Raw genomic sequence first — 57,671 nt, forward strand, 5'->3', positions numbered from 1 at the left:
TTTGACGTTCTATCTCTAGAACCTCGCACTACCGAGTTAATCTCGGTATAAGTGATTCGCTCATGTTTGCGCGTCGCCTTACGGCTCCTTCAAACATGGCTCTCTACTTATCTGGCGTTCATTCGTATGTTGCATTGTTCAGTTTTCAAAGGTCATCTGCCATCGAAGTTTGTATCTCCAACAGCTCGTTTAGTATATCACATTATTCCGTTTTGTCAAGCACTAATTTTAAACTCTTTTGTTTCAAAACTGTATTTGATGTTCTTCGGTCTCATGCGATGTAAAGAATTTTACCATCAAAAAAAGGAGCTGTCAATAGGTACAACTCCTCTTTTTGCAAAATTATATCTCATAACGTCTGTTTTACACTTTTTGAGCGATTCTGGACTGCCGTGATACTTTCCAAATCTCTCTGCTTGCTTTCGATTCCCAATCCCATGACAACGGCAGCTACTGCAATGAAAACAAAGGCAAACATATAGAACACCGCGCCAAAGCCAAAACTATGCCCTATCATAACACCAACCATTACAGGAGCTGCCATACCGCCAAATCTGCCAAACCCGGCAGCCCATCCGCTGCCAAGGGCTCGGATAGTTGTCGGATATTGTTCTGGCGTATATGTATAAAGCACGCCCCATGCACCGAGATTAAAAAACGACATAACCGAACCCCACATCATCAGAGCCGCTGCCGTCGAAGCATGTCCGAAGAAATAACTGGCAACACCGCTGAAAAGGAGAAATACAGACAATGTATACTTCCGCCCCAGCCTGTCAACCAGCCATGCGGCGCAATAATACCCGGGCAATTGGGCCAGCGTCATGATAAGTACATATTCAAACGTTTTAACTACAGTAAATCCCTGTTGAAATACCAGAGACGGCAGCCACATAAATATTCCATAATAACTAAAATTAATGCCAAACCATACAAGCCATAGCATAATCGTCCGTTTTATGTAAGGTTTTTTCCACAATTCCCGGAATGAAACAGTTGTAGCCGGTGGCAGTTTTTCCACCGCATCATTAAATGGAAGTACAGGAACATGGAGTTTCCGTTCCAATGTTATGACAATATTTCTCGCTTCTTCGACCTTCCCCCTAGACAGAAGATACCGGACCGATTCTGGCATATGCAGGCGGATTAAAAATACATATACAGCCGGAACAGCCCCCAACGCGAAGGCCATGCGCCATCCATATACAGGAATAAAAAAATAAGCGATGCACGCTGCAGCAATCCAACCAAGTCCCCAAAAGCTTTCCAAAAGAACAATAAAGCGGCCACGCACCCGCGACGGAGCATACTCGGACACCAAAGTAGCGGCAACCGGTAATTCTCCGCCCAGGCCAAATCCAACCAGAAATCGAAATATGAGAAGAGACTGATAATTCCATGATACAGCGCAAAGTGCCGATGCAATACTGTAGAGCAATACAGTTATAGAAAAAACCTTTTTCCGTCCCAGATGATCAGCTACCGTCCCCGAAACGACCGCTCCCAGCGCCATCCCGATCAACCCAATACTGCCAATCAATCCCATCTGGCCCGGGGCCAGTTGCCATTCTTTCGCCAATACAGGAAGTATAAACGCAATCAATCCTGTATCCATCGAATCAAAAAGCCATCCCAAACCAGTAACTAATAAAAGTTTGTAGTGAAACGAGCCAACTGGCAGCGCTTCCAGACGTTCCAAAACCATGTTAATACCTCCTCAATGTATTCTTTACAACTGTCATGACAGCTGTAATATACAGTGTATTGTACACGCAAAAAAAAATAAAAGCAATAGGAAATCAACCATTCCTACTGCTTTTATTTTTACGATTCAAGAATTATATAAAATCCCAAGTTTATCCAATGCATGTTCAATGGCATCCATGTCTGCTTCTGTATCAGCTTCTATCAAGTGTGAATGGATGCCGCCGCTGATGCGGCTGAGCAATTCTGCATGTGTTTCCTCCATACGATGAATATATTGATCTACATCGCGGCGTGACCGGAGATTCAGTGATCCTTCCAGGTAGCCATAAATTTCATGTTCGACAACGACATTATGCACCCGTCCACCGTTATCCACAATAGCTTCTAATTCGGTCCTCATTTGTTCCGGACCGTGGCAGACGACAATCATGCGCTCGATACCGCCATGCCTTACGTGTTCTAATTGATATCCACGGGGCGTAGAAATAATAGAAACGCCCCGGGCACGCAACAGAGCTACATCGCCTACAATAATCTGGCGGCTGACCTGGCATCTTTTTGATAATTCAGCTCCTGTAACCGGGCCGCTGGCATGGGTTAATACGTCAATAATCTGTTTTCTTCGGACTTCGCTCTCCATATTTTATACCTTCTTTATCACAAAGTCTTCCACTTCCTGATTGGCAGAAAGAAAAAAGGCGGCAAACAAGTTTCCCAATAAAAATCCAATTCCCAATCCCGGTATAAAACCAAGCAATTCATTAAACAACCAGGAATGTACCAGAAGGGGCATATAAAACACCAGACACTGGATTCCCGCCAGAACTACGGTAATACTCAGCAGGAAAAAAAACATGCATCCCGCACAGGGATAGTAAAATTCTTTCTCTGACTGTTCATAATAAAAATGCCGCAGCTGTTTTCTTAAAAGTACAGCCAGACCAACACTGAGAAAATTTCCCAGCAGGAACCAGAGAATAGCCATAAAAAAGAAATCAGCAAAATAATATATGACAATGCAAGCCCAAAGAATATACAGAATGGGCACAGGCAAAAAATATGTCAAATGTTCCGAACAGCCTTTCCGATAACGGAACGAAAATACGGAGAGGAAAATGACCATACAAATCTGAAAACCCGTCAGTGTATCAAATCCGGCAAGCATGGTTTCCACTCCTTTCTTGTATGATAAACACAGCTTATATTTGTATTTTAACATAAAGAAGAAATAAATCCTATGAAAATCAGACAAAATTTATAGGAAATCAAGAGCAGATAGTACACAAATTCATTTCTCACAACATTTGACAAAGAACCATAAAAAAGCCCACCAACATGGTAGGCTTTTTTATGTATTGTTCCAGCTCTTATAAATCAGAAAAATCTAACGTAGCAAACAAATCATCAATCGTTTCAGCACGGCGGATCTGTGTTACTGTGCCATCATCATGAAGCAACAATTCGGCCGAACGCAGTTTGCCATTATAGTTAAATCCCATAGAATGGCCGTGTGCACCAGCGTCATGAATGACCAGGATATCTCCATCATCAATGCGTGGAAGGCTACGGTCAATTGCAAATTTATCACAGTTTTCACAAAGCGAACCCGTTACATCATAAACATGGTTTTTCGGTTCGTTTTCTTTCCCCATTACAGTAATATGGTGGTAAGCACCGTACATGCCCGGACGCATCAGATTAGCCATGGAAGCATCGACGCCAATATATTCTTTCCAGATATGCTTATGATGAATGGCCGTTGTTACGAGATACCCATACGGTCCCGTGATAGCACGGCCACATTCAAAAGAAATACGGCAATGGCCCAAACCGGCTGGTACCATTATAGCATCAAAATGTTTCTTGATGCCTGCACTGAGTTCATCGTAATCAACGAACGATTCTTCTGGACGGTACGGCAGGCCGATACCACCGCCAAAGTCAAGAAATTCAACATTGATACCAAGCGTTTTCTGCACATCCAGGGCCAGTTCAAACATCATTTTAGCTGTATTAATCAGTCCGCTGGCATGAAGTTCATTGGAAACGACCATGGTATGCAGGCCAAAATGCTTGACCCCTTTATCTTTCAAAATACGGAATGCATCTAATACCTGTTCCCGGGTCATACCATACTTGGCTTCTTCCGGTGTCCCGATAATATCATTTCCGCCTTTGAGAAGAGGACCCGGATTATAACGTACACAAATCCATTCCGGCAGCGGCCCCCGTTTTTCCATGAATTCAATCATGGAAATATCATCCAGATTAACCAGCGCGCCTAATTCCATGGCTCTGGCAAATTCCTTATACGGCGTGTCGTTAGAAGAAAAAACGATGTCCCGCCCCTTGATGCCTACTTTATCACATAATTCCAGTTCTGGAAGAGAACTGCAGTCTGCGCCGACGCCTTCTGCCTTTAGCAATTTCATAATGTACGGATTCGGTGTCGCTTTAACGGCAAAATATTCTTTAAAATCATAAGCCCAATCAAAGGCTTTGATCAACTTACGAACGTTGTTGAGGATAGCCTGTTCATCATAAATATGGAACGGCGTAGGATACGTAGCGATAATATTACGAATTTGTTCTTCCGAAAAGGGAACAGTCTTTTTATTCATCCTATTCAACTCCATTGACAAAAAAATAATTCTAAATTGTTTCTTTTCTATACGTATTATATAATGAGTAAGGATGATTTGTGAAATAGATTATATTAATTTTCGCAATTTGTTTTTCGAATTACTCAGCCAAACGAAGGTGACTTTATGGATACAACGACACTGCGTACATTTATTGCACTGGCTCAAATAAAAAATTTTACTAAAACAGCACAGCAATTATTTGTCGCCCAATCCACCGTAACCAATCGCATCCGTGATTTAGAAACCGAATTGGGCAAATCCCTGTTCGTCCGCAATCATAAGCAGGTAGAACTAACCCCGGCAGGAGAAAAATTTCTCGATTACGCCCAACGATTTATCGCTTTAGAGATCACGGCTTTCCAGGATTTGCAGAGCAGTTCCACGTTTGCCCAAAAAATCCACATCGGTTCAACAAATACGATTTATGAATGCCATCTTCAAAAAAGTATCCGCGCTTATATGAAACGGAAACCAGCCGTATCCCTGAACATTACCATCAGCCATACGCCTGAAATGCTCCGCAGCCTCCAGGACGGCTTATTAGATGTAGTATTTACGTATTCAGCCCTATACCGGGATGGCATTATCTGCAAATTATACCGCACAGACACGTTGGATTTAGTCTGCAGCAGCGCAGATACAACCTATGCCAGGGGCATACGCAAAGATGACCTGCAAAAGATAGACTACTTATTCTGTAACTTTGCGCTTCAGGGAGTCGGCCTCTACATCCAGGACTTATTTCCCAGGCACCACCGGTTTCCTATGGAAATTGACAACAGCACTAAATTGCCTCAATATCTGGCAGAAGGTCTGGGGTATTCCTTTCTTCCCCACAGTCTGGTAGAAGATGACCTGGAACAAGGAATTCTCCGTTCGGTCCCGCTCCTCGATTTTGCCCCGCCCCGCGTAAGCAGCTATTATGTCACCCGGTCATCCGCTTCTCTTCCTGACGATCTGGAAAAATATTTATTAAAATAAAAAGCAACCCTGCTTATGTAGAGCGGGGTTGCTTGCATGAAATACCAGTAAGATATGCTTATATTTTACTGAGCTTTTGCCACTTCAACAAGTTTGGCAAAGGCAGCAGCATCATTAACAGCCAGGTCAGCCAGCATTTTGCGGTCAACGATGACATTGGCTTTATTCAGGCCATAGATAAACCGGCTGTAGCTCATGCCATTTGCACGGCTTGCCGCATTGATACGGGCAATCCAGAGTTTACGGAATTCACGTTTCTTGGCACGACGGTCACGGCGGGCATAGAACAGAGCCTTCATGACACTTTCATTTGCTTTTTTGAAAAGGCGGGAACGTGTTCCACGATAGCCTTTAGCCATCTTTAAGATTTTTTTATGACGAGCGTGTGCAGTAACGCCAACTTTAATTCTAGCCATGATTCATTTCCTCCAAATCTCTATGTTAACTACGTGAGTATACCCTTAGATGTAGGGGCACATTTTACGAACAGCATCAACCGTCGTTTTGGCAACCAGTGCTGCTTTTCTCAGATTCCGTTTGCGCTTCGGGGATTTAGATTCCAGAATGTGGCTCTTGTACGGTTTCATCCGTTTGAATTTACCAGTACCAGTAGTAGTAAAACGTTTGGCCGCAGCACGGCGGGTTTTTAATTTCGGCATAATATATATCCTCCTCTTACTTCGCTTTGTTGACAGCGATGACCATGGTCATGTTTCTGCCTTCTACTTTAGGTTCCTTTTCTACATGGGCAACGTCCTTCAGTTCATCAGCAAAACGCATCAATAATTTTTCGCCCAGTTCCGGGTGGCTCATTTCGCGGCCGCGGAACATAATCGTAACTTTGACTTTGCTGCCTTCCCCTAAGAAGCGCTGCGCTGCTTTCATCTTGACATAGAAGTCGTGATCCTCAATATTGGGACGAAGTTTAACTTCTTTCAACGTCAGGATTTTTTGTTTCTTTTTAGCTTCTTTTTCCCGTTTCTGCTGTTCGTAACGATATTTGCCGTAATTCATGATACGGCATACAGGCGGTCTGCCATTAGGCGCTACTTCCACCAGATCAAGGTGCCGTTCTTCGGCAATCTGCCGGGCAGAACGAAGGGACATGACTCCCAGCTGTTCATTATTGTCGCTTACCACACGGACTTCGCGGGCTCTGATTTGATCGTTGATACGTAATTCCTTACTAATCGTCGTTCACCTCCATAAAAAAAGAACGGAAAGCGTACGCTATCCGTCTGTATCGGTATACATCATTTTACCTTAGTAACAATTTCAGTCGTGTAAGGTGAGAGGCGGACAGCTTCTGCTTTGTTTTCAACATTGCAAGTATACCAAAACTCCTACAGCTTGTCAATGGATAGTTTTGTTGAAATTTTAATAATTTTTATTAGCACTCTATTGACATGATGGCTAACAAGGAATATACTATAGGCGTAGACAGAAAGAAGATGGTTCTAGAGCCTCAAAGGTCAAAAGAACTAAAGGATAAAAAGTCTACATCGTCATTACTATTACATATTCACCTAAGAAAAGAGGTTTTATATTATGAGAAACTTATTTCCAGTAAGCACTGATTTTGCATTTCCTGACAGTACATTTGATAATTTCTTTAACGGTCTGTTCCAGCCAACAGCAGAAACACAAGTAAAACTGCCAAAAGTTGATATCGAAGATACAGGAAAAGCTTATATTCTGACAGCAGATTTACCGGGTATGACCAAAAAGGATATCAGCATCACCTATGCCAATGATATTCTGACTATCGGAGCCCAACACAAAGAAGAAACGGAAGAAAAATCTCCAGAAGCGAATACTAATGACCAGAAAATTTCCAACAACAGTGACGTTGCTGAAAAGAGCAGCAAAGCTCCGGCAAAAGAAGAACGTCATTTTATCCGTAAAGAACGTACTAATACTGTGTATAGCCGTCAATTCGTCGTGCGTAACATCCAGCGCGACGGCATCGAAGCTTCCTTTGAAAACGGTGTTCTGACTATTACATTGCCTAAGCAGGATCCTGATGCGATTCAGGCCAGTCAGAGAATCGACATCAAATAACACCTGAGTTTCCCCTTTGATTTCTTACATCACTTTCCCAATCCCCCTAAAGCAAACGGAGCTGCAACAACATGGGCAAATAAGCTCATCTCGTTGCAGCTCCGTTTGTGTTTAATGGCCTGATTTCTTACATTATTATCCATCAGTACCACATAGAGTCCCCTTCCCCTGTCACTCTGCTTTTCAAAAGCCAAGCCGAAAAGTCTGGTTTTCCGTACCTGCAGCCTGTCAGTGTCAGGGGCTTTTTTATCAAAATCCAGGTCACCACAAGACCGTTCTCAGGCATTTTTTACAAAGCGGTAATCTTGTTCTGCCTTAGGATATTTTTCCTTATCAATTTCACTCATGAAATCTTTCAACGGGCGGGCATAGGTTTTCATCGTTCCCGATAAAGCCTTGTAAATAACAAATTTTTCACCTGTTTCCGTATGTTCGGCAAGGGTAATGATCTGATATTTTCCACCCTTGAAATGAAGCCAAATTTCATTTGCTTTTGGAAGTTCTCTCATGAATACATCCTCCTGAAAATAACCGGTATTTCCCTGCCTGTTCATTTATTATTCTCTTATGATCCATAATAGGCCATTGGCAGGCTAATTCTTATTGTATCACATTTAGAGTGAAATAGATATCGTCAAAAAGTAGTCAGTTCATCAAATATTTTCTCCGCATACGTGTCAGTCATACCGGCAATATAGTCAATACAGGCCCGTCGGTAATCTTGTTCTGAATTGGAAATATGATAGATAATTGTATTACCAAAACTATTTCCGAATTTATCTTTTTTTGCAATATGACGGCCTATATCGGAAAATTTTCGCATCCGTTCCAAAAAATGTTTTCCCAGAGTAGGATAATCCTCTTGCAGAAGCCGGATATTGTCCAATGTCTTTTCACCAGCATAACATTCTTTTAAAATTCCATAAATCGACTCAAGGATCAAGCGGGCATAGGAATGATATACTTCCAGCCTTTTATTATGATAAATATACTGATAATTAAATTTCATGACGCAATGCATCAGGTTAAGATGATTCTGGGACAGGATCAGGCCCTTATCCGGAGAACTTTCTTTGCACAAATCGGTAATAAGGGGATACATAATAGCCGTATTACTGACAGACGGCAAATGAGCATGAAGATGCCCATTTAATTCTTGTTTAAGCTCCTGCAAAGGATATCCATCTTCCGTCAGAATATGGAGCCGTACAGCATCTTCTATATCGCGTCCGAGATAAGCGATTTTATCAGCGATTTTGACAACACAGCCTTCCCATGTATAAGGTTCAAATTCATTAGGGCGCTGAATAGATTCTAAATCAATGGCCTCTTTCCGCGGACGTAAAACGGTCTGGTGTACTTCTCCGCAATGACAGATAATACCATCACGCACAGCATATGTTAAAAGCAAATTAGAAGTTCTTCCTTCGGGGTCAAGTAGTGTTTCAATGTCATCAACTACACGCAAGCCTTGTTTTTCATGCCAGAATGTTTCATGCAGTTCTTTCTCACTGATTTGCCGTAAAACCCGTTCTCCCAGATGACCAAAAGGAGAGTGTCCCAGATCGTGAGCATTGGCAATAGCCTGTATCAATTCCGTATTCAACCCCAAATATTGCCCGATTGTCCCGCTGACTGAAGCGACCTGATTGACATGTTCGATACGCGTACAAATATGATCATTTTTTGTCGTAAAAAAGACCTGTGTCTTATGTTTCAGTCTGCTATAAGCAGTTGAATGGATGATGCGCGTAAAATCCCGGCCAAATTCTGTACGGAAATCATCTGCCCGATGATATAGCTTTCCTCTGCGGGAAACAGCCATCTGCCAATGCGGATGCTTCTCATCCATCCGTACTAACGCAAAAGCTCGTTCCATCTGCACCCCTTCTATCTTTTCTTATACTGCCTGTATGCATAATAAACTGTCAGAATCAGCGTTGCCCATATGATGATCCGGCCACCGTACTGTCCAAATTTCAATAAGTCATGCCCCAGCCATACTTCAACGATGACGGAAGGGACTTTGCCTATGATGGTAGCTACCAGATGATTGGCAAAACTGATGCGGCTCATCGAGGCCACTGCCGTAATGACCAGATTCGGTGAATACGGTATAGCCCGGGCCAATGCTATCGTCTTTATCGTACTGTACTTATCCAGTTTTTCTGTCAGATGGCTGCGTTCCACTAGTTTGCGTGCCTTATCCCTCAGCACGGTCCGCATGATGACAAATCCCAGAATATTTCCTAATACTTCCCCTATCCAGGAAATGACAATGCCCGGCAGCAGGCCAAATATAACACCATTAACCGTTAAAAAAGGAATAGATGGCAAGCCGGTCATATTAGTCAGTACAATCATAAATATAGTAATTGCAATGGCTCCATATCCAAAAGAAGATATGTACTCTGTCAGCCCTTCTACATTGCCGTCAAGAGTAAGCCGGAACAGAGTTTGATAGAAATCAGGAATAAAATATTGAACCGCTGCCAGTTCAACGATAATAATCACGAGGACAGCCAGTTTCATCAACTTATCTAATAAAGAACTTCGTATCATGCCTATACACTTCTCTATCTATGAATCAGAATTGTCTTTATTTCGAAACCGTTGCAAGGAAGCCTGTGCTTCTTCTACATGGATATACTGTGCTTCTTTCTCTGCTACATCGACAAACAACCATCTCTTAGCTTCCTTTTTGATTAATTTATACAAATCCCGGGGGAAATCAGGGCAGGTCGTCGTGATGCCTCTGGGTTGTACGGCTTCCCGTTCCAGATAGTAATTATGAGGATACCACCCACTCTGGGCCCGATGCCATGGATCTAAAAATAGATGGTCTGCAAACTGGCCGCTTACATTGGTCAGCTCAAATTCATCAACAGACCCTATGGTACGTAATTTATGAAAGAAAACGCGTCCTCCTGTCGATTTCATGCGCAACCGGGATAAATAAGAAAATTCACCGATAGGGCCATTGACAGGAATCGGATTGTGAATATCATGGCCAAAATCGCCGCTGGCACCAGGAACTGTATCACAGGCATTGCCAGCCAATACAGTTTCACGTATATCTTCTGGCAGCCGTTCGTTCTGTTTTTCTACGTCATTCATAAGAAGCAATGCATCATCATATAATTTTTCACTCCGCGTGCGCTGCGGACCTTCTTTATACATCTTTTCAAAAAATCCCATCCTGTCATCCTCCTTTTTCCTGCCATTATTATAACACGCCGAAAAAAAGCAGTGCAACAAAAGCGGCATGGCAGGTATTGTTTATGCGATAGATGTGCGATAAAATGTATTCATATGACAAATAAGAAAGAAAATAAGATGGATATTTTCAACTGTCACGAGGTGATTTATATGATAACGGAACTGACCGCATTTCTTGTGTACTGTATAGGCATGTCTTTTACACCAGGTCCTAATAATCTCATGTCCTTATCGGTCAGTCAGAAAGTAGGATTCAAACGGGCTGTCCCTTTTCTCTGGGGGCTTTTTTTCAGTTTTTTCATCATTAATGGCGCTGCCTACTTGTGTTCGTCTACCTTACAGGAACTGATTCCACAATTGGAAACCCCTTTCAAAGCACTGGGCTCATTATATATCCTCTATCTGACATATAAGATAGTTAAACCTCCATCAAAAACGTCAGAAAAAGAGGAAAAAAACATAAAAAGTCGTCTTTTTATTTCCGGTTTTGTTCTCAATCTGACAAACATCAAAGTCATGCTTTTTTTCCTCATGGGATACATGGTCTTTATCCTGCCGGCATTTACTTCTCTTGTTCCCCGTCTTCTTCTGGGTATCATCATGTGCCTGCTATGCTCTGTGTCTAATGTGCTTTGGGCACTGGCAGGAGCTGCTTTCCGCCATTATTTTGCAGCCCATGAACGAGTTACATCTATCGTCCTCGGTTTACTCCTTTTATTTTCAGTTGTCGAAATCTGGCTGTAATTACGTCTTTGCTTCTTTATTATTGTTAACCTATTAATAATCATATAAGTTGACTATTTTATAAAAAGGCGCTATAATGCTGTCTGTATCCATTTTACATGACAGAAAGGTGATTCATTATGACAACTCGTGAAGCAGTTTTACATGCGGATTATTCCATTCGCACGGTAACCAAAATGTCTATCTGCGTAGCTTTGTGCTGCGTTTCTGCTTATATTTCCATTCCCCTGCCTTTTACTACTGCGATGATTACGGCTCTCACAGTAGTCATGAATCTGACTGCATTCATATTAAAGCCGAAACAAACACTTATTGTCATGCTCGTCTGGATTCTTCTGGGAAGCGCTGGTCTACCCGTATTTGTTGGCGGAACAGCCGGTTTCGGCAGATTATTCGGTCCAACGGGTGGATTCATCATCGCCTTTGCTATTGCCTATCCCATTGTCAGTCTTTTAAAAGGCCGTAATAACTCCTTTGTCCGTTATTCTCTTGCAGCCATCACCGTAGGAATCCCTATTACCTATTTAGGTGGCGTCATTTCCATGATGCTGGTACTGCAGGTAACATTCTGGCAGGCTTGTGTTATGGCCGTATTCCCATTCATTCCCGGAGATATTGCCAAAGCTGTCCTGGCTGCGTTTTTAGGGGTTCGGATCAATAAGCTCTATCACGATTGACTATCCTTTTATATCAAAGACTGCGTATGATGAAAATTCATAGGCAGTCTTTTTTACATTGATACTTTGTTTCTGCTATGCTACCATTGTTATAGAACTACTCCGGAAAAGGAAGTGATTTATTGGATCTCTCTCTTATAACGGCCCATTTGATGCCAGCGTTTGTCATATTTCTGGCGGCCCTCATGCAGGCCATTACCGGTTTTGGCCTGGTCATTATTGCAGCCCCCTTATTAATGATTTTTTATGACCCCAAACTGACCGTACTCATCATGTTTGTCGTAGCCATGTGCACAAATATTGTGCAGCTTCCTTTTGTATTCCGGGAAGCCCGCACACGAGTTGTTGCCGTTATTATTATTGGATATATGCTTGCCCAGCCTCCGGGACTGCTCATTTATCATCATTTTTCCAGCATCCAGTTAAAAATTCTCGTAGGATCCGTCATTTTTATTTCTTTGCTGGCTATGCAGTTTTCACACTACCATTTCCGTCAGTGTCAGCGTAATGATATTCTGACAGGCTTTCTTTCCGGCCTTTCCGGAGTCACAACAGGGATGGCCGGTCCACCTCTGATTATGTATTTTGCCTATGCAGATTTTACGCCTCAGCAACTGCGCGGTACAAGTGTTCTCTTTTTCTTTGTGAGCGGGTTCATCTCTATATCCTTTTTCATCGCTAATGGCATCGATTTTACACCTGCCGTATATGAGTCGGTGTATATGATACCGGCACTGGTTCTGGGAATTCTACTGGGACAAAAACTCCTGAAACATGTATCGCCCCGATTATTCCGCCGTCTTATTTTTTGCATGCTTTATTTCGTCTGTCTGTATACATTTTACAGTGTCCTGGCCAGTTAATTTCTGACAGTATCCCCATAAGGAAACAGTCCATACCCAGTTTATGCAGCTAGATATGGACTGTTTTTTATTTATTTACAATCTTGGCAATATTTTTTAATTCAATAGATAAAGTACCGTCGGGATTATTGATGAATTGTATATAGTCAGAATTATCAATATATTCCGATGGAAAAGTGATTTCTATTCCTGTATCTGTCTTTATTTTATGAGTTTTTCCAGTTTTCCGGGCAAAATCCTGTTGAACAGAAATATTATCGGGCAGTTGTGCTTCTTGTATTTTCTCTTCAAACTGACTTTGCATTTCTTTGTTATCTGAAAAGACAGCAGAACCCAATTCTTTTGGTGACAAGGAATCGGATGTTTCTGCATGATCTGCCAGGTAATTCTTTGCTTTAGATAATGCTTCAACACTGCTGCCGCCATGGTCTTCTGCTACTTCAGCAGCTATTTTATTGATTATTTTTACAGCATCTCTGCCAGATATCTGTGATGTACACTGTAAAAGCCGGTCGGGTAATATATAAATATCCTCCCCATTGCATTTTCGCTTCTTATCTATAAAACGGATAGAAAAGTCATCAAACCGTATTAAGGCATAGGCTTCTATTTTCTGGCTGGTCCCCGGTAAAATAGCATAATGCTTAATAAGTTTATTGTACACATTTCCTTCCTCATCCAGTACCTGATGAGTATATGCCGTTTTGTTTTCCAGCATCAGCACAGCCAGTGTCCGCACGCCATCATCGTCAGTAAAATCGACGACGAGAAGATCCGTCGACTCCATTTCATCACAATGAGACAGTATATCATACGTTTTTTTTGCAATAACTGCTGCCGCATCATCAAAGGTTATTTCTTCCATCTGAAGCTGCCGTAATACATGCTGGAATGAACTGGTAGCATAAAAAATACCTGTCTGCTGTCCGGCATCTTTCAGTAGTCGTTCAATCCGTTTATCTACATATTCGTACACGACATCGCTGGAAAAATCGAGGTCTTTTTGTGATAAAATACACATATTCGTATTAAAGTCCAGAATATGCAGGATTGCTTTTTGTATCATCATAATGCATATTTCCTCCGCCTGTAAACAAATGTAATGCGCTTAAAGCTGATGCTGTCTATCTTAACAGTTCTTAAGAAAAAAGTCCATAACCGCAGTCATACACTTTCATCCGTCATGATTGCCAGTCATTCCAATCCTGTACTTTCCCTATATTCCTTCATCTAAACATCCATTATGTCAGACACATCTTTCCACAAACAACAACAGGAACCGCATCAAAGCAGTTCCTGCCGTTGTTTGTGGGAGATATCATATATTTGGGCTGATATATGAACGGGCAATGTACATATTATAAATTACTGATAATCATAAAGAGTATTAACAGAATACCGGTCAGAGCAAGCACTTTTTGTGTCATCTGAATAGTCATGGCAGATTCCTCCTTTTTCCTGTATCAGGATACAAATGTTTCTTCCCTTCTGTAAAGACCGGTCTTTTTTTTCCTCTTTTCATGTATTATACTATCACTAAACAGTCCATCCGTAAAATTGAAATATGTGAACAAATGTATCGGAAATTCCGAATGTGCAGAGGAGGAAGTGGAATGGAATTACGCCAATTAAAAACGTTTACTGCCATCGCCCACCTGGGTAGCTTTTCGAAAGCAGCACAGAAAACAGGCTATGCCCAGTCTACGATTACCGGACAAATCCAGCAGCTTGAACAGGAACTGGGAACCCACCTTTTTGAACGGCTTCCACACCACATTATATTGACAGATCAGGGACAAAAACTGCTCCCCTATGCCGAACAGATACTAGAACTCACCCAAACTGCCCGGGAAAGCATTGTCAACGAAACCAGCCTGAGCGGAACTGTCACTATTGGTACAATGGAATCTGTCGGCATTACGAGACTTACCAGCGTGCTAAAAGAGTTTCATATCCGCTACCCCCACGTCGATTTGCGCCTGCAGTTCGGTTCCTGGGACCTTCTTTATCAGGCACTTCGTGAAGGCCGTATTGATGTCGCCTTTCTTCTGGGACAGAATATACAGGATGCTTCCTGCACCGTCCGGATTTTATTTGATGAACCGATGTATCTTCTGGCTGCTCCACAGCACCCTTTTGCGTTACGAAATACGGTACAAATCAGCGACCTTTCCGGCCAGACACTAATTTTGGCAGAAAAAGGATGCAGTTACCGCACGGCTTTTGAAAACACTCTTGCCCAGTACCATGTTCTGCCAGCCCAGGTACTGGAAGTAGAGAGCATATTTGCCATCAAAAAGCTCGTAGCCAGTAATTTAGGAATTACCTACATGCCAGCCATGGCCGTTCAGGATGAACTTCAGGCACAATCTCTCATACGCCTGCCCTGGGGCGGTCCGGATTATCATATCAAAACATTGATGATTCACAAAACAAACAAATGGATTTCTCCGGCGTTAAAGGCCTTTTTTGAATTGATTCAGGAGTACCTCGTCGATACGGACATGCGTATGTAATAACACATATGGTCCCTGCATCATGTTTTTATTTTACGTGTATCTGCTCTTTCCGTTAGCATCATTCGTATATATAGCCCTTTTTCTATCGGTTCTATGCATTGTACCTCTATATGGCACAGTGGATGATTCATCGACAGATGATTCATAAAATATATGAGATTGTGAAAAGACCCGTGTAATTCTATCCGATATCGCCCTAATGCATTGCTCTCCTCTTGAATAGATAAAAGCTGCATCTGTGTTTCCCTGGCGGTCGCCTCCCATAATGAAACGTCACTGTCCGACGGAAATATATTTGTATTAATGGTTGGCATAGCAGACAAGTGCATACTATTTTCTTCCAGTGACTGTATGGCTCTATGCCATTCATCGTGTGTATGACATAACGTAAAACTGAACCATCCCGATAACAGAAGAATGACCCAGAGCACTCCGGTAACTATTTTCTTTATTTTCTGGTTATTCATCTTTTTGAGACACGGGTTTATCTTCATGATGTAATACAATATGCAGTTCTGCAGTATTTTCTCTTCCTTTCTTTTGCCATTTTCGTATATATGCTTTGGAAACCCACGACGATTTCTGCAGTTTTTCTTTCCACTCCTGCAAAGCAGACTGTTGCCGGCTGGAAATTTCTATCTGCAAATTATCTCGTTCTGCCGCAATTTTTTTTACTGTTATGTCTGCCGGCTTAGTATCGGCCAGGCAAACCAGCATAGCCGGCCAATACGACTCTCCTTTATACTGCAATAGCTGTACTGTTTCCTTTCTTTTTTTCATCTTTATATTATGGGCCTGTATTTCCGACTGCACCGTTTGCAAAGACTGTTCGAATCGTTGTTTCATCGTCTGAATTTCATAAATATACAGAAAGCTCATTATCCAGGCAGCCAGAATCCCGGCAATAGCAGAAAAAAGAAGGATTCTATACAAAACAGCCTTCCTTCTGTCACCGGCTTTTTCCGATGCGGGCAATAAATTAATTTCAATTTTCATCTATATGTTTCCTAATAAGAACGGAGGCCCTTGAATATGCCATTTACGCTGAAATTGTTCCGTTTTTTTCTTCCATACCGGCTGGCACAAGTTTTGCATATCTGACTCTTTCACAGCCATATGAAACCACTCTGTACAATCAGCTGATTTGATAGCCCCTTGCTGAAATGCATAAGAGACCACTATACCATTCTTTATTTCCATGATATGCAGATCTTTATTCTCCTGCAGAAACAATGTACCATCTGTACCAGCGTATTGATTGCTGATAAGAGCGGGAAGCAGCATTATATTTTTAATAAGAAGTCCCGCATCATGGGCAGTCTTATAACATATTTCCACACTAAACCGGGAATAGGCCCCCAGAATCCACTGATACATATCCTGCCCATCTTTTTTACTTATGCGGCAGATATCAAAAGCGTAATCCGATTCTTTTCCAGCCAATGGTTCTGCCCAGAGAGCCGCTTCTCTTCCTTCTTCATTGTTTTCTGCCGGCAGTTCACAAATCTTCCATAAAACCTGAGGTCCGCTTAATACGAAAGATAAAGACCAGCCATAAAGGTCATATACGTCCAGGATACGTTGCAAAACAGATTGAAGAATATCTCTTTTTTCCAACCATTTCCTATCAGGAATGTCCGCATAAGTATCTCCCAGAACCATACGGCACCGCCTCAGCCAATCATACTCTTTTTTGATAATATGTATTGCATACGGAGAAAGCCAGAACACAGCTTCCTTTCGTGCCCAATTTCCCATATATCAGTACCTCTTATATCCTATAATCATAAAAAGTGAATGTCCATCTCTGACAGGAAGCATCATATATCGCATTAAAAGAAAGTGCCCGCGTCCGTTGTACACCATCCGGCCCGACACAGGCAATTCCACGTAATGTCCCTGTCACGTCTCCTTGTCCAGTCTGCTTCAGTGTGCGTACTACTTTTATTTTTCTACCCGGGCCTGATTTTTCAGCTAGTTCGGAAAACTCCTGCTCCCATTTTTCCGGGAGATCCGATTCTCCTTCACTCTCGCACTGTAACTGTCCCATAAGCAATGCACTCTCTGCCAGATATACGGCTTCGATGGAATATCTGTACATTTCTATTTGTTTTTCATATTGATGTGCCAATACAGCTGCAGCCAAAGAAAAACTGAAGATGATCAACCCTGTCCACAGCGCAAAAAGCATAATAAAACCATTACGACGTTTCATGAGTAATTCCGGTTCCAGGATATATCCATAAATCACACCGCCAGGTACATCCTGCTTCATGTTTGAGATTCATCGCTGCGCGGACACATCCATCTTCCTGGGAAAAAAAAGGGCATCCCGGTTCCAACGGTTCCACGATAATCTTGTTCCGTCCTGTTTCTCCCGTTCCGGTTACAGGCTGGACAGTACCATCATCAAGACATTTATATATGACTCCCTGTCGTATCAAAAAGCCGCTGCGCAGGTTCTTGTCCGTAAGAAATCGTACAGATGAATCAGTCACGCGCAGAGAAGAAGCTGAAGCCAGTGATACGGTCAGCGTATCTTCCAGGTGTATTCCCTGCAAAGCCGTTTCCTGCCAGGAACAACTATATTCATACATGCGGACAGACTGTACCGCTGCCGGAAGCATCGCCAGTACAATCAAGGCTGTTAAAGAGGACGCCAACACCATCTCCAGCAGTATAAATCCATTCTTCCTATGGCATATTCTCCCGTCCAAGACGCATGCAGTGAAAAGGTTTTTCTCCATCTGCCCGTACCTCCACATCGTATTTCACACATCCGGAATGCCACATGGACTTCGCACAATGTACGTAATATGGCTTTCCCCGTATCCAGTATGTCCTATCTTCCATTCCATTTCTTTTAATTTTCTGATATTCCATTTCATTTCTGGCTATGCTGGCTTCCTGCTGCCACGTACATGACCGGGTATATATACGCATCGTCTCCTGCATCATAAAAACGGATGGCACAATTAAGGTCACCACAAAGAAAACGGCAGCCATACTATCCAACAGCAGGAAACCTCTGCTATACCATCCGGATGCGCCCGGTCTGGGCAGCAACAATGATTTTCTTTTCATGGCCTCCCCTTCCTTGTAATATAACTACCATCTGATTTCCCTTAGGCCTGCCCTGTTCATCAAAATAAAAATCTTTCCGGTATGATGAGCTGCGTAATTTTATGCCGTTCTCATAAGCCCGTCGTTTTACAATCCTGGTTCCTTCCAAAACAACATACTCCTTCTGTCGCACCGAAAGCCGCCAGGCTGGGTCACCGCTATTATTGCCCACAGCATGCTGACGAACCGAGGCCAGGTCCCATGCCATTTCCCGTATCAATCCATCGAGGTGCTGATTTTCTACATAATTCCCTGCTGGAACGGCCGATGCGCTGATAAGAATAAGTATGATCGACACAACCAGACATAATTCAAGTAACAAAAATCCACCATTTTGCTTCACATCAGTAACCCGGCCCATGCAATCCATTCTCCTGCAAAAAAGAAAGACAACCACCAACCACTTATGAGAAACGGGGCAAAGGGGATGACTTTTTCGCGATATACAATCCAATACATGACAGCACCAGCCAATGCCGTACCAAAAGCAACACAGAGAGTGCTGTACAACACCATACCTGAACTGCCCAGAGAAAGAGCTCCGATTAATTTAATATCTCCCCAGCCAATACTGCCAGGCAGGACGAAAGCCGCTATTCCTAACCCGGCCAGGCAGGCCAGACTGAGAATCCAGTCTGGCTGCACCAGCCGAAACAGGCAGGCGGCTCCATTGCCTGCTGCCATGACCAGAACAATCCTGTCGGGAATCCAATAATAACGTATATCCGTATAGACAATCAGCAATGAACAACCTGCCACGATCCCCAACCAACAAATCACCGGGAAAGAACACAGATCAAGACTGTCTATCATCACTATCACCATGTCCCTTTTCCATGTAATACGTTCTTATTACTCATTATTTGTACCTTCTGGATTTCTCGATGTATAGGTAACTCCATTAAGGGTGACCCGTACTACTCCATCGGCAATGCTGTACTTTTCAGCTCCTGTAGGCGGTTTCGGAACAAATTCAAGATATTCTTTTTCAGCCAGCGTCTCGACCGTATCAGGATACGCGCCTGTATCAAACTGATACACTGCAGCCGCATTGCTGATGGTTCTCAGGTCAGCCTGTATTTTCGCTTTATTGGCTTTATCGCCGGCTGAGCTGAATTTAGGAACAGCCATCGTTGCAATAACCAGTATAATAGAAACTACAATCAGCATCTCCAGAAGGGAAAAACCGTTGCGAACGGGATGCCACCATTTTTTTGCCATAGAATACATGATCAACACTCCTCTCAGTAACTCATATAATAGCCGCTGCCGCATCCAGGAGCGGTAGCAGTAAAGCCAAAACGACCAAACCAATCATCAGGCCCATAAAAGCCATAGTCAACGGTTCCAGTAACTGGCATATCCGCTGGGACCAGCGGGAAATCTGCCAGTCATAATATGAAGCAATCCGCGAAAATGCCGTATCATAATTACCCGTGCTCTCCCCTACAAGAATCATAGCTTCCAAAAAGGGAGTGGCTATGTTTTCATGCTGTATCGCTTCCAGAAACGAATGACCGGACCGCACCCAGCTGCTGCAGTATTCCATTTTCTTTTGGAACCAGATTTCGTTAGTGGCATTTGCAGCATCCTGTATAGCAGAAAGTACGGGAATGCCGCTGGCAAGCTGCATAGCCATGATCCGGCTGAAACGCTGCCAGCACCACGCCAGATACATCCGTCTCCACAGGGGAATCCGCATTATACAAGCCGTAATATACAATCGGGCCTGCCTTTTTTTATACCCATATACTCCGACTGCAGCCAGCAATAGAAATATGCCCAGTAAAGACAATCCATGATAGCAGCATAAATCCTTCATGCCAATAAGGCCTCTCGTCAAAACGGGTAATGGTACATTCATGGATGCAAACATGGTTGCAAAAACGGGCAGGATATAAAAAACAGCTCCTGCAAGGAGCAGGATAGTACCTGCAAGAAGAAATCCCGGATATATCATAGCTTGTATCAGCTGCTGTCTTTGACGATCTGCATCCTGATAATAATTTCCTAAAATAGATAAAACAGATTCCATATTTCCCGAATGCTCACCGGCCTTCAACAAGCAGCAGGTCATTTTTGGAAAAAGCCGGGATGATTCCAAAGCAACAGATGGTCTGGAGCCATTTTCTATGTCATCTCCTATCTTTATCAACGCATCTTTTTTCTTTCCTCGTGGTAATGGTCTTACCAGCAGGCGCCAGCTATCCAAAAAAGGGATACCCGCCTTAGTCATCTCTGCCAGTTCTTTAAAAAATGATCCCAGTTCCCGTGATTTCATCTTTCTGATACGCCACGGCAATGTTACATGTTGTTGCGGTATTTCTTCGATGTGAAGAACCTGCCACTGTCCTTGTTTCATCATCTTGTATACAGCATTTCTGGAGGGGGCATGTAAAAAGCGTGTCACAACACTGCCTGAAGAATGTCTGGCCGTCACCTTATAATGTATCTGTTTCATCATATTCTGCCCTGACAAGCCTGTTCCATTGTACGCATTCCCATAGCGGCTCCCATCTGCATAAGCGAGGGGAGCTGATGCTCCCGGCCAGTCCGGATCAGCTGGGATACGGCATGGGTCCGCAACAAAACTTCTCTCACTATACAGGCATCCTGCTGGCGGCATAATCGCTGCTGGGCCAGTATAGCCTGTAAAACCTGGGACAGACGGTAGCGGATTTCCTCCTGCCGGCTTCCCGGATAGGCTCCAACAAAACGGGTTATCGCCTGAGCAGCAGACCGGGTATGGAGCGTAGAAAGCACAAGGTGGCCAGTCTCAGCCGCAGTCAGTGCGGCATCCATAGTCTCCTGATCACGCATTTCTCCAATAAGGATTACATCCGGATCCTGACGCAGCGCCTGACAGACAGCCTGGGAAAAACTGGTAAAATGACAGTGCAATTCCCGCTGGGTAATGAGAGAACCACCTTCTTCCAAAATGATTTCAATGGGATCTTCCAAAGTAATGATATGATATTTTTTATGGTCATTCAGATATTGGATCATCCGCCACAAGGCAGTCGTCTTCCCACATCCTGTCGGCCCGCAGATCAGGATGAGTCCATCAGAACAGCAAGCCAGTCTTTGCAGTAATTTTTCATCCCCGTCCGCTGGCAGTGATGATAAAGGATATAATATGCGGATGTCTGCATAAAATCCCCCGTATGCCTGACAAAGCTGTATCCGGAGCCGCACCTTTTCGTCCCATTCGGCAGACAGGGAATCACCAGTCCTATTGTTCCAGCCCTGGGCCAGCAACCAGCACCGGAGTTCCTCTTTTGTAACAAACCAGTTCTGTAAAGAGGTAAGTTCCATCCCAATGCGCAACATTACCGGATGGCCCTCCTGTAGGTGTATATCCGTTGCCTTTTTTATGATAGCCATCGCAATTACGTCATTAATAGTCATCGTCTTCCCCCTCATCATAGACACGGCGGATTTCCGGTTTATCTGTCAGCCCTTCCCGGAGAGCATGGCTGATGCATTCTTTCATAAAAACAGCCTGATCCTGTGAAGCGGCTTCCAATAGTTTTTTTCTTTCGCTTCGTTTCTGTACAGCCTGCCTCAGAGCAGCGCCGGAATGGACAACTTCGCACAGGCAGAAACGGCCATGATACCCGTCTTTTGTACGATATCTCGCCAGCCGTTGAGATGCCATACCGGATAGTGCTTCAGCTACCAGGAACGGTTCCAGTCCCATATCCAGCAGGCGCAGCGGTACATCGACGGCCCGTGCCGTATGGAGCGTACTAAAAACGCGATGTCCTGTCAGAGCTGCCTGCAGCGCAATGCCAGCCGTCTCTGCATCCCTGATTTCTCCAATAACCAGTATATCCGGGTCCTGGCGCAACAATGCGCGAAGGCCGTTTTGAAAAGCCAACCCGCCTTTTTCATGAATCTGGCTCTGGCAAAATCCATCGACCCGGAGTTCCACCGGGTCTTCCAGCGTAGCAATGCTTATTTCAGGACTATCCAGTTCCCGGAGCAATGCATATAACGTCGTCGTTTTACCGCTCCCTGTCGGGCCGCAAATAAGAAATAAACCCTGACTGCCATGGACAATTTGCCGCAAAAGCTGTCTCGACGGCATATATGGGATTAGTTCATCCAGACAAAATGGCTGATGATCCGTAAACAGGCGAAGAACAATTTTTTCTCCCCGCACGGTGGGCATTGTGCTGACCCGTACATCCAAAATATGATGATTTCCTTTCCAGACACACCGCCCATCCATCGGCAGGCGCGTATTGGCAATGTCCATATGGCTCATGACTTTGATGCGTGCTGAAACCTGGGGAAGAAGTGTTGTTTCCAGATGTCCTACGGTCTGAAGTATGCCATCGATACGAAAACGGACCCGCACTTGTTTATCCATCGGCTCAATATGTATATCACTTGCGCCCATCTGTACAGCCTGTGTCAGCATTGTATTGACAAACGGCTGTACAGGCATCCCACTATGATAAGTCCATTCAGACATTTCCTTTCCTTCCTTTCTTCCCGTTCTTTTCTCAGCATAGCACGCAATCTCCTGCATGTGTCGATTTTAATCTACTTCTTATGATATTTTAATTTTCATCTCATAATCTCAGATGTTTTTAATGATATTCTCATCACATTTTAATAAACCAAAAAAAGGCCCAAGAGGACCGTTTTTCTCATCATACGGCACGTATGACAAACCAGGGCATTGCATACGGTCAAATCCAGTATGCAATGCCCTGGTTACCCAATATATGCTATTTTATACCTTAACAAGCGGCTTGTTTATATGTATTGATTTCATCGTATGAACAATATACGAAATGACCCGGCGTGATTTCATACATGGCCGCCTTCACTTCCGGCGCATATTCCTGGACAGATGGGTCATAATCAATACGATGACGTTTGCGTTCCTGCTGTAAATCCGTGAGCGGTGAAGCAGAAAGAAGCGAAATCGTATACGGATGAATAGGGTGACGATACAATTCATCTGCCGGTGCCAGTTCAAGAAGCTTGCCATTTTTCATGACACCAATACGGTCACTGATATATTTAACCATAGCGAGATCATGAGCAATAAATAAATAGGTCATTTTCCGTTCTTTACGAAGATTGATCAGCAGATTGACAATCTGAGCCTGTATCGATACATCCAGTGCAGACAAACATTCATCGGCAATAATAAAATCCGGCTGTACGCACAAAGCCCGGGCAATACCGATACGCTGGCACTGGCCTCCGGAAAATTCCGTTGGATACCGGTTGGCATAGGAACGGTTAATCCCTACAATATCCAGCATTTCATTTACCTTATTGTGAACTTCTTTATCGGTTTTGCAGATATGATGTACCCGGAGCGCATCCCCTATAATATTTTTTATGGGAATACGGGGATTGAGAGAAGCAAAGGGATCCTGGAAAATCATCTGCATTGATTTACGGAATGCCATCATTTCAGAGCTGCTACGGATTTTAGTAATGTCTTTTCCTTTATACATGACAGTCCCGGATGTCAGTTCTTCCAGTTTAATGACCGTGCGGCCTGTCGTAGATTTGCCGCTGCCTGATTCTCCGACAAGACCAAAGGTTTCACCGGGATAAATAGAAAAGGAAATATCATCTACAGCACGAACTTCATTCTTCTTGCCTTCATTATATATTTTATGTAAGTTCCGTACTGATAAAATCGGTTTTTCATCAGCGAGCGCCGCTGCCGGCGTGACGATATGCATAATCATTCCTCCCATCTTCCTGTTTCATGAAAGAATTAAAAATCTGCTGCCGCCGTACAATTTCTGCCGGAGGTGTAACTGATGGAGCCTGTGGATGAAGCAGCCATGTCGCCGCATAATGAGTATCACTGACTTTGAAGAACGGAGGTTCTTTTTCGTAATCAATAGCCAGTGCATAGGCGTTACGGGGAGCAAAGGCGTCTCCTTTCGGCATGTGCAGCATGTTAGGCGGTGCTCCCGGGATACTGTAGAGATGATCATCCGTTGTATCCAGCGTCGGCATGGAACAAATGAGTCCCCACGTATACGGATGCTGAGGATTATAGAATATTTCTTCTGCCGTGCCGATTTCAATGATTTTACCGGCATACATGACGGCGACCCGGTCTGCTACATGGGCTACGACACCTAAATCATGGGTAATAAAGATGACGGACATATTCAGTTTTACTTTTAAATCATCAATTAAATCCAGGATCTGTGACTGGATGGTAACATCCAGTGCCGTTGTCGGTTCATCTGCAATCAGAATATCGGGTTTACACGCCAGGGACAAGGCAATCATGACACGCTGACGCATGCCACCGGAAAACTGATGGGGATAGTTCCGGCTGCTTTCTTCAGGATTGCGGATTCCAACAAGACCCATAAGCTTTATGGCTTCTTTCATGGCGTCTGCCTTCGGAATATCTTCATGAGTCAGGATGGATTCAGCAATCTGCCGCCCCACGGTCATAGTCGGATTGAGAGATGTCATAGGGTCCTGAAATATCATGGCTATTTTACGGCCGCGAATCGATTCCATTTCTTCTTCTGGTAAAGTAAGGAGATTTTTCCCCTCGTAAATGATTTCACCTTCTTTGCCAAATATGGTATTCTTTCGCGGCAGCACCCGGTTGATTGCCTTCATAGAGACCGATTTACCAGAGCCGGATTCACCGACAATTGCCAATGTTTCACCACGTTTCAGATTAAAGGTAACACCGCGCACAGCGTCTACGATGCCGTCCAGCGTCCGAAACGATACATGTAAATTGTTTACTTTTAATATTGTATCTGTTGTCATTGCTGTTCATCCTTTCTCATACACCGCTGCGTCTGCAGCACTAGCAGCAGACGCAGGATGTATAACCTTTACGGAGCACGCTGTGTCAATCTGCAATTACAGCGCCCGTTTATTCAAAATGCCACTGATAGAGGTCATCCAGAGAACCTTCCCAGAAATCCTTAATTCCACCGACGAGATTTTTGCTCTGTACGTTAATCTGATCGGTTTCGTACAAGCTGGTAACGAACTGATTATCGCGCATATATGCCTGAATTTCTTTGTAAGCTGCTTTGCGTGCTTCCGCATCAGGTAAAGATGCTGCGTTGTTCATCATCTCCGTCAGTTTCGGATCATCAGCATGGCAGAAGTTATTGCTGCCGCCTGGTACGAAGTAGTTGCTGTAATCCGGATCTGGCGTAAGGCCATAGCCCAGAAGCATCATTTCATAATCGCCTTTCTTGGCATTACCAAGAACGGTCGGGAAATCCAGTTTCTGCTGTTTAACATTGAGACCGATAGCCTGCAGATTCTGCTGGATCAAATCTGCTGATTGTTCACGCAATACATTTCCAATCGGTACCTGGAGTGTAATTTCTTTCGATGTATCGAAGCCCGATTCTGCCAGTTCTTTCTTAGCGGCTTCCGGATCATATGGCAGCGGTTTTACGCTTTCATCATATACAGGGCTGACTTTTGTGTAAACAGTTGGTACAATCTGGGCTGTGCCCTTGTACAGTTCATCACAGATTTTCTGACGGTCGATAGCCATCGTAACGGCACGGCGGAACTTAACATTGAATGCCGGATTTCTGTTATTGACTTCCAGATACTGCGTGTTCAGTGAAGGAACAGCCTTGACAATCAGTTTGCTGTCTTTCTTCAGGACATCCAGATCCTTAACCGGTACAGAACCAATACCACCCGAAGCAGCCAGCTGCACGTTACCGGATTTTAATTCTGTCACGAGGTTGGTCCCATTCATGATGCGGATGAATACCTTTTTCAGCTTAGGAGAACCCTTGTAATAATCTTCGTTTGCTGCCAGCTCAACATGATCATTCGTCTTATAGGAAACGAATTTATACGTGCCGCTGGTAACAGTCGGTTTGGTAACAGCATCTGAATTGGAGATGTTTGCCGGATCGATTTTTTCAAAGACATGTTTGGGAACGATATAGACTTCAAAGCCCAGCATGCTCTTCAGGTAATTCGGATCTACCGGTTTCTTCGTACGGAATGTAACCGTATGTTCATCGACAGCCACCAGATCCGGAATGGGAGTACCGTCCGGTCTCTTGCCTACACTGTCTGTCCCTTCCAGCATGTTGATATAGCTTCCTTTAGTCGTTTCCACTTTCGGATTGGCAATGAGGTTGAACGTAAAGACAACATCATCTGCCGTGACGGGTTTGCCATCTGTCCATTTTGCCTTTTCATTCAGTTTAATGGTAAAGTTCTGATTATCCGTCGTATCAATGCTGTTAGCCAACTGCGGTGTGAACTTGTTGATTTCCGGCATGCCCAGGAGCGTATCATACATAAAACGGATTGTAAACTGACCGGCAATGCCAGGATTGAACAGCGGGTTAAACGAATCGGGTGCATTGAACATACCGATCGTCAGTGCTTCTTTTTTGCCGGCACTGCTACCGCCACCTTTGCTGCCTCCGCCGCAGCCTGCCAGCATGGTAACACTCAGTGCCAGACAAACAGCTAATGCCAGACCTTTTCTTTTGCGTATCCATGATAATAAGCCCATAATAACCCCTCTTTTCTTAAAATATATAGTCAGCGATCCTGTCCCCTTTTTACTTATTTGGAATCGCCGTCTATGGCTTCATTCAGACCATCACCGAGGAAGTTAATCGTCAGTACTGCAATGAGAATCGCAATTCCCGGTGGAATCCAGCGCCACGGTTCAGCTGATAAAATCATAATAGACTGGGCACTGGTCAACATATTGCCCCAGCTGGCTGCCGGTGGTTGCACGCCCATCCCCAGGAAACTCAGTGATGCTTCGGTCAGGATGGCATTGGCAATACCGAATGTGCAATTGACCAGAATCGGAGAAAGAACATTTGGCAGAATATGTTTAAAAACAATTGTAAAAGGCGAATAGCCTGTAACAATAGCAGCCGAGATATAATCCTGTGTCTTGATGCTGAGGACTTCACCGCGCACCAGACGGCAGATAGGCGGCCATCCCATAAAGCCCATGACCAGCATGACAGTCATCATATTCGGACCAATCAGACTGACGATGACCAGAATAATCATAAATTGAGGATAGGCCATGAACACTTCGGTAATGCGCATGATCAGACTATCTATCATTCCGCCAAAGTATCCAGAAAGTAATCCCAGTGTAATACCAATTGCCGCATAGATGACAACCGACCCGATGCCAACAATCAATGAAACCTGTGAACCATATATGAGGCGGCTCAGTACATCACGTCCGACATCGTCTGTCCCCAGCAGATGAGCAGCTGATGGGCCTTCATCGAAAGCTCCCGTCGTCTGTACCGGATCAAATGGCGAGATTAGTGGTGCCAGGATGGCCATCAGGATAATCGCTCCAAAGAGAACCAGGCTCCATACAGCCACCTTGTTTTTACAGAACCGGCGCCATGTGATTTTCCCCCAAGATTCAGGAACTTCTTCTTTTTCCTTTTCTTTTTTGCCACTCAGGGCATTCAGTCCGAATGAAGCACCGATACTGTTTTGATGTACCAAAACAAATTTATTTGCTTCCATTCCTGTCCCCCCCTTTTTCAAATCTCCTATTTACTATACTTGATACGCGGATCGATAGCCGCATAGGCAATATCAACGGTCAGATTCGCAATGAGAACGGCGATTGCCGACAAAATAACAATTGCCATGAGTACGGGATAGTCCCGGGAATTAATGGCTGCTACGGTAAGTGATCCAATACCGGGCCACTGAAAAATCTGTTCGGTGATGACTGCGCCGCCAATAACTTTCGGCAGGTCGGTCCCAATGACCGTAACGATAGGTATCAGCGAGTTGCGCAGTACATGGAACCGTAAAATCTGACGCCACTTAAGTCCTTTTGCCAAGGCTGTGCGGATATAATTCTGACCCAGCACCTCCAGAACGCTGGCCCGTACATACCGGATCATATTTGCAGAAAACTGCGCCGCCATAACAATGACGGGAAGAACCAGATGTTCCGCCAGGTCGATGCCATCATTTTCCATCCCGAGGACTTCCATGCCGCCCGTCGGGAGCAGATCCAGTTCAACAGCAAAGATGTAAATCAAAGCCAGTCCCAGGAAGAACGGCGGAAAGGAAACATTGAAGAATGTCCAGCCGATGATAGCCCGGTCCAGTTTCGAGTTTTTATGAAGGGCAGCTATGATCCCTAAAGGAATAGCCGTCGCATAAGCTACAATAAGGCTGATACTCATGAGAAGCAGTGTTGGTCCCAGGCGCTGGGAAATGATATCCAGTACAGGCTGGCGGTCTGCAAAGGAAAATCCCATATTCCCAGTCAGGAAATTAGCCATCCAGTCTACATACTGGATAAATAAGGGCCTGTCCAGTCCCAGAGCGGCTCGTGTCATCTCCACCTGGGCTGCCGTCATATCCGGTGAAATATACATGTCGGCCGGATCCCCCGGTGTCAGATGAACCAGGACAAATGCACCGATGGATATGAGAAACAAGACCGGGATAGAAATAAGCACTCGTTTTAAGATGTACTTCCCCATAATAATCCCCCCTAAATACAACACATGTCGGTCTGTATGCACCAGATCAGCAGGTTACCTAAAAAAAAGAGCAATGACACATTTTACTATGCGCCATTGCATCTTCCTGTCTTTGAATTTGTTTAGGTATGTTTGAATGATACACCACACGCCTTAAAATGTCAATGGGTTAAACGTATTATTTTTTTAATTGATTATATATTTTATATATAATCATAATATTTTTAGTTATTTTCGCAATATGAAATTGTGAAATATATCCATATACCATTCCCCATCCGTGGTGTATAATAAGCATGGTATGATAGCCAAAAGGGGGAATCTTAATGAATACATCTGTCACACAACAGATAGACCGTTTTGCCAGGACAAATGAACGCCATCTCATAGAACTATTGACAACAATCTGCAGTCTGCCGTCACCGACAGGTTCAGAACAGGCTAAAGCGGACTGGATTTTAAATTACCTTCACAAATTAGGCGCATCAGAAGCTTATATAGATACGGCAGGTAATGTCATCTGGCCCTGTCAGGTAACAAAAGGCAATAAGCATCCTGTGTACGGAGCTCATATTGATACAGTATTTAATCAAGTATCCTCTATCAAGCCGAAAATCGAAGGCAATATATTCGCAGCACCGTCTTGTGGTGATAACAGCGCCAATGTAGCCAGTCTTCTCTTCTTTGCAGAAATGATCTTATCGCTTCATATCGAACTGCCGGCAGGTGCTTTCTTTCTGTTCAATGTAGGAGAAGAAGGGCTGGGAAACCTCAAAGGCATCCGCCAGTTCATGACAGACCATGCTCACGAAGTCAGTGAAATGGTCGCTATTGATTGTAACAGTGATTCATTCATCAATCTGGCCGTCGGTTCCCGTCGTTATCAGATTGATATACAGGCGGAAGGCGGTCATAGTTGGGGAAACTTTGGTAACGATAATGCCATTGCCATCGCTTCCGGCATTATCTGGAACCTCTATAATCTGGATGTACCGGCCAATCCTAAAACGACATATAATGTCGGCACTATCCAGGGCGGCTCGACGGTAAATTCCATTGCCGAACATGTGTCTTTCACAATTGATCTGCGTTCAGAATCCAAAGAAGAACTTCAACGGATAAATCAAAAATTTCACGAGTTGCTCGATGCGGCACGGGATCCTAAAATTCAGATTACGGAAGCATTCCTCGGCGAACGGCCTTGTAATGACGGAGCAGAAAATTCGGACATGTGTCAGCGCTTGGCCCGTATCCGTTCTGCTCACGGGCTGACAACTACCTTTCAGTCTGCCAGTACAGATGCAAATATTCCACTGAGTCTGGGGATTCCGGCTATTTCATTTGGTACCTGCATAGGCCGCCGTGCCCATTCCGTATATGAAAATCTGGATCTCGATTCACTCGTACCAGGCTTTATCCAACTCAGTGAATTTATACTTTCTTCTCCACATAAATAAAGGAGTCACATTGTTACATGATACATAACATGACCGAAGGGAACCCTATAAAGCTGATTCTGGCTTTTACGGGTCCCCTTTTGATTGGAAATATTTTTCAACAGTTTTATAATATTGCAGATATCATCATCGTTGGACGTTTCATAGGCGTTCACGCTCTGGCTGCCGTTGGAGCGGTGGCCCCCTTGTTTATGGCTCTTCTTGGCCTTACTATCGGAATGGCATCGGGCTTTACTGTACTAATGGGACAACGGTTCGGCGCCGGTGATTTCGATGGAGTCCGCCGTTCATTTTCAATGTCAATCATACTTTCTCTCGGCATGACAGTCATTCTCATGCTGATTGCCTGCCTCTGCATGCCCTGGTTCCTGCAACTCATGAACATTTCGCATGAATTGTACGATGACTCATATCAGTATATCATAATCATATCATACGGTCTTCTGGCCATGATGTTTTATAATCTTCTTTCCTGTGCCTGCCGGGCTCTGGGGGACAGTCGTACCCCATTATATTTTCTCATTTTTTCCTCATTGCTGAATGTAGTACTGGCAGTTTTATTTATTGCCTGTTTCGGCTGGGGTATCCCCGGTTCGGCAATTGCTCTTGTCCTGGCACAGGCCGCTTCTACTGTATTGTGCCTGATATATATGCACCACCACGTTCCCATGCTGCATCTCCAGCGCAGGGACTGGCACTGGGATAGAGCTTTCGCACTTCAGCATTTGCGCATCGGTATTCCCATGGCAGCCCAATTCCTCATTATCTCACTCGGAATCATCATTATTCAGTCGGTCTGCAATACATTCGGTTCAGAGACGATTGCCGGCTTTGTCTCCGCTACACGGATAGAACAGTTGGCATTACAGCCCATGGTTTCTTTCGGTATTGCAATGGCCGTGTATTCTGCCCAGAATTATGGTGCCAGGAAATATAACCGTATTCGTCAGGGAGTGCGGCAGTGTTCACTCGTATCACTGGCTTTCTGTGGGCTGGCAGCAACGACTATGTATCTGGGCGGCCAGGACATATTAAGTATTTTTACTAGCGAGCACGATGAAATTTTGTTGCAGCAGGCCTGGCTCTATATCACCATGAGTGTTCCGTTTTATTTTTTCCTGGGACAAATTTTTGTCTATCGCAATGCTGTTCAGGGTATGGGAATATCAGCCGTCCCGCTCACAAGCAGTATCATCGAACTCAGTCTTCGCGGTGGCGCCGCTTATCTCCTTGCCAACTCCTGGGGATATTGGGGTATTTGCTGCGCCAGTCCTATCTGCTGGATTGCCGCATGTTTCTTCACAGCTGGTTGTTACTTTTACATTATATCCAATTTAAAAGACAGTGAATATTTAATTTCATAATCAATTTATTTTTAATCCTATGAAATACCCGGTTTTAATCCTTATTATTTTCAAATCAGTATTAAAAAAATGAATGTCGTAAATTTTTATAATAATTTACTATGTACAAAACGAATAGATAAGATGTAAAATTTCTTAAAACTAATACTAAAAAATAATGGAAAAATGTGGTATTTTGTATTATCCTATATGTAATAGATTGTGAAAAAAATCATTTAATTATCAATAAGTTATAATCATTCAATAAGGAGAGAAAAATGCCTACATTTCAAAGCAGATTCAAGGAAACGCAGCGCCGTGTCCCTATTGATGAACACAATTGTTCTGTACAATTTGACGAAAGTAAGTGTAAAAATTGTACATTATGCCGCCGCACGTGCGCAAACACACAGACTGTCATGGATTATTATAATCTGGAAAGTACGGGAGATATGCCCATTTGCGTCCATTGCGGGCAATGTGCCGCCGTATGTCCTTTCGGTGCTATCACAGAAGTATCTGATCTGGATAAGGTGAAAGCTGCTATCAAAGACCCCGACAAGATTGTCATGTTCCAGACGGCTCCTGCCGTCCGCGTCGGTCTCGGTGAAGCTTTTGGCATGGAACCTGGTGCATTTGTACAGGGAAAAATGGTAGGTGCCCTGCGTGCGCTTGGTGCTGATTATGTTTTCGATACAGACTTTGGTGCTGATATGACCATCATGGAAGAAGCCATGGAATTACTGCACCGGCTTCAGTCAGAAGAAATTCCTATTCCTCAGTTTACCAGCTGCTGCCCTGCCTGGGTTGAGTTCCTGGAAACATTTTACCCGGATCTCATTCCTCATCTGTCTTCGACCAAGAGTCCTATCAGCATCATGAGTGCCGCTATGAAGACCTGGTTCGTTAAAAACAACAACCTCGATCCTAAAAAGGTCGTCATTGTAGATGTAGCACCCTGTACAGCTAAAAAAGCTGAAATACGCCGTCCGGAATTGAATGCGTCGGCAGATTTCTGGAATATCCCTGAACTGCGGGACACGGATATTTCAATCACAACCCGTGAACTGGCTCAATGGATTCAGGAAGAAGGATTGGACTTCACTGGCATCGCCGATAGTGATTTTGACAAAGTTTTTGGTGAATCAACTGGTGGTGGCCGTATTTTTGGTAACAGTGGCGGCGTCATGGAAGCAGCCATTCGTACGGCATATTATTTCTTTACCGGTCGTAAGGCTCCTGATGATTTTATTCCTTTCGAACCGGTACGTGGTCTGGATGGTGTAAAAAAAGCTTCCGTTGTTTTTGGTCATTTTGTCATCCATGTCGCTGCCATCAGCGGATTGGGCAATGCCCGTAAATTTTTGGATGAACTCATCGCCGCGGAAGACTTTGAAAACTATTCTTTTATCGAAGTCATGGCCTGCCCTGGCGGCTGCATAGGTGGTGGCGGACAGCCGAAAGTTAAATTGCCGCAAGTGAAGAAAGTGCAACAGGCACGAATGGATTCTCTCTATCAAAGCGATGTGGATGCGACATATAAAGCCAGCTGGGAAAATCCGGAAATTCAGGATTTGTACAAACAATTCCTTGGAGAACCACTTTCTGAACGGGCTGAAATGATGCTTCACACCTATTTTACTGACCGCAGTGATGATCTTGGCGAAATGAAAAATCTGACGCCTGAAACGAATCCGTCATCAACACGCTTCAAACCTCATACGAATAATGCCGTCTGATTTTGTATATTCCAAATATAAACAAAATACATAAAAGCAAAAGATGCAAAAAGCTGTGCATGCTAGTCCGGCAGGGACTAGCATGCACAGCTTTTTTATCATCGTTACGGTTCGTCTTCGACTAACTTGTCGTATGCATGGAGTACTGCTTCAAATTCTTCATCTGTCGGAGCCACATACACCGTTTCTCCGTCTTCTTCATCAAGGCGTGCTATGATGGCATCGCCTTCAGCAGGACTATCTTCTTCTTCACTATACGGGACGAGTACGGCAAACTCCTTGCCCGCATAGGGAATTGTCACATCCACTGAGTAATACTCTTCTTGTCCGTCATCACCTGTTACAGTAATCACTTCGACTTCTTCCAACATGTCTTCTGCCATATTATCCTCCCTGAGCATCTAAATAATTTTGTAAAATCAGAACTGCCGCCATCTTATCAACGAATTGTTTCCGCTTTTCCCGGCGCACATTTCCTTCCATCAGTACCTGTGTCGCCATGACGGTTGTCAGGCGTTCATCCCAGTAAACAAATTCCATTTCGGGGAGCACTTTTTTCAATTCTGAGACAAATTGTTCAATCTTCTCCATGTTTTCGCTGTAATCGCCATTCATATGCCGCGGCTTGCCGACGACGACGCGATGTACATCTTTTTCTTTAATAATTTCTTTCAGACGGGCAAAATCTTTTTTTTGCGATTGCCGCCTTATTGTCTCCATCCCTTGTGCTGTCAGCAATAAGGGATCGCTGCAGGCAACACCAATAGTGCGCGAGCCTACATCCAGGCCTAAAATTCTCATATGCCTCCTATAAATTACGCTGTTTTACATAAGAACGAACTAATTCTTCAATCAATTCATCTCGTTCAATACGGCGTATATTACTGCGAGCATTATTATGACTCGTAATGTACGTGGGATCGCCAGAAAGGAGATATCCAACAATCTGATTAATAGGATTATACCCTTTCTCTTCCAGAGCGTGGTACACGTCTTCCAAAATCATGGAAGCAACGGTCTGTTCCTCATTTCTGTTTTTTACGATCATCGTTTCATCACTAATTGCCATGTTTGTCACATCCTTTATTTATGATGGCAGGACATCATCCCAGTAGATTCTTGACCATGTCTTTACCTGCCTGAAGTGCCGCATCAACCTGTTCAGGCTGTTTACCGCCAGCTTGTGCCATATCAGGGCGGCCACCGCCATTTCCGCCAGCAGCCTGGGCTGCCGCCTTAATGATTTTTCCAGCATGAAGGCCCTTTTTCGTATCGCCTTTATCTACCTTGCAGACAAACTGCACTTTGCCATCCGCTACGGAAGCCAGGAGAACTACGCCATGACCCGACTTAGCCAGTACTGTATCTGCCAGTTCACGCAGACTATCCATCGAATCGGCCTGGGCAGCTGCCGCAATGACAGGAATGCCTTCTATTTCTTCCCGGCTGGCTAAAATCGCATCAAGATTGGAAAGGGCAGCATCTTTTTTAAGTTGCTGCAATTCTTTTTCCGTGTCTTTAAGCTGCCCCAGGAGATGACCTACTTTTACTGCTACATCGTCAGCCTTGACTTTCAATAAAGCCGCCAGATTGCGGATGACTGCTTCATCGGTTTTGGCTTTTTCAAGAGCTGCTGCCCCCGTAACGGCTTCTATGCGGCGTACTCCTGTTCCTGTACCTGTTTCAGAAAGAATCCGGAAGGAGCCGATGACAGCCGTGTTGGTTACATGGGATCCACCACACAATTCACAGCTGAAATCACCGACTGAAACGACACGTACCCGATTCCCATACTTTTCGCCAAATAATGCCATGGCACCTTTTTCTTTTGCTTCTTGCAAGGCCATTTCTTCAATAGTAACCGGTACATTTTTCAATATTTCTTCATTGACCAGTGCTTCTACTTTTTCCAGTTCTTCTGCTGAAACGGGGGAGAAGTTTGTGAAATCAAAACGCAGATGTTCCGGCGTTACCAGCGAGCCAGCCTGATTGACATGATTCCCCAGAACCTTTCGCAGTGCAGCCTGGAGCAGGTGCGTCGCCGTATGATTACGGGCAATTGCCAGGTTCCGTGCTTTATCTACAGTGATATCTACGGCATCGCCAGTCTGGATCTGACCTTCTGCTACCGATGCGATAAGATATACCAGGCCATTAGGCAATGCCTTGGCATCTGTTACGTGCACCGATCCTTCCGGGGCTTTTAATATCCCCGTATCGCCGAGCTGGCCTCCTCCTTCAGCATGGAACGGATTAGAATCAAGAATAATCGTAACTTCTTCTCCATCCCCGGCCTGCTGCACTTCTACCCCTTCCCGGCCAATCATGACAATATGTCCGTTTACGGCTTCCGCATCATTTATCAGAGTATCCTGATCAAGTTTTGTCGTATCCGGTACGGCTACCTTTGCTGATACTTTCGTACGGGCAGCACGGGCACGTTCCTGCTGTTCTTTCATGGCTTTTTTAAAGCCTTCCGTGTCAAGCGTATATCCTTTTTCTGCAGCAATTTCTTCCGTTAATTCAACAGGGAAGCCAAACGTGTCGTAAAGTTTAAACACTTCACTGCCCGCAAGGATTTTCGTGTCATTAGCTTCTTCCATCATCTGATGCAACAAGTCCAGTCCCTGTGCCAGAGTAGCGCTGAACTGGCGTTCTTCCGTATCGATGACTCTTTTAATAAGGCTTTCATATTGTTTAAGTTCCGGATACTCTACGCCGAGGATATCTATAACCGTATCGACGAGAGAGCTGAGGAACAGATGGTCAATTCCCAGGAGCCGGCCGTAACGGACTGCCCGGCGGAGAATACGGCGAAGTACATAGCCACGCCCTTCATTGCTCGGAAGGATGCCATCACTGATCATCACCGTAATAGCCCGGATATGGTCAGCAATGACTTTCATGGCCATTTTCTGATCAGGCTGGGAATAATCACCACCACTGATTGCAATGACTTTTTCGATAATAGGGAATATCAGATCGGTTTCAAAATTCGATTCTTTCTGCTGGATGACGGAAGCCAGCCGTTCCAGTCCACAGCCTGTATCAATATTTTTCTTGGCCAGCGGTTCATATTTCCCATCTTTTGTACGATTATACTGGGTAAAGACAAGATTCCAAATTTCCAGATACCGGTCGCAATCACAGCCTACAGTACAGGTCGGTTTGCCACAGCCCCGTTCCGGACCAAGGTCATAGAAAATTTCACTGTCCGGACCACAGGGACCTTCACCGATTTCCCAGAAATTATCGTCAAATTTGAAAATGCGTTCATCAGCCAGGCCAATCATATTATGCCAATAATCATACGCTTCTTTATCGTCCGGATAAATAGTTACATACAACTTATCCGGGTCCAGTTCGATAACCTTCGTGAGAAATTCCCAGGCCCAGGAAATAGCTTCTTTCTTGAAGTAGTCGCCAAAGGAAAAGTTGCCGAGCATTTCAAAAAACGTATGATGGCGGGCAGTGCGGCCTACATTATCTATATCATCTGTACGGATACATTTCTGACTCGTCGTAACCCGGTAAGAAGGCGGTACGAGTTTACCTGTAAAATACGGTTTTAACGGGGCCATACCAGCACCGATGAGCAACAGGCTCGGGTCGTTTTCCGGGATCAGGGGAAAACTGTGCAAAATCAGATGCTGTTTACTTTTGAAAAATTCCAGATAGGCTTTACGGATTTCATTTCCCGTCATATACTTCATAATTTCAAACACTCCCTCAGTCTTAGCTTTTGGTATGACTCAGATTATACGCTTTTTACTTCCCGTTGGGCAACCTTTTTGCCATAAAAGAGCTAGTAGATTTATTTTCAGCGTACTCGTCTGGCTCCCACATAACGGGAAGCCCAATAGCTGCTATCCATACTGTCAATGCGGATGCCGCCACTGCTCGTAGCACTGATAAACTGATTATCGCCGACATAAATACCTGCATGAGAGGCACCTGGCTCATACGTCGAAAAGAAAACGAGATCGCCAGGAATCAGTTCGCTTCGTGATACAGTCGAACCGATACGGTATTGTTCATCAGCCATACGAGGCAGATGGATACCATTATGTGAAAAAACATACCGTGTAAACCCTGAGCAATCGAATCCGCTCGGTGTGTTTCCTCCAAAAACATATGGTACACCTACATATTTATTGGCCGTCGATACTAAGCGGTCTCCCACTACATCATGACTTGTAAACTTTTTGATTTTGGAATACTCTTTATAATTCCGATTGCTCGGATATTTCGTTTTCATGGCAACCGTTTCTGACTTTGCCTTTTCAGCCCGTTTAGCCTCGCTTTTTGGCATCGATGAACCTAAAAGCTTCTTGTAGGTCTTACTATCGACAATGCCATCCATATCCAGTCCTTTATCTGCCTGAAATCGTTGTACTGCCCGGGCCGTTTCATTTCCATAAATGCCGTCTGTGCCAATGGGGTATCCGTATTTCACAAGCTGTTTCTGTATCTTCAGGACCTGCACACCCCGGTCACCTATGTTATATGCACCGGCAGGCAGAATAACTGCCGAAAAAAGTAGCGTGAATACTAGTAAACGATGTACCATATGCCTCATATAAACACCTCTCAAAATAACGCCATTTCTTTAAGGCCGCTTCTTATGTCCTAACTCAGCCCGCAGCCAGTATAAAGGACGCTGCTTGACTTCTTCGAAGATACGTCCGATATATTCGCCAATGACACCTAAAAAAATAAGTTGCAATCCGCCTACGAGACAAACCATAATCGTCGTAGTTGTCCATCCCGGAGCTGCTGTTCCCGTCAGATGACTGTACAGAGCATGAACAATCATGACAATACTCAGCAGACCGCTCAAAAGACCGGCATAAAAGGAAATACGAAGAGGTGTCTTTGAAAAAGCAGTAATACCGTCCAGAGCAAAATGCAGCATTTTGCGGCCGGAGAATTTCGATTTTCCCGCAAAACGGCGGGGAGCGACGAAATCAATGGTAGTCTGCTTATAACCGATATCCCCCATCATGCCCCGGATAAACCGGTCATGTTCACGAAACAGCCGGAACGTGTTCAGCACTCTCCGGTCGATGAGACGGAAATCTGATCCGCCGGGAGTAATATGGACGGGAGAAAGAGCGTTCAGCAGAATATAATACCACTTAGATGTCAGCCGCTTTAAAAACCCGGCATCATCGGTTCCCTTGCGCACGGTCTGAACAACGTCGAATCCTTCCCGCCATTTCTGCACCAGATCAGGAATCATGGCTGGCGGATGCTGCATATCACCATCCATAGTAATGATAGCATCCCCCTGGGCATAATCCATACCGCACGTAATAGCGAGCTGATGCCCAAAATTCCGTGCCAGTATCAGCGCACGGACATGATCATCTTGTTCGGTCAGCCGGCTGAGAATAAGGGGCGTCGTATCTTTGGACCCATCATCGACAAAAATAAGTTCATAATCCATATCCAGGTTTTGTATTGCTTTTGTCGCCTCTTCATAAAACTTTTCAATATTTAACTGTTCATTGAATACGGGAACGACAACAGATAACATTTTTTTTTCTTCTAAATTAAATAAGCTCACTCTTAATTATACCATCCTAACGTTTTTACTGTCAAAACAGGGGTCGTTTTCAGACGAGTGTTGCCAAAAATTTTCTGATTTCATCTTCTGACGCATATCCGATTATCCGTTTGACGGGTTTGCCATCTTTAAAGAAAAGCAATGTCGGAATCGCCATAATATCGTATTTTTCTGCCAGGCTGTGAAATGCATCCACATTGACCCGTACCACTTCCACTTGATTTTCAAAAGCTTCAGCAGCCCGCTGTATCTCAGCACGTATCATTTTGCAGGGCTCGCACCAGGGCGCCCAGAAATCGACGATTACGACTCCCTTTTTGTGCAGGACACGCAAGGTAAATGCCGACTCATTGTCGAGTGAAACAATGGCCATAAAAGGTCCCTCCTATAAAACGCTATACAAAACCACTCTCATTATAGCAGAAAGCAGTGTTTCTTTCCAGCCCGTATGAGACAGGATGACAAAAGGCCGGATATCTTTCATCTTGTCTGAATGATATCCGGTCTTTCGTGTTAATCAGTCATCTGTAACGGCTTCATAGATAGTATGCAGTACGTCATTGCGCCCTTCCTGTTTCAGCGAAGAATACGCAATGGGCGGGAAAGCCGTCGGGAACAGTTTCTGTATCTGCGCCAGATTGCGAACCCGTTCGTTTTTCTTCAGTTTATCCGCTTTCGTTGCTATGATCTGCAGAGGAACTTCGTTATCGGCCAGCCATGTATAGGCCTCCCTGTCAATAGGAAGGTCCGGATGGCGCAGATCGACAAGCAGGAAGAGCAGGTGAAGGTTAGGTGAGGATGTAATATATTCGCCGATAAAATGACTCCACAACTGCCGGTTCCTGCCACCAGTACGGGCATATCCGTATCCGGGAAGATCGACAAAGTAAAGTTGCCGGCGCGTTTCCTCCTCCTCTGTTTTTTCCTGAAGGAGTACCTGAAAATAATTGATGGTCTGTGTCTTACCGGGAGCGCCGCTCACCCGCGCAAGGCCGCGGTGCTGACACAATGAATTGATCAGACTGGATTTCCCCACATTAGATCGGCCTAAAAAGGCAATTTCCGGAATATTTCCCTGGGGATACTGATCCGCCCGTACGGCCGATGATTTATAAGCCGGGCGTATGATCTGCAGGCTGCCATGGTCCATTATGGCGTCACCAGTGCCTGACTGAGCACTTCATCCATATGATGAACAAAAACGAACTGCACGTCCTTCTTGACAGTCTGGGGGACATCGGCCATATCACGTTTGTTTTCTTCCGGCAAAAGGATCTTATGAATGCCCGCCCGATGGGCTGCAATTACTTTTTCCTTTATACCTCCTACGGGAAGTACCGTCCCGCGCAATGTGATTTCACCAGTCATGGCAAGATCATGATGTACCTTGCGTCCCGTAAGTGCTGAAGCGATAGCCGTAGCCATAGTGATACCCGCTGACGGTCCGTCCTTGGGAACAGCTCCTTCCGGCAGGTGAATGTGAATGTCTGTCGTAGCATAGAAGTCAGGAGCCAGTCCCAATTCGTCTGCCCGGCTGCGGATATACGTCATGCCGGCTTCTGCTGATTCTTTCATGACATCACCCAGCTGACCTGTCAAAAGAAGGCTGCCCTTTCCCTTGACTGCTGCCGCTTCTGTTTCCAGGACTTCTCCCCCTACCTGTGTCCAGGCCATACCGGTTACGCGGCCGACTTCATCAGTCTTGCAGACTTCTGTCGGGAGGAATTTGGCCGGTCCAAGAATTTTTTCGAGGTTCCGTACCGTTACAGTGAGCGGCTTATCTTCTTCCAGGAGCAGGGACTTACCTACTTTGCGGCAGACTGTACCAATCGTCTTTTCCAGCGTACGTACCCCTGATTCACGGGTATAATCCTGGATAATATGGCGCAGTACGGCATCGCTGAACTTGGCCTGTCCCGGCTGGAGACCATTTTCCTTCAGCTGTTTCGGTACCAGATAGCGTTTGGCAATCTGTAATTTTTCTTCCTCTGTATAACTGGTAAATTCAATGACCTCCATGCGATCCAGCAATGGCCGGGGAATATCACTGATGACATTGGCCGTCGTAATCCAGAGGACTTTAGAAAGATCAAAAGGCACTTCGATAAAATGGTCGCTGAAAGTATTATTTTGTTCCGGATCCAAAACTTCCAGCAGAGCCGATGACGGATCACCGCGCATATCCGATGTCATTTTATCAATTTCATCAAGTAGGAACACCGGATTTTTCGTTCCTGCTTGTTTCATGCCGGCGATGATACGTCCCGGAAGAGCCCCGATATACGTACGGCGATGACCGCGTATTTCTGCTTCATCACGTACGCCGCCGAGAGAAATACGGACATACTTGCGGTTCATGGACCGGGCGATAGACCGGGCGATGCTCGTTTTACCTGTTCCGGGAGGTCCTACAAAACAAAGGATGGGGCCTTTAAGACTTTTTGTCAGTTGACGGACAGCAAGATATTCGATGATCCGGTCTTTTATCTTCGTAAGTCCATAATGATCTTCGTCCAGAATCTGCTGAGCCAGACTAAGATCCAGGCGGTCTTTTGTTTCCTTTTTCCAGGGCAGTTCCATCATCCAATCAAGATAGGAACGGATGATGGCAGATTCCGCCATCATCGGCGGCATTGAATCGAGACGGTCTACTTCTTTCAGCATGACATCTTCGATTTCTTTATTCAGTTTCATCTTGCGGATTTTTTCCCGCAATTCTTCTACTTCCGTATCCTTATCGTATTTGTCCCCAAGTTCTTTGTGGATCGCTTTAATTTTCTCACGGAGATAATATTCTTTCTGCTGCTGGTCCATTTTGCCACGGACTTCCATATTGAGTTTTGACTCAAGGCTGGCAATATCGACTTCCGTATCAAGAAGCCCGCATACACGGCGCATACGCTGGCTGACATCGTAGATTTCCAGCATCTGCTGACGCGCAACCAGCCGAAGTGGAAGCTGAGCCGCTATAAAATCGGCCAGAGTTCCGGCATCCTGTATGGCTTCTGCTTTCTCTTTCAGCTCGTCATTACCTTTTAAATTGTCGAGCCAGTCCGTAAATCGATGCAGCATCAGACGGCGTAGTGCCTCATTTTCATTGGATCCGGTATATTCATCTTGTATTTTTACAGCCGCCACTTCCGTATAGTTTTTTTTATCCGCATATCCTCGTATTTCAACGCGGGATATGCCATCTGCCAGGATGCGTACAATACCACCGGGAAGACGGAGAAGCTGCTGAATTTTCACCAGCGTACCAATCTGATAAATCCCATCAAAGCCGGGGTTTTCTTCATCCTCATCCAACTGCGCCGAAACGATCATCAACCGGTCGTGTTCCATTGCATAATCGACAGCAGCCAGTGATTTTTCTCTGCCAATATCTATATTACTGAGCAATTTAGGAAAAACTACAATGCCCCGGAGCGGGACAAACGGCAAGGTTAAAATCGAATTGTCCATAATACTCACCTTCTCGCTTACAAATATTCACTATTTTGGTATTCTTAAAATGGAAAAATAACACTCATTCCCTGCAAGGAAGAAATGAGTGTTATCAACTAAACATATCTGTTTCCTATGCTGTTATGAGCTTAGGTTCTGCGCCGCTTGTAACGCAGTCAGCCGTGACAATGCACTCACGGACATCCTTACGGCTAGGCACATCAAACATGACATTGAGCATGATACGTTCAATAATGGAACGCAGCCCACGGGCACCTGTATTACGGCGCATTGCTTCTTTAGCAATAGCCCGCAGAGCATCATCTTTAAATGTCAGAGCGACATGATCCATTTCCAGCATCTTTTGATATTGCTTGACAAGCGCATTTTTAGGTTCTGTAAGAATGTGTACCATGGCATCTTCATCGAGCGGGTCTAATGTAACCAGGATGGGAAGACGGCCGACTAATTCGGGAATCAGCCCGAACTTCTGCAAATCTGCCGGAATAATTTCTTTCAGCAATGTTTCCATGGATTTTTCATTTTTAGAATGGATTTCTGCGCCAAACCCCATGTTTTTATCTGATGTACGGTTGAGGATAGTCTTATCAATACCATCGAAAGCCCCTCCGCATATGAAGAGAATATTCGTCGTATCGATCTGCAACATTTCCTGATGCGGATGTTTACGTCCTCCCTGAGGCGGGACACCGGCAACGGTTCCTTCCAGTATCTTCAGCAATGCCTGCTGTACTCCTTCACCGGATACATCACGGGTAATAGACGGGTTTTCCGATTTACGGGCAATCTTATCTATTTCATCGATATATATGATACCCCGTTCGGCTTTTGCAATGTCATAATCTGCTGCCTGAATCAGCTTGAGCAGGCAGTTTTCAACATCTTCACCGACATAACCGGCTTCGGTGAGGCTTGTCGCATCAGCTATGGCAAAGGGCACTTCCAGAAGACGGGCCAGAGTCTGTGCCAGCAATGTTTTGCCACTGCCTGTAGGCCCGACCATGATGATGTTGGACTTCTGTAATTCCACATCATCATCGACATCATTCGACTGAAGCCGTTTATAGTGGTTATATACTGCGACAGACAATGTCTTTTTCGCTGCGTCCTGCCCGATGACATACTCATCAAGGGTTTTCTTGATTTCATGAGGCGTCGGCAGTTCCTTCAATTGAAACTCCGGAGATTCTTCCTTTGTTTCTTCCTCCAGAATATGCTGCGCAACATTAATACATTCATCACAAATATATACGCCTGGACCAGATATCAGTTTCTGGACTTCATTCTGGGTACGGCCACAGAAACTGCATCTCGGTTCATCTGTTCTGTCTCTATCCACGTATTCCTCCTATAGCAGCCATTACTTGCCTGCCTGGTCATCTTTCGGACGGGCCAGTATTTCATCAATCAGGCCATATGCTTTTGCTTCTTCGGCCGTCATGAAATTATCTCTTTCCGTGTCTTTCTGGATGACGTCAAGCGGCTGCCCCGTATGCAGAGATAATAAGCCATTCAATTCTTTGCGCATGCGCAGGATTTCACGGGCGTGAATTTCGATTTCCGTCGCCTGACCCTGCACGCCGCCTAAAGGCTGGTGAATCATAATCTGTGAGTGGGGCAGGGCAAACCGTTTGCCCTTAGCCCCGGCCGTCAGCAGGACAGAAGCCATGCTGGCAGCAGAACCTACACAAATAGTCGAAACATCCGGCTTAATGTACTGCATCGTATCATAAATAGCCATGCCGGCAGTAACGACACCACCAGGGCTGTTGATATACAAATGGATATCCTTGTCAGGATTTTCTGCTTCCAGGAAAAGGAGCTGGGCAATTACAATATTGGCCGTCACATCTTCAATGGGGCCGCCGAGAAAAATAATGCGGTCTTTCAGGAGCCGGGAGTAAATATCATAACTCCGTTCGCCCTGACTCGATTGTTCAACGACCATCGGTACATATGCCATTTTCATAATGACTACACCTCGCGTTCTTACGCTTCCGGTTCTTCCGCTTTAACCTGTTCTACTTGTGGTTCTTCCGCCTTTTCTTCTTTAGCGTTCGTATCGATTGCATTCTTCAGGATGAAGCTGGCAGCCTTTTTACGGCCGACGGACTGAACGAGCATGGGAACGCGTCTTTCCTTAATGATAATCTTGTATACTTCTTTCGGATCAGCACCGAAGTTCTGAGCCATCGTAAAGATTTCAGCCTGGAGATCGATATCCTTGACTTCGATATTTTCTGCTTTGGCAACTGCTTCCAGTACCAGATCCATTTTGACGTTTTCGGACGCCGGCTGACGATACTGTTCTTTCAATTTGTCCATATCCGTATTGGTGTATTTGAGATAATCGTCAAGGGACATGTTCTGAGTTTCCAGGCGCATAGCCATTTCATCGATCATCTGATCGACTTTCGTATCCACCATGACATCGGGGATATCGACTTCTGCATTATCAACAGCTGCTTTGAGGACATCGGAATTAAACTTTTCTACAGCCTGGAAGTGAGCCTGTGATTCCAGCCGTTTGCGGATATCTTCCTTCAGTGCGTCGAGAGTGTCAAATTTGCCGGCTTCTTTTGCAAATTCATCATCAATGGCCGGAACTTCACTGCGTTTTACATCATTGACCTTAACAGCGAATACAGCTTCTTTGCCAGCCAGTTTCTTTTCAAAATAATCTTCCGGGAATGTCACTTTGACATCCTTTTCATCGCCGGCTTTTAAACCGATGAGCTGATCTTCAAATCCGGGGATGAAACTGCCGGAACCGATTTGGAGCGGATAGGATTTTCCTTCGCCGCCTTCAAAAGCTTCTCCATCAACCGTGCCTTTGAAATCAATAATAGCAAAATCATCTTTAGACAGTTCCGTACCTTCCGGGGCAACGACGAGCTTGGAATGAGCTTTCTGCAGTTTTGCCAGTTCAGCGGCTACCTGTTCATCCGTTACTTCAGCGGCTTCACGGGCTGCTTTAATACCTTTATATTCACCCAGTTTTACTTCCGGTTTCTTCGTCAGTGTAGCATCAAAGACAAAGTCTTTGCCTTTTTCTTCTTCAATGACCTTAATATCCGGATCGGTTACAGGAACGATTTCTTTTTCATTCAGGGCATCATTATACGCCTTTGTAATAATCGCTTCTTTGATTTCTTCTTTGACAACATCCTTGCCGAGGAAACTTTCCAGTATCATACGCGGAGCTTTACCTTTACGGAAGCCCGGGATATTTACTTTGTTAGCGAGATTCTTTACAGCTGCAGCAGCGCCTTTTTTTGCTTCGGCTGCCGGTACTTCGATGTGCAGTGTTACTTTGTGCTGATCAACTTCATTTACTGTTACGTTCATTATTAGTATGTCCTCCTTATGGGTATAATACCCTTTTTATTATCTATAAAACACCATACTACGCTCTACATCATATCACAAAACCCTGGGATTGACAACAGCCAAAACGGCCTACAATGCCAGTTCTGATGCTACTCCTGCCGTAATGAACAACGGAGCTGTCACCACTAACAGCTCCGTTGTCATTACGTACAAAATAAGTATCACGGCATATTTCATTACATCTCTATGCGATTATCGCAATTCACAATTTAATTTTTCTTTTAAATCAGTCAGAATGGCATCAATAGGAGCCTGGATGTCCTGGTCGGTCAGCGTCCCTTGTTCAGAGCGGAATACCAGATTATAGGCAAGGCTCTTATAGCCCCGGGGAACTTGTTTTCCCTGGTACAAATCAAAGAGATGAACGGCTTCAAGATAGTCTCCGCCTTTTTCCCGGATGATATCGAGAATAGCCTGGTTGCTTGTGTCAACCGGCGCAAGGAACGCCAGATCGCGGCTGGAAGCCGGGAATTTGGCAACTTTATGGTAATCAGGCATAAGATTGATGAACGGCATGATAGCATCCATGTACATTTCAAAGATATATACTGGGCCTGTCACATCATAATTATCCATAGCTTTCGGATGAAGTTCGCCAAAATTACAAAGAACCTTGCCGTCCTTCACATAACGGGCCGCCTTGCCGGGATGAAGCGGCGCATAATCAGATACTTCAATATCCGCATGGATACCAAGTCCGGAAAGGACCGCTTCTACGAGGCCCTTAACGTCATAAAAATCGTAGTCCGACGCTTGTACTGGCCATTCTCCTGTAGTGCGCAGACCGTAAAGAAGGCCGCTGACACACAATTTCTGTTCTGGAAGTTCTTTTACAGGAAGTTCTTTCGGAATATAGACAGGAGCTATTTCATAAATGCCCACAGACGGATTTTTGACTGCCTGGTTACGGGCCAGGACGTCCATTAACGAAGGAATCAGTGTCGTCCGCATAAGGGGGAAATCTTCCGTTATAGGATTGATAATAGGCACAGCCTGATAGACCGGATCCCCATCTTTATATAACAGTTTTTTCAGCTGATCCGGATGCATGAAGCTGAAAGTAACCGTTTCATTTAAACCGCTGCTGCAAAGGATGCGGGAAATCTTCTCCGTCACATCATATTCAAACCCCGGTTCGCCTACGGTAATATCAGACCAGGGACGTGTAGACGGAATATGTTCATAGCCATAAATACGGGCTACTTCTTCAGCAATATCCGGCATTTCCGTGCAGTCTCCACGATAGCTGGGCACGGTTGCCGTAATCGTATCACCGTCTTTTTGCAAAGTAAACTGAAGAGTTTCCAGAATGTGCATCATCTGTTCTTCCAGAATATCTGTTCCCAGGAAGGCGTTGACCTGGTCAGCCGTGAATGTAATATAAGTAGTCTTTTGCTGCTGCGGATAGACATCGACGATTCCTTTGGCTACGTCACAGGCTCCCATTTCCTGCAGAAGTTGGGCACACCGATTAATGGAATTAATGCAGCTATCAGCATCCAGCCCGCGTTCGAACCGTCCCGAAGCTTCCGAGCGAAGGCCCAGCATACGGCCGGTATGGCGTATATTAGATCCTTTGAATGATGCGCATTCCAGGATGACCGTCTGCGTACGTTCCGTTACTTCTGAATCGAATCCGCCCATGATGCCGGCAATGCAGCAGGGCTTTTCTTCATCGGCAATAACCAGCATATTATCATTCAGTGTGCGATCTATACCATCCAATGTTTTCATTGCTTCATCAGCTTTCGCCCGGCGGGCAATGAGATGGCGCCCGGCTACTTTGTCATAATCATAGGCATGAAGAGGGATTCCCAATTCAATCATCGTATAGTTCGTGGCATCGACGATATTATTAATAGGACGGACTCCGGACTTGCGCAGACGCTGCTGCATCCAGAGCGGAGACGGGCCGATTTTGATATGAGTCAGAAGACGGGCCGTATACCGGTTGCATAATTCTTCATCATCAATAGAAATCTGCACCTTGCCATCAATGGTTTCATCATTTTCTGCAACGGTTATTTCCGGGTACCGGGCAGTTTTCCCACTCAATACAGCAAACTCCCGTGATAAGCCGACCATGGAAAAACAATCGGCCCGATTGGCAGTCAGTTCATATTCATATACAACATCACGAAGTTGTAAATACTTGACTGCATCGACCCCGACAGGCGTATCCGCCGGAAGAATCCAGATTCCGCTCCGTTCTTCCGGCAGGAGAACACTATCATCGAATCCTAATTCGTGGGCAGAGCAAAGCATGCCGTTGGACGGTACGCCCCGCAGTTTGGAGCGCTTGATTTTAACGCCTCCTGGAAGATGAGCGCCATGAACGGCAACGGGGACAATCTGCCCTTCCCGTACGTTAGAAGCGCCCGTGACAATCTGAAGTTGTTCTGTTCCCACATCAATCTGGCAGATGACGAGATGATCTGCATCGGGATGTTTTTCTATTTTCAGAATCTTGCCAGTTACGACATTTTTTATATCTTTTCCCCAGTATTCTACCTGTTCTACGGGAATACCAGCGATGGTCAGTGTATCAGCAAAGGCCTGCATATCCTGATTCATGTCTACATCGACATAATCCTGCATCCAAAGAAGTGAACTTTTCATTATGTATAACCTCCTAGAACTGGTTTAAGAACCGCATATCATTTTCATAGAACAAACGCAGATCGTCGATGCCATATTTCAGCATGGCAATACGTTCCACGCCCATGCCAAAAGCAAAGGCATTTACCTGTTTGGGATCATAACCGTTTAAGCGTAGTTCTTCCCAGTTAGTTACACCGCAGCCGAGAATTTCCAGCCATCCCGTATGAGAGCATACCCGGCAGCCTCTGCCGCCGCACATAACACAGGAAATGTCTACTTCCGCGCTCGGTTCAGTAAATGGAAAATAGCTGGCACGGAAACGGACGCGCGTATCGGCGCCAAACATGTCATGGAGAAAGTCTTCCAGAATACCTTTTAAATCAGAAAAGCGGATATTTTTATCCACAATCATGCCTTCCATCTGATGGAAAATCGGAGAATGGGTTGCATCATAGTCACAACGGTATACTTTACCAGGCGCAATCATCTTAAACGGTTCATTCGGCTTGTGGGCCTGCAGAGTCCTTGCTTCCATCCCCGACGTATGAGTCCGCAGGAGGATGTCGTCTGTGACGTACATGGAATCCTGCATATCCCGTGCCGGATGATCATCAGGCAGGTTCAGACATTTGAAATTAAAATAATCTGATTCGATATCCGGGCCTGTGACAATGGAAAACCCCATGCGCAGGAATGATTCTTCCATTTCACGTAATGTCTGATGCAAAATGTGTTCGTGTCCCATGACCGGTTTGCGGCCGGGAAGAGTGATATCAATTTTTTCAGACTGGATTTTATCCGCCAGTTCCTGTTCTTTGACTTCCTTCATTCTGGCTTTCAGATGTTCTTCGATTTCTGCCCGGGCTGAATTGACAAGTTGACCAATTTTAGGCCGTTCTTCTTTGGACAGATTTTTCATTTCTTTCATGATAGCCGTCAATTCACCTTTTTTGCCTAAATATCTGACGCGGATATCCTGGACATCCTGGAGTCCCTTGCTCCTGGCAATCTGTTCGCTGACAGCAGCCTTGATTGCTTCAATTTTTTCATTAATCATGGAATTCTCCTCCTCTAAAAAAAATAGACTTCCACCCCTCAAGGGGCGAAAGTCTGATTCGCGGTACCACCCTAATTTGTACTCCTGTATCCTGTAACGGGAATACCCGTCCTGCCTACTGATCTTCAACAGGAAGCTCCAAAGTGAACGTGCAGCACAACTGGCACGGCGCTCTCAACCGGTGGCAACCGCTCCCTGTAACCAGATTACTGTGCTACTCTCTTCTTCATAGCCATGTTTTGCATGGATATATTGTATCAGTAAAGTGTTTTATTTGCAATAACCAATCTCTGAATTTGGTTCGTTCCTTCATAAATCTGCATGATTTTCGCATCACGCATATACTTTTCGACAGGATATTCTTTGATATAGCCATATCCGCCCATGACCTGTACGGCATCTGTCGTCACCTGCATGGCAACGTCAGAAGCATTACATTTAGCAATGGCTGCTTCCCGGGAGAACTCCATGCCCTGGTCTTTCATCCAGCATGCGCGCTGGACAAGAAGGCGTGCGCCTTCCACTTTCATAGCCATATCGGCTATCATCGATTGTACCATTTCAAAGGAAGCAATGGGCTTGCCAAATTGAACGCGTACTTTGGCGTATTCACTGCAGGCACGGAACGCCGCTTCAGCAATACCGACAGAAATAGAACCGACAAAGGGACGTGCCGCATCCAGTGTTTCCATGGCAATACGGAAACCATGACCTTCCCGGCCCAGACGATTTTCTACCGGAACAAAGCAGTCCTGGAAAATCAGTTCAGTCGTATTGGAAGCACGTATGCCCATTTTATTCTCTGCTTTTCCCACAGTAAATCCCGGTGTTCCCTTACGCACGATAAACGCCGTCAGTCCGCGGATGCTCGGAGTTTTACGCGTATTGGCGAATACGACGAATACTTCTGCCAGAGCTCCATTTGTTATAAAGCATTTTGTTCCGTTCAACACATATCCGCTGCCGTCTTCCGTCTTGACAGCTCTGGTGGAAACAGAACCGGCATCAGAGCCAGTCCCGGGTTCCGTAAGGGCAAATGCAGCCAGATTATTTTCATTGATAATATCAAAATAGCGCTTTTTCTGTTCATCATTACCAGCTATGATGACAGGATAGGAAGCGAGGGCATTAGCTGCAACCGACGTCGCTACTCCGGCACATCCCTTGGCCAGTTCTTCATAAATAGCAGCAATCGTAATAGCGTCAAGGCCGGCTCCGCCAAATTCTTCCGGGATGGCTACGCCGAGGAGTCCCTGAGCAGCCAGTTTATCAAGCAGGCCTTCATGCATTTTCCCCTGTTCATCCATTTCTCCTGCATACGGTACGATTTCTTTCTGCACCAGATCCCTGACAACCTTGATGATTTCCTGCTGTTCCTCATTAAAAGCAAAATCCATATTGATACCAACCTTCCATTTTTTTAATACGTTCACGCACAAAAGACGCTCTAATCATCATATTTGCGTAGAATATAAAAAGAAGAACGCCCTTTGACCACTACTTTTCCGTTTTCATCCATGAGTTCACATTCCGCTACAATCGTCCGTCCGCCATGATGAACGACCTGACCGACGCCAATCAGATCCTGCCCTGGATGAACAGGGCGGATGTAATTCATGTTAATTTCTAATGTCGTTACCTGATACCCTAATGAACGACTGGCCATTCCCATCAGCGTATCACAAAAAGCTGCCAGAACGCCACCTGCAGCTATACCACGATAATTGCAAAGATTCGGCGTAATATCGAAAGCTACACGTACCCATCCTTCATCTACATCCTGGATTTTACAGGGAAGATTCTTGAAGTACGGAATCTGTGTAACGCCCTGATGAATATTGAACACCCGTCGTTTCAGCACATCTGACATTTCTGTCCGTTCATCCTTCATCTGCCGTTTCTCCTTTATCAGACTGGTACTGGTACGCACCGGTAACAAAGTACGTCCCCTTGCCATGTGCCAGATAGCGGTCGCTGTCATCATAAAAATCGCAGACTACTACCATAGTCGTCCGGCCGTTATGCAAAATGTGGGTCTTAGCACAAATAACCGTATCCGCCAGTGCCGGACGCAGATAATTCATTGCAAGGTCCAGCGTCAGGACAGCTTTTCCTGCAACGGCACACGCCGTTTCCATCGCTGAATCAGCCATAGAATACAAAACGCCACCATACAGTGTTCCATTGGGATTTCCCCATTTCGTTCCTACATTGTGAAACACCAGTTCCGTATCATCTTCATCAGCTTTTAGAACATGAAATTGCATGAATCTATCATAAGGATTGCATTGTAATTCTCTTTCCATTTTTGCAATGCGCGCCTTATCCATGGGACTCTCCTCCTAAAAACTGTTGGAAATAAATACCTTTATATTGTACAATATGACATTCTAAACGTCAAACGGATTTTCCGTTACAAAACAAATGTAATGAAATTGTAACAGCTTTTTCCATTTACCTGTAGCAGACACTATGCCTCTGTATATGCAAAAGAGCTGCCGCAGCGCGACAGCCCCTGACATGTCTGACCTGGTCTTTACCCCCACACTCGCCTGCTGGGACGTTCGCTCATAGATGTACATCATCCCCCACTACTAGCCCTCTCGCATGTTACGGCAGGACTTACTTCTAGGCCGCACTATGATCAGAATCACTTTGGATTCCTTACGTGGATCGCTTTGTCTGCGACTGACATCGACTTTCAACCACAGCACATGTCACGTGTTATTATACGTGTCGAAGAGGATACTGTCAACGAAAAAAGAGACTGTCTCAACGACAGTCTCCCCACGAACCGGGCAATGGCCTGGCACATACAGGATATCTAGAATTTATACCCCATCCCAATCTGCCAGCCTTTTACCGTATCATCATAATTGTCGACATCAATATCTGCGCGACGGTACATGATATGAGCATCCCAGTCTTTTGTAATATCATATCCTAATCCGACCGAATAGGAATTGACATCATCACCAACGCCTACTGACGCAAATCCCTGCCAGCGTTCGCCAATCGGTATCTGCCCTTTCAAGCCGACCTGATAGCCATAAAAATGCTGATCTCTATAAGTATCGGCTTTGACATAACTCATGCCGCCATAGGCAGAGACATAAGGAGTAAACCGGTACACACCCTGTAAATAATGTTCATTCAGTTTGTCCCCGTCATCACCCTTTGTATAATTATTGACGTACTGCACATCCACCTTATCATTGATCGTGTATGTGACGTCTCCCCCACTGAAGCGGCTATGGGCACTGCGGCCTCCTTCTTTCTGATCAAAGCCGTAATTGACGTTGGCTTTCAGATCTCCCGCCTGCGGATTTTTATTGGGTGCGGCACAGGCAACAGAACCTATGGAAACAGCTGCAATAAGAGCACCTATCAACATTACTTTCTTCATATATTACACCTCCGATTAGTCCGTAGATTTACTTCATGGTTTACATTATACGCTATTTGCACAACCTTTTCAATTACAATGCAGCAGCCTGTTGCGGATACCGTTGCAACAGTTCTTCTGCCGCCTCAATGACCTGGGCTGCTGAAATAACGGAAATCCCCTGATATTTTCCTTCCTTAATGATTTTTTTCATACTTTTTCCAACTTCATAGTGGTCTGTCGATTCAAGGACAATGGCCTTATCCGTATAGGGACCATAAAACATCGGGTTGCTCGGTCCATACAGGGCGACAACAGGGACCTTCTGACTGACGGCGACATGCATGGGCCCGCTGTCATTAGTAATAAAGAGCGAGCACCAGCGGATGGCTGCCGCTAATTCTCCCAGCGAAAATTTTCCCGTCGCAATGACCGGAGGATATTTCATCAGCTCCGCCGCTTCCCGGACCATATCGATGTCCATAGGGCCTCCAAAGAAAACACATCGATATCCGTTCTCACTAAAATAATCAGCTACTGATGCAAAGCGCCGGGGCGGCCAGCGTTTCTGCGGAACGGCACTGCCAATATTAAAGCCGATGAGCTTATCACCGGTTTCCACTCCCTGGGCGGCATAAAATTCATGGGCAGTCTGTTCCCATGCCGGGCAAGTAAGAAATTGCAGGCCATCGTTGCGCCGGTCTTCTATCCCCATCTGTTCCAATACGTTGATATACATGTCTGCCGCATGCAGGTGCGTCCTGTCAAGCCGCGTATACCGGTGCATGAACGGGCGGAACAGGAAATGACTCATACCATCAAATTCCCTGGCATGTATGGCAAACGCCAGAAAGCTGGTCCGTTCGTTAGGATGAAGATTAATGAGGATATCATAATGATTGCGGTGCAAATTCCTCCCAATGTGCCAGAGTGCACCGACAGAGTTATCCTTTCCTTTTTTATCTACCGTTACCAGGTGATCGATATTAGGATTATAGCGGACCACATCGGCCAGTTTTTCATCAACGACCAGGGTGATATCAGAACCTGTGGCATGGCGGCGCAACACCTGCAGAAAAGGAGTGATTAAAATCAGATCGCCGAGATGCATGAGAAATGTTACTATAATTTTTTTATGACGAAGATTGATCATCCATTCACCTTCTTTATCGCCTGTATGTACGTATGCCACACTGTATCAACGGTAATCTGGGACATGCATTCCGGATCATTGACTAAGGGGTGATCCGGGGTCGCCTGGGATGTAGGAGAAATAATCATGTGTATGTACGAACTATCAGGACCTCCATACGGGCCGGTCCTGTCCGGACAAGTGGGACCGAACAAAGCAATCAATTCTTTTTTTAAGGCATTGGCTATATGGAGCGGCCCCGTATCGGCACTGATATATAAACGGGATGACGAAATAGCCGCCATCAATTCCCGCAGGCTGGTCTTGCCCGTAAAATCATAAATGCCGGTCTCCGCATCCCGGGAAATGACCTGTCCTTTTACTGTGTCATCAGCACTGCCCAGAATAACAGCTCCCATCCCCGAAGCCGTTACACGCCTCAGGAATTCTGTCCAGTATGGCAACGGCCATTCTTTGACAGACCAGCGGGCACCGGGCACAACAGCTATATAAGGCCCGGTAAGACCTAAAGCCCTAAATCGTTCCTTCATAATACCTTTCTCTTTTTCAATGGACGGGAGAGGAAATGCAATCTCATCAACACGGCCTCCCAGAACCCGGACCGTATCCAGGTACCGTTCAATGACATGGTCATACTGATGAGTACCCGCCAGACCTTTACTAACCAGAAAGCTTCCTTCCCTCATTTCCCAATAGCCATACTTTTCTTTTGCACCACTACACCAGGCTACAATGGCACTTTTGGCCAGTCCCTGCAAGTCCAGGCAGAGGTCAAAATGATAGTCATGAAGCTTCTTTCGCAACCCACGCAGATAAGAGAAACTTTTCAACTTTTTCTTGTCAATATAAATAACATCGTCAATATAGGGTTTGCCTGGGAGAACAGCGGAAAAATTCTGATGCACGGCCCAGACGATGCGGGCCTGTGGACAATTTTTACGCAGGGCATACAATGTCGGCAGGGCATGAAGTACATCACCAAGAGAACTCATTTTGATAATCAGAATATTTTTATAGTCCTTCATGACGTGTCCTCATTTCTATAATTTCTCTGACAAAGTCATCAAGACGCCCTCCCTGAAAGAGATAGCCGTCTATCCCGGCAGCATGGGCGCACTCTATATCGCGCAGGCCGTCTCCGATCATAAATGAATGAGACAAATCGACGTGATACTCTCTGGCGGCCTGCAACACCATTCCCGGAGCCGGTTTCCGCCAGTCGCTTTTTTTATTATATTTCTCCAGAGGTGCACCTTCTAAAAACGGACAATAATAAACAGCCGTTATCCTGCCGCCAGCCTCAGATATTTGCTGGCACATCCATTGGTGCAGTATCTGGACATCTGATTCTGTATAATACCCGCGGGCAATCCCGCTTTGATTGGTAACGATAAAAATTTGATAGTCCAGACGAGTCAGTAATGATACTGCTTCCTTTGCCCCCGGCACCCAGATGACGTCACTGATACGGTGCAGATAATGAGTATCTACATTCAGGACGCCGTCGCGGTCCAGAAAAACAGCCCGTCTCATTCGTAATAACCGTCACTTTTTTCCAATATGCTGCAATATTCTTTCACTGCTTCATGGAGCAGTGTGAATCCCCGGTCATATCCGGCAGCCATCAGTTTCGTCGTATCGGCCTGAGTATAACTTTGATATTTTCCCTTGAGGATTTCCGGAAAGGGAACATATTCAATCGTTCCTTTGCCGCAATATTCGATGATACCGTGGACAAAATCATTGAACGTATGCCCCGTACCAGTGCCGCAGTTATAGATGCCGGAAAGTTCCGGGTGTTCCCAGAAATAAAAGATTACATTGACTACATCATTGACATAAATAAAATCACGTACCTGTTCTCCATTGCCAAAACCGCCAGTGCCTTCAAAAAGTGTAATTTTTCCGGTTTTCTGCAATTCATGATACTTCTGATAGATAAGGGATGCCATACGGTCCTTGTGATTTTCCTGGGGGCCGAATACATTAAAATAACGGAAACCTACTATCTGTCCTTTTGACAAGGGCAGCATGCGCCGCACAAAACGGTCAAACTGAAGCTTGGAGTATGCATATGGATTCAATGCCTGTTCGCATTCCGGGGTTTCACGGAAGCCATGTTTGCCACTGCCATAGGTAGAGGCAGAAGAAGCATACAAAAAAGGTATCTTGCGCTGCATGCAGTACCGGAGCAGATTTTTGCTGCCTTCATAATTATTTTTCATCATGTAGCGTCCATCGTAATTCATCGTATCGGAGCAGGCTCCTTCATGGAATACTACATCGATGTATCCGCAATCAAAGGTATCATCAGCCATTTCCTGGGCAAAGTCTTCATAATCCATATAATCATAAAAAGACAACCCCTGCAGATTACGGCATTTACGGCCGTCCGTCAGGTCATCGACGATAAGAATATCATCGATTCCGCGATTATTCAGTTGTTTTACAATATTGCTGCCGATAAATCCGGCACCACCTGTTACAATTTTCATAGAATCCCCTTCTTTACTAAATCAACAATCTTATTGACTAAACCTGTCGTCGAGTACCCTTCTTCAAAAGAAATGATTTCAACCCGTTTAACAAATTCCCTGCCGACTACATCTTCAGCCCTATAATCGCCGCCTTTGACAAGAATGTCTGGTCTCAGGACAGAAAGCAGATCATGAGGCGTATCCTCATTAAAAATGACGACATCATCGACACAGCCGAGAGCATTCAGCAAGACAGCCCGGTCTTCCTGCCGCACCAAAGGCCGTGCCGGTCCCTTCAGGCGGCGCACAGAATCATCAGAATTTAAACCTACGATCAGGTGTTGTCCCAGCATTGCCGCCTGCTGCAGATACAATACATGGCCTCGATGCAGGATATCAAAGCAGCCATTTGTAAAAACAACCGTTTCTCCCCGTTCCTGCCAGCTGCGGATTTTCCGGGCTGTCTGATCCCAGTCCAGTGCTGTATAGGGGGACCAGCGCGGGGGCTGCCATTGCGTCCAGAGCTGGATGAGTTCACTGCGGTGGACCGGATATGTACCGACCTTCCTGACGACGATACCGGCAGCGGCGTTTGCCAGCTGAAGGCTCGTACGAATAGAAAGATGACCGGCAATAGCTGCCAGAAACGCTGCCGCAACCGTATCTCCGGCACCGGATACATCAAATACTTCCTGTGCTGTAGCCGGATTATTCCAGACGCGGCCATCGTGGCTGACGACGGTTATCCCCTTTTCTGAACGGGTGACCATCAGATTGGCAAAATCATATTTTTTATGCAGTTCCATGGCGGCCTTAACTACTTCACTGCCCTCGTTGGCCACTTCATATCCGGCGCATTCAGATAATTCCTTCATATTAGGCGTAACAAAGTCCGCCCCATCATATTTTGACCAGTCTTTGCCCTTAGGATCGACGAGAATGGGAATGCCGGCAGCCTTTACGGTACGAATGATTTGTCTGGCAACTTTATCAG

The 57,671-nt window shown here is 45.1% G+C and carries 59 protein-coding genes (1 of these 59 running past the window's edge); 9 read left to right on the forward strand and 50 right to left on the reverse strand.

What is annotated here, in order from left to right; translation table 11 throughout:
• Positions 1 to 349: 349 nt before the first annotated feature.
• The 4 genes from B2U90_RS07330 to B2U90_RS07345 form a co-directional block, all read right to left on the reverse strand.
• Entirely contained in the window at positions 350 to 1,705 is a 1,356-nt protein-coding gene (locus B2U90_RS07330) for an MFS transporter (RefSeq protein WP_170087446.1), read from the reverse strand.
• A 126-nt stretch (positions 1,706 to 1,831) separates the two neighbouring features.
• Positions 1,832 to 2,347 carry a transcription repressor NadR gene (locus B2U90_RS07335; RefSeq protein WP_113854982.1) on the reverse strand — a complete coding sequence of 172 codons (516 nt, stop codon included), beginning with the start codon at positions 2,345 to 2,347 and terminating at the stop codon, positions 1,832 to 1,834.
• A 3-nt stretch (positions 2,348 to 2,350) separates the two neighbouring features.
• Complete coding sequence (locus tag B2U90_RS07340) at positions 2,351 to 2,872, reverse strand: hypothetical protein (RefSeq protein WP_059076970.1); 522 nt, start codon at positions 2,870 to 2,872, stop codon at positions 2,351 to 2,353.
• Between the two features lie 202 nt (positions 2,873 to 3,074).
• The gene (locus B2U90_RS07345) at positions 3,075 to 4,328 is read right to left on the reverse strand and encodes a diaminopimelate decarboxylase family protein (RefSeq protein ID WP_072235735.1); all 1,254 of its coding nucleotides are present in this window, start codon (positions 4,326 to 4,328) and stop codon (positions 3,075 to 3,077) included.
• Positions 4,329 to 4,475: 147 nt separating this feature from the next.
• On the opposite strand from B2U90_RS07345, the gene B2U90_RS07350 reads away from it, so the two are divergent.
• Positions 4,476 to 5,333 carry a LysR family transcriptional regulator gene (locus B2U90_RS07350; RefSeq protein ID WP_059076969.1) on the forward strand — a complete coding sequence of 286 codons (858 nt, stop codon included), beginning with the start codon at positions 4,476 to 4,478 and terminating at the stop codon, positions 5,331 to 5,333.
• A gap of 65 nt (positions 5,334 to 5,398) precedes the next feature.
• Here B2U90_RS07350 and rplT read toward each other — a convergent pair whose 3' ends face one another.
• The 3 genes from rplT to infC are packed head-to-tail and all read right to left on the reverse strand — an operon-like array spanning position 5,399 to position 6,524.
• Complete coding sequence (gene rplT, locus B2U90_RS07355; protein ID WP_059076968.1) at positions 5,399 to 5,749, reverse strand: 50S ribosomal protein L20; 351 nt, start codon at positions 5,747 to 5,749, stop codon at positions 5,399 to 5,401.
• Positions 5,750 to 5,794: 45 nt separating this feature from the next.
• On the reverse strand, positions 5,795 to 5,992 hold the full coding sequence (gene rpmI / locus B2U90_RS07360) for a 50S ribosomal protein L35 (protein WP_059076967.1): 198 nt from the start codon (positions 5,990 to 5,992) through the stop codon (positions 5,795 to 5,797).
• Between the two features lie 16 nt (positions 5,993 to 6,008).
• The gene (gene infC / locus B2U90_RS07365; protein ID WP_072235734.1) at positions 6,009 to 6,524 is read right to left on the reverse strand and encodes a translation initiation factor IF-3; all 516 of its coding nucleotides are present in this window, start codon (positions 6,522 to 6,524) and stop codon (positions 6,009 to 6,011) included.
• 357 nt (positions 6,525 to 6,881) lie between these two features.
• Between infC and B2U90_RS07370 the strand changes: the two genes are divergently transcribed.
• Positions 6,882 to 7,394, forward strand: coding sequence for an Hsp20/alpha crystallin family protein (locus B2U90_RS07370; protein ID WP_059076965.1), 513 nt, complete (start codon positions 6,882 to 6,884; stop codon positions 7,392 to 7,394).
• Positions 7,395 to 7,672: 278 nt separating this feature from the next.
• Here B2U90_RS07370 and B2U90_RS07375 read toward each other — a convergent pair whose 3' ends face one another.
• From B2U90_RS07375 to B2U90_RS07390, 4 genes are all read right to left on the reverse strand, one after another.
• On the reverse strand, positions 7,673 to 7,903 hold the full coding sequence (locus tag B2U90_RS07375; protein ID WP_059076984.1) for a DUF1653 domain-containing protein: 231 nt from the start codon (positions 7,901 to 7,903) through the stop codon (positions 7,673 to 7,675).
• Positions 7,904 to 8,028: 125 nt separating this feature from the next.
• On the reverse strand, positions 8,029 to 9,273 hold the full coding sequence (locus B2U90_RS07380; RefSeq protein ID WP_113854984.1) for a deoxyguanosinetriphosphate triphosphohydrolase family protein: 1,245 nt from the start codon (positions 9,271 to 9,273) through the stop codon (positions 8,029 to 8,031).
• Between the two features lie 11 nt (positions 9,274 to 9,284).
• Positions 9,285 to 9,956: a TVP38/TMEM64 family protein gene (locus B2U90_RS07385; protein ID WP_075582123.1), complete on the reverse strand. Its 672-nt coding sequence runs from the start codon at positions 9,954 to 9,956 to the stop codon at positions 9,285 to 9,287.
• 18 nt (positions 9,957 to 9,974) lie between these two features.
• Positions 9,975 to 10,592, reverse strand: a complete 618-nt coding sequence (locus B2U90_RS07390; protein ID WP_292017512.1) for a hypothetical protein — start codon at positions 10,590 to 10,592, stop codon at positions 9,975 to 9,977.
• A gap of 171 nt (positions 10,593 to 10,763) precedes the next feature.
• Here B2U90_RS07390 and B2U90_RS07395 point away from each other — a divergent pair, with 171 nt between their 5' ends.
• The 3 genes from B2U90_RS07395 to B2U90_RS07405 all read left to right on the forward strand — a co-directional run bounded on the left by B2U90_RS07395 (position 10,764) and on the right by B2U90_RS07405 (position 12,897).
• Positions 10,764 to 11,357 (forward strand): LysE family translocator, encoded by a 594-nt coding sequence (locus B2U90_RS07395; protein WP_070807767.1) that lies wholly within the window; start codon positions 10,764 to 10,766, stop codon positions 11,355 to 11,357.
• A 119-nt stretch (positions 11,358 to 11,476) separates the two neighbouring features.
• Positions 11,477 to 12,034 carry a biotin transporter BioY gene (locus B2U90_RS07400; protein ID WP_059076960.1) on the forward strand — a complete coding sequence of 186 codons (558 nt, stop codon included), beginning with the start codon at positions 11,477 to 11,479 and terminating at the stop codon, positions 12,032 to 12,034.
• Positions 12,035 to 12,156: 122 nt separating this feature from the next.
• Positions 12,157 to 12,897, forward strand: coding sequence for a sulfite exporter TauE/SafE family protein (locus B2U90_RS07405; protein WP_113854987.1), 741 nt, complete (start codon positions 12,157 to 12,159; stop codon positions 12,895 to 12,897).
• Between the two features lie 67 nt (positions 12,898 to 12,964).
• Here B2U90_RS07405 and B2U90_RS07410 read toward each other — a convergent pair whose 3' ends face one another.
• Positions 12,965 to 13,966 (reverse strand): nucleoid-associated protein, encoded by a 1,002-nt coding sequence (locus tag B2U90_RS07410; RefSeq protein ID WP_292017513.1) that lies wholly within the window; start codon positions 13,964 to 13,966, stop codon positions 12,965 to 12,967.
• A 544-nt stretch (positions 13,967 to 14,510) separates the two neighbouring features.
• Here B2U90_RS07410 and B2U90_RS07415 point away from each other — a divergent pair.
• Complete coding sequence (locus B2U90_RS07415; RefSeq protein WP_292017514.1) at positions 14,511 to 15,413, forward strand: LysR family transcriptional regulator; 903 nt, start codon at positions 14,511 to 14,513, stop codon at positions 15,411 to 15,413.
• A 462-nt stretch (positions 15,414 to 15,875) separates the two neighbouring features.
• Here B2U90_RS07415 and B2U90_RS07420 read toward each other — a convergent pair whose 3' ends face one another.
• The 15 genes from B2U90_RS07420 to B2U90_RS07490 form a co-directional block, all read right to left on the reverse strand.
• Positions 15,876 to 16,412: a PilN domain-containing protein gene (locus B2U90_RS07420; protein ID WP_170087449.1), complete on the reverse strand. Its 537-nt coding sequence runs from the start codon at positions 16,410 to 16,412 to the stop codon at positions 15,876 to 15,878.
• Positions 16,413 to 17,174: a hypothetical protein gene (locus tag B2U90_RS07425; RefSeq protein ID WP_292017515.1), complete on the reverse strand. Its 762-nt coding sequence runs from the start codon at positions 17,172 to 17,174 to the stop codon at positions 16,413 to 16,415.
• Between the two features lie 13 nt (positions 17,175 to 17,187).
• Positions 17,188 to 17,631, reverse strand: coding sequence for a hypothetical protein (locus B2U90_RS07430; protein ID WP_075582116.1), 444 nt, complete (start codon positions 17,629 to 17,631; stop codon positions 17,188 to 17,190).
• Positions 17,618 to 18,079 (reverse strand): hypothetical protein, encoded by a 462-nt coding sequence (locus tag B2U90_RS07435; protein WP_141700301.1) that lies wholly within the window; start codon positions 18,077 to 18,079, stop codon positions 17,618 to 17,620. The genes B2U90_RS07430 and B2U90_RS07435 overlap by 14 nt, the downstream gene beginning before the upstream one ends.
• A gap of 368 nt (positions 18,080 to 18,447) precedes the next feature.
• A complete protein-coding gene (locus tag B2U90_RS07440) occupies positions 18,448 to 18,900 on the reverse strand; it encodes a pilus assembly FimT family protein (RefSeq protein ID WP_059076950.1) in 453 nt (150 codons plus the stop codon).
• Entirely contained in the window at positions 18,879 to 19,364 is a 486-nt protein-coding gene (locus tag B2U90_RS07445; RefSeq protein WP_113854993.1) for a prepilin peptidase, read from the reverse strand. The genes B2U90_RS07440 and B2U90_RS07445 overlap by 22 nt, the downstream gene beginning before the upstream one ends.
• Positions 19,365 to 19,391: 27 nt before the next feature.
• Entirely contained in the window at positions 19,392 to 19,769 is a 378-nt protein-coding gene (locus B2U90_RS07450; RefSeq protein ID WP_059076948.1) for a competence type IV pilus major pilin ComGC, read from the reverse strand.
• Between the two features lie 22 nt (positions 19,770 to 19,791).
• Complete coding sequence (locus B2U90_RS07455; protein ID WP_170087454.1) at positions 19,792 to 20,904, reverse strand: type II secretion system F family protein; 1,113 nt, start codon at positions 20,902 to 20,904, stop codon at positions 19,792 to 19,794.
• A 95-nt stretch (positions 20,905 to 20,999) separates the two neighbouring features.
• A complete protein-coding gene (locus B2U90_RS07460) occupies positions 21,000 to 21,869 on the reverse strand; it encodes a type IV pilus twitching motility protein PilT (protein ID WP_240937125.1) in 870 nt (289 codons plus the stop codon).
• A gap of 67 nt (positions 21,870 to 21,936) precedes the next feature.
• Positions 21,937 to 23,019 (reverse strand): GspE/PulE family protein, encoded by a 1,083-nt coding sequence (locus B2U90_RS07465; protein ID WP_236699680.1) that lies wholly within the window; start codon positions 23,017 to 23,019, stop codon positions 21,937 to 21,939.
• A 271-nt stretch (positions 23,020 to 23,290) separates the two neighbouring features.
• Entirely contained in the window at positions 23,291 to 24,256 is a 966-nt protein-coding gene (locus B2U90_RS07470) for an ATP-binding cassette domain-containing protein (protein ID WP_059076982.1), read from the reverse strand.
• Positions 24,222 to 25,322: an ABC transporter ATP-binding protein gene (locus B2U90_RS07475; protein ID WP_170087457.1), complete on the reverse strand. Its 1,101-nt coding sequence runs from the start codon at positions 25,320 to 25,322 to the stop codon at positions 24,222 to 24,224. The genes B2U90_RS07470 and B2U90_RS07475 overlap by 35 nt, the downstream gene beginning before the upstream one ends.
• 109 nt (positions 25,323 to 25,431) lie before the next feature.
• Positions 25,432 to 27,063: an ABC transporter substrate-binding protein gene (locus B2U90_RS07480; RefSeq protein ID WP_206084960.1), complete on the reverse strand. Its 1,632-nt coding sequence runs from the start codon at positions 27,061 to 27,063 to the stop codon at positions 25,432 to 25,434.
• Between the two features lie 53 nt (positions 27,064 to 27,116).
• Entirely contained in the window at positions 27,117 to 28,061 is a 945-nt protein-coding gene (opp4C, locus tag B2U90_RS07485) for an oligopeptide ABC transporter permease (RefSeq protein WP_075582109.1), read from the reverse strand.
• Between the two features lie 26 nt (positions 28,062 to 28,087).
• Positions 28,088 to 29,041, reverse strand: a complete 954-nt coding sequence (locus tag B2U90_RS07490; protein WP_170087458.1) for an ABC transporter permease — start codon at positions 29,039 to 29,041, stop codon at positions 28,088 to 28,090.
• Positions 29,042 to 29,367: 326 nt separating this feature from the next.
• Between B2U90_RS07490 and B2U90_RS07495 the strand changes: the two genes are divergently transcribed.
• The 3 genes from B2U90_RS07495 (at position 29,368) to B2U90_RS07505 (ending at position 33,580) form a co-directional block, all read left to right on the forward strand.
• Entirely contained in the window at positions 29,368 to 30,498 is a 1,131-nt protein-coding gene (locus tag B2U90_RS07495) for a M20/M25/M40 family metallo-hydrolase (RefSeq protein WP_292017517.1), read from the forward strand.
• A gap of 17 nt (positions 30,499 to 30,515) precedes the next feature.
• On the forward strand, positions 30,516 to 31,862 hold the full coding sequence (locus tag B2U90_RS07500) for an MATE family efflux transporter (protein WP_292017518.1): 1,347 nt from the start codon (positions 30,516 to 30,518) through the stop codon (positions 31,860 to 31,862).
• A 257-nt stretch (positions 31,863 to 32,119) separates the two neighbouring features.
• A complete protein-coding gene (locus B2U90_RS07505; protein WP_059076939.1) occupies positions 32,120 to 33,580 on the forward strand; it encodes a [FeFe] hydrogenase, group A in 1,461 nt (486 codons plus the stop codon).
• Between the two features lie 104 nt (positions 33,581 to 33,684).
• On the opposite strand, the gene B2U90_RS07510 is transcribed toward B2U90_RS07505, so the two are convergent.
• The 23 genes from B2U90_RS07510 to rfaE1 form a co-directional block, all read right to left on the reverse strand.
• Entirely contained in the window at positions 33,685 to 33,963 is a 279-nt protein-coding gene (locus B2U90_RS07510) for a DUF1292 domain-containing protein (RefSeq protein WP_113855000.1), read from the reverse strand.
• Position 33,964: 1 nt separating this feature from the next.
• Positions 33,965 to 34,381 (reverse strand): Holliday junction resolvase RuvX, encoded by a 417-nt coding sequence (gene ruvX / locus B2U90_RS07515; protein ID WP_059076937.1) that lies wholly within the window; start codon positions 34,379 to 34,381, stop codon positions 33,965 to 33,967.
• Between the two features lie 7 nt (positions 34,382 to 34,388).
• Positions 34,389 to 34,649 carry an IreB family regulatory phosphoprotein gene (locus B2U90_RS07520; RefSeq protein WP_059076936.1) on the reverse strand — a complete coding sequence of 87 codons (261 nt, stop codon included), beginning with the start codon at positions 34,647 to 34,649 and terminating at the stop codon, positions 34,389 to 34,391.
• Between the two features lie 34 nt (positions 34,650 to 34,683).
• Positions 34,684 to 37,284, reverse strand: coding sequence for an alanine--tRNA ligase (gene alaS, locus B2U90_RS07525; protein WP_292017529.1), 2,601 nt, complete (start codon positions 37,282 to 37,284; stop codon positions 34,684 to 34,686).
• Positions 37,285 to 37,400: 116 nt separating this feature from the next.
• Positions 37,401 to 38,159, reverse strand: coding sequence for an NlpC/P60 family protein (locus tag B2U90_RS07530; protein WP_059076934.1), 759 nt, complete (start codon positions 38,157 to 38,159; stop codon positions 37,401 to 37,403).
• Between the two features lie 30 nt (positions 38,160 to 38,189).
• Entirely contained in the window at positions 38,190 to 39,119 is a 930-nt protein-coding gene (locus B2U90_RS07535) for a glycosyltransferase family 2 protein (RefSeq protein ID WP_059076933.1), read from the reverse strand.
• A 79-nt stretch (positions 39,120 to 39,198) separates the two neighbouring features.
• Positions 39,199 to 39,522 carry a thioredoxin gene (trxA, locus tag B2U90_RS07540; RefSeq protein ID WP_070807759.1) on the reverse strand — a complete coding sequence of 108 codons (324 nt, stop codon included), beginning with the start codon at positions 39,520 to 39,522 and terminating at the stop codon, positions 39,199 to 39,201.
• A gap of 144 nt (positions 39,523 to 39,666) precedes the next feature.
• On the reverse strand, positions 39,667 to 40,299 hold the full coding sequence (yihA, locus tag B2U90_RS07545) for a ribosome biogenesis GTP-binding protein YihA/YsxC (RefSeq protein ID WP_059076932.1): 633 nt from the start codon (positions 40,297 to 40,299) through the stop codon (positions 39,667 to 39,669).
• Entirely contained in the window at positions 40,299 to 42,611 is a 2,313-nt protein-coding gene (gene lon / locus B2U90_RS07550) for an endopeptidase La (RefSeq protein ID WP_113855003.1), read from the reverse strand. Before lon ends, yihA begins: the two co-directional genes overlap by 1 nt.
• 115 nt (positions 42,612 to 42,726) lie before the next feature.
• Positions 42,727 to 43,953 (reverse strand): ATP-dependent Clp protease ATP-binding subunit ClpX, encoded by a 1,227-nt coding sequence (gene clpX / locus B2U90_RS07555; protein ID WP_059076931.1) that lies wholly within the window; start codon positions 43,951 to 43,953, stop codon positions 42,727 to 42,729.
• 21 nt (positions 43,954 to 43,974) lie between these two features.
• Entirely contained in the window at positions 43,975 to 44,583 is a 609-nt protein-coding gene (gene clpP / locus B2U90_RS07560) for an ATP-dependent Clp endopeptidase proteolytic subunit ClpP (RefSeq protein WP_059076930.1), read from the reverse strand.
• 20 nt (positions 44,584 to 44,603) lie between these two features.
• Positions 44,604 to 45,962, reverse strand: coding sequence for a trigger factor (gene tig, locus B2U90_RS07565; protein WP_059076929.1), 1,359 nt, complete (start codon positions 45,960 to 45,962; stop codon positions 44,604 to 44,606).
• Between the two features lie 234 nt (positions 45,963 to 46,196).
• Positions 46,197 to 48,623, reverse strand: a complete 2,427-nt coding sequence (pheT, locus tag B2U90_RS07570; protein WP_292017519.1) for a phenylalanine--tRNA ligase subunit beta — start codon at positions 48,621 to 48,623, stop codon at positions 46,197 to 46,199.
• 13 nt (positions 48,624 to 48,636) lie between these two features.
• Positions 48,637 to 49,662 (reverse strand): phenylalanine--tRNA ligase subunit alpha, encoded by a 1,026-nt coding sequence (gene pheS / locus B2U90_RS07575; protein ID WP_059076927.1) that lies wholly within the window; start codon positions 49,660 to 49,662, stop codon positions 48,637 to 48,639.
• A gap of 257 nt (positions 49,663 to 49,919) precedes the next feature.
• A complete protein-coding gene (locus tag B2U90_RS07580; protein WP_059076926.1) occupies positions 49,920 to 51,059 on the reverse strand; it encodes an acyl-CoA dehydrogenase family protein in 1,140 nt (379 codons plus the stop codon).
• 50 nt (positions 51,060 to 51,109) lie between these two features.
• Positions 51,110 to 51,553, reverse strand: a complete 444-nt coding sequence (locus B2U90_RS07585; protein WP_059076925.1) for a PaaI family thioesterase — start codon at positions 51,551 to 51,553, stop codon at positions 51,110 to 51,112.
• Positions 51,543 to 51,992 (reverse strand): PaaI family thioesterase, encoded by a 450-nt coding sequence (locus B2U90_RS07590; RefSeq protein ID WP_059076924.1) that lies wholly within the window; start codon positions 51,990 to 51,992, stop codon positions 51,543 to 51,545. Before B2U90_RS07590 ends, B2U90_RS07585 begins: the two co-directional genes overlap by 11 nt.
• 494 nt (positions 51,993 to 52,486) lie before the next feature.
• Entirely contained in the window at positions 52,487 to 53,068 is a 582-nt protein-coding gene (locus B2U90_RS07595) for an outer membrane beta-barrel protein (protein ID WP_075582101.1), read from the reverse strand.
• A gap of 73 nt (positions 53,069 to 53,141) precedes the next feature.
• Complete coding sequence (locus B2U90_RS07600) at positions 53,142 to 54,200, reverse strand: glycosyltransferase family 9 protein (protein ID WP_059076922.1); 1,059 nt, start codon at positions 54,198 to 54,200, stop codon at positions 53,142 to 53,144.
• Positions 54,197 to 55,225 carry a glycosyltransferase family 9 protein gene (locus B2U90_RS07605; protein WP_059076921.1) on the reverse strand — a complete coding sequence of 343 codons (1,029 nt, stop codon included), beginning with the start codon at positions 55,223 to 55,225 and terminating at the stop codon, positions 54,197 to 54,199. The genes B2U90_RS07600 and B2U90_RS07605 overlap by 4 nt, the downstream gene beginning before the upstream one ends.
• Positions 55,212 to 55,733, reverse strand: coding sequence for a D-glycero-alpha-D-manno-heptose-1,7-bisphosphate 7-phosphatase (locus B2U90_RS07610; protein ID WP_059076920.1), 522 nt, complete (start codon positions 55,731 to 55,733; stop codon positions 55,212 to 55,214). The genes B2U90_RS07605 and B2U90_RS07610 overlap by 14 nt, the downstream gene beginning before the upstream one ends.
• A complete protein-coding gene (gene rfaD / locus B2U90_RS07615) occupies positions 55,730 to 56,695 on the reverse strand; it encodes an ADP-glyceromanno-heptose 6-epimerase (protein WP_059076919.1) in 966 nt (321 codons plus the stop codon). The genes B2U90_RS07610 and rfaD overlap by 4 nt, the downstream gene beginning before the upstream one ends.
• A protein-coding gene (gene rfaE1 / locus B2U90_RS07620) for a D-glycero-beta-D-manno-heptose-7-phosphate kinase (RefSeq protein ID WP_292017520.1) crosses the window boundary here: on the reverse strand, positions 56,692 to 57,671 show its 3' portion. It continues 502 nt past the right edge of the window; the window shows 980 of its 1,482 coding nt (coding positions 503-1,482); the start codon falls outside the window, past its right edge — the gene reads right to left on this strand; the stop codon is at positions 56,692 to 56,694. Before rfaE1 ends, rfaD begins: the two co-directional genes overlap by 4 nt.

It is taken from the genome of Megasphaera sp. UBA4233 (assembly GCF_002395615.1).
Classification (GTDB): domain Bacteria; phylum Bacillota; class Negativicutes; order Veillonellales; family Megasphaeraceae; genus Megasphaera; species Megasphaera hexanoica.

Coding starts and splice junctions, on each gene's coding strand:
- B2U90_RS07430 (WP_075582116.1), bottom strand. CDS start 17,631: ATGAAACGTCGTAATGGTTTTATTATGCTTTTTGCGCTGTGGACAGGG.
- B2U90_RS07425 (WP_292017515.1), bottom strand. CDS start 17,174: ATGGGAAATTGGGCACGAAAGGAAGCTGTGTTCTGGCTTTCTCCGTAT.
- B2U90_RS07520 (WP_059076936.1), bottom strand. CDS start 34,649: ATGGCAATTAGTGATGAAACGATGATCGTAAAAAACAGAAATGAGGAA.
- B2U90_RS07370 (WP_059076965.1), top strand. CDS start 6,882: ATGAGAAACTTATTTCCAGTAAGCACTGATTTTGCATTTCCTGACAGT.
- trxA (WP_070807759.1), bottom strand. CDS start 39,522: ATGGCCATTGTTTCACTCGACAATGAGTCGGCATTTACCTTGCGTGTC.
- B2U90_RS07410 (WP_292017513.1), bottom strand. CDS start 13,966: ATGATGATACAAAAAGCAATCCTGCATATTCTGGACTTTAATACGAAT.
- B2U90_RS07450 (WP_059076948.1), bottom strand. CDS start 19,769: ATGTATTCTATGGCAAAAAAATGGTGGCATCCCGTTCGCAACGGTTTT.
- B2U90_RS07595 (WP_075582101.1), bottom strand. CDS start 53,068: ATGAAGAAAGTAATGTTGATAGGTGCTCTTATTGCAGCTGTTTCCATA.
- B2U90_RS07470 (WP_059076982.1), bottom strand. CDS start 24,256: ATGCATATCGTCACGCCGGCAGCGGCGCTCGCTGATGAAAAACCGATT.
- B2U90_RS07585 (WP_059076925.1), bottom strand. CDS start 51,553: ATGAAGGATGAACGGACAGAAATGTCAGATGTGCTGAAACGACGGGTG.
- B2U90_RS07420 (WP_170087449.1), bottom strand. CDS start 16,412: ATGAAAATTGAAATTAATTTATTGCCCGCATCGGAAAAAGCCGGTGAC.
- rpmI (WP_059076967.1), bottom strand. CDS start 5,992: ATGCCGAAATTAAAAACCCGCCGTGCTGCGGCCAAACGTTTTACTACT.
- pheS (WP_059076927.1), bottom strand. CDS start 49,662: ATGATTAATGAAAAAATTGAAGCAATCAAGGCTGCTGTCAGCGAACAG.
- B2U90_RS07455 (WP_170087454.1), bottom strand. CDS start 20,904: ATGATGAAACAAGGACAGTGGCAGGTTCTTCACATCGAAGAAATACCG.
- B2U90_RS07590 (WP_059076924.1), bottom strand. CDS start 51,992: ATGGATAAGGCGCGCATTGCAAAAATGGAAAGAGAATTACAATGCAAT.
- opp4C (WP_075582109.1), bottom strand. CDS start 28,061: ATGGAAGCAAATAAATTTGTTTTGGTACATCAAAACAGTATCGGTGCT.
- B2U90_RS07580 (WP_059076926.1), bottom strand. CDS start 51,059: ATGGATTTTGCTTTTAATGAGGAACAGCAGGAAATCATCAAGGTTGTC.
- B2U90_RS07535 (WP_059076933.1), bottom strand. CDS start 39,119: ATGTTATCTGTTGTCGTTCCCGTATTCAATGAACAGTTAAATATTGAA.
- B2U90_RS07445 (WP_113854993.1), bottom strand. CDS start 19,364: ATGGTGATAGTGATGATAGACAGTCTTGATCTGTGTTCTTTCCCGGTG.
- lon (WP_113855003.1), bottom strand. CDS start 42,611: ATGGACAATTCGATTTTAACCTTGCCGTTTGTCCCGCTCCGGGGCATT.
- alaS (WP_292017529.1), bottom strand. CDS start 37,284: ATGACGGGAAATGAAATCCGTAAAGCCTATCTGGAATTTTTCAAAAGT.
- clpP (WP_059076930.1), bottom strand. CDS start 44,583: ATGAAAATGGCATATGTACCGATGGTCGTTGAACAATCGAGTCAGGGC.
- B2U90_RS07530 (WP_059076934.1), bottom strand. CDS start 38,159: ATGAGGCATATGGTACATCGTTTACTAGTATTCACGCTACTTTTTTCG.
- B2U90_RS07350 (WP_059076969.1), top strand. CDS start 4,476: ATGGATACAACGACACTGCGTACATTTATTGCACTGGCTCAAATAAAA.
- B2U90_RS07340 (WP_059076970.1), bottom strand. CDS start 2,872: ATGCTTGCCGGATTTGATACACTGACGGGTTTTCAGATTTGTATGGTC.
- B2U90_RS07460 (WP_240937125.1), bottom strand. CDS start 21,869: ATGTTGCGCATTGGGATGGAACTTACCTCTTTACAGAACTGGTTTGTT.
- B2U90_RS07480 (WP_206084960.1), bottom strand. CDS start 27,063: ATGGGCTTATTATCATGGATACGCAAAAGAAAAGGTCTGGCATTAGCT.
- B2U90_RS07390 (WP_292017512.1), bottom strand. CDS start 10,592: ATGGGATTTTTTGAAAAGATGTATAAAGAAGGTCCGCAGCGCACGCGG.
- B2U90_RS07440 (WP_059076950.1), bottom strand. CDS start 18,900: ATGGGCCGGGTTACTGATGTGAAGCAAAATGGTGGATTTTTGTTACTT.
- B2U90_RS07510 (WP_113855000.1), bottom strand. CDS start 33,963: ATGGCAGAAGACATGTTGGAAGAAGTCGAAGTGATTACTGTAACAGGT.
- B2U90_RS07465 (WP_236699680.1), bottom strand. CDS start 23,019: ATGTCTGAATGGACTTATCATAGTGGGATGCCTGTACAGCCGTTTGTC.
- tig (WP_059076929.1), bottom strand. CDS start 45,962: ATGAACGTAACAGTAAATGAAGTTGATCAGCACAAAGTAACACTGCAC.
- B2U90_RS07495 (WP_292017517.1), top strand. CDS start 29,368: ATGAATACATCTGTCACACAACAGATAGACCGTTTTGCCAGGACAAAT.
- B2U90_RS07605 (WP_059076921.1), bottom strand. CDS start 55,225: ATGAAGGACTATAAAAATATTCTGATTATCAAAATGAGTTCTCTTGGT.
- B2U90_RS07380 (WP_113854984.1), bottom strand. CDS start 9,273: ATGGAACGAGCTTTTGCGTTAGTACGGATGGATGAGAAGCATCCGCAT.
- B2U90_RS07505 (WP_059076939.1), top strand. CDS start 32,120: ATGCCTACATTTCAAAGCAGATTCAAGGAAACGCAGCGCCGTGTCCCT.
- B2U90_RS07500 (WP_292017518.1), top strand. CDS start 30,516: ATGATACATAACATGACCGAAGGGAACCCTATAAAGCTGATTCTGGCT.
- B2U90_RS07600 (WP_059076922.1), bottom strand. CDS start 54,200: ATGATCAATCTTCGTCATAAAAAAATTATAGTAACATTTCTCATGCAT.
- rplT (WP_059076968.1), bottom strand. CDS start 5,749: ATGGCTAGAATTAAAGTTGGCGTTACTGCACACGCTCGTCATAAAAAA.
- B2U90_RS07335 (WP_113854982.1), bottom strand. CDS start 2,347: ATGGAGAGCGAAGTCCGAAGAAAACAGATTATTGACGTATTAACCCAT.
- B2U90_RS07490 (WP_170087458.1), bottom strand. CDS start 29,041: ATGGGGAAGTACATCTTAAAACGAGTGCTTATTTCTATCCCGGTCTTG.
- pheT (WP_292017519.1), bottom strand. CDS start 48,623: ATGAAAAGTTCACTTCTTTGGATGCAGGATTATGTCGATGTAGACATG.
- B2U90_RS07385 (WP_075582123.1), bottom strand. CDS start 9,956: ATGATACGAAGTTCTTTATTAGATAAGTTGATGAAACTGGCTGTCCTC.
- B2U90_RS07400 (WP_059076960.1), top strand. CDS start 11,477: ATGACAACTCGTGAAGCAGTTTTACATGCGGATTATTCCATTCGCACG.
- B2U90_RS07475 (WP_170087457.1), bottom strand. CDS start 25,322: ATGACAACAGATACAATATTAAAAGTAAACAATTTACATGTATCGTTT.
- B2U90_RS07330 (WP_170087446.1), bottom strand. CDS start 1,705: ATGGTTTTGGAACGTCTGGAAGCGCTGCCAGTTGGCTCGTTTCACTAC.
- B2U90_RS07375 (WP_059076984.1), bottom strand. CDS start 7,903: ATGAGAGAACTTCCAAAAGCAAATGAAATTTGGCTTCATTTCAAGGGT.
- B2U90_RS07415 (WP_292017514.1), top strand. CDS start 14,511: ATGGAATTACGCCAATTAAAAACGTTTACTGCCATCGCCCACCTGGGT.
- yihA (WP_059076932.1), bottom strand. CDS start 40,299: ATGGACCATGGCAGCCTGCAGATCATACGCCCGGCTTATAAATCATCG.
- B2U90_RS07610 (WP_059076920.1), bottom strand. CDS start 55,733: ATGAGACGGGCTGTTTTTCTGGACCGCGACGGCGTCCTGAATGTAGAT.
- B2U90_RS07395 (WP_070807767.1), top strand. CDS start 10,764: ATGATAACGGAACTGACCGCATTTCTTGTGTACTGTATAGGCATGTCT.
- B2U90_RS07345 (WP_072235735.1), bottom strand. CDS start 4,328: ATGAATAAAAAGACTGTTCCCTTTTCGGAAGAACAAATTCGTAATATT.
- ruvX (WP_059076937.1), bottom strand. CDS start 34,381: ATGAGAATTTTAGGCCTGGATGTAGGCTCGCGCACTATTGGTGTTGCC.
- rfaD (WP_059076919.1), bottom strand. CDS start 56,695: ATGAAAATTGTAACAGGTGGTGCCGGATTTATCGGCAGCAATATTGTA.